The organism is Clostridium sp., assembly GCF_016650035.1.
In the GTDB taxonomy this organism is placed as follows: domain Bacteria; phylum Bacillota; class Clostridia; order Clostridiales; family Clostridiaceae; genus Clostridium_AD.
Genome location: NZ_JAENWM010000029.1, coordinates 1 through 42,108, shown reverse-complemented (window position 1 = coordinate 42,108; position 42,108 = coordinate 1). Strand labels below are relative to the sequence as shown.

The 42,108-nt window shown below is 30.7% G+C and carries 47 protein-coding genes; 2 read left to right on the top strand and 45 right to left on the bottom strand.

What is annotated here, in order from left to right:
* Positions 1-202: 202 nt before the first annotated feature.
* The 18 genes from JJD95_RS08965 to JJD95_RS08880 form a co-directional block, all read right to left on the bottom strand.
* Positions 203-706 (bottom strand): SpoIIIAH-like family protein, encoded by a 504-nt coding sequence (locus JJD95_RS08965; protein ID WP_291642507.1) that lies wholly within the window; start codon positions 704-706, stop codon positions 203-205.
* Between the two features lie 39 nt (positions 707-745).
* The gene (gene spoIIIAG / locus JJD95_RS08960) at positions 746-1,396 is read right to left on the bottom strand and encodes a stage III sporulation protein AG (RefSeq protein WP_367114795.1); all 651 of its coding nucleotides are present in this window, start codon (positions 1,394-1,396) and stop codon (positions 746-748) included.
* A 54-nt stretch (positions 1,397-1,450) separates the two neighbouring features.
* Positions 1,451-2,044: a stage III sporulation protein AF gene (gene spoIIIAF, locus JJD95_RS08955; RefSeq protein ID WP_291642505.1), complete on the bottom strand. Its 594-nt coding sequence runs from the start codon at positions 2,042-2,044 to the stop codon at positions 1,451-1,453.
* 39 nt (positions 2,045-2,083) lie between these two features.
* Positions 2,084-3,268 (bottom strand): stage III sporulation protein AE, encoded by a 1,185-nt coding sequence (gene spoIIIAE / locus JJD95_RS08950; RefSeq protein ID WP_291642503.1) that lies wholly within the window; start codon positions 3,266-3,268, stop codon positions 2,084-2,086.
* A gap of 9 nt (positions 3,269-3,277) precedes the next feature.
* A complete protein-coding gene (gene spoIIIAD / locus JJD95_RS08945) occupies positions 3,278-3,661 on the bottom strand; it encodes a stage III sporulation protein AD (protein WP_291642501.1) in 384 nt (127 codons plus the stop codon).
* A 37-nt stretch (positions 3,662-3,698) separates the two neighbouring features.
* The gene (spoIIIAC, locus tag JJD95_RS08940) at positions 3,699-3,896 is read right to left on the bottom strand and encodes a stage III sporulation protein AC (RefSeq protein ID WP_291642499.1); all 198 of its coding nucleotides are present in this window, start codon (positions 3,894-3,896) and stop codon (positions 3,699-3,701) included.
* 15 nt (positions 3,897-3,911) lie between these two features.
* Positions 3,912-4,430 carry a stage III sporulation protein SpoIIIAB gene (gene spoIIIAB / locus JJD95_RS08935; RefSeq protein ID WP_291642496.1) on the bottom strand — a complete coding sequence of 173 codons (519 nt, stop codon included), beginning with the start codon at positions 4,428-4,430 and terminating at the stop codon, positions 3,912-3,914.
* Complete coding sequence (gene spoIIIAA / locus JJD95_RS08930) at positions 4,423-5,352, bottom strand: stage III sporulation protein AA (protein ID WP_291642494.1); 930 nt, start codon at positions 5,350-5,352, stop codon at positions 4,423-4,425. Before spoIIIAA ends, spoIIIAB begins: the two co-directional genes overlap by 8 nt.
* Positions 5,353-5,514: 162 nt before the next feature.
* Positions 5,515-6,072, bottom strand: a complete 558-nt coding sequence (gene efp / locus JJD95_RS08925; protein ID WP_291642491.1) for an elongation factor P — start codon at positions 6,070-6,072, stop codon at positions 5,515-5,517.
* Between the two features lie 204 nt (positions 6,073-6,276).
* Positions 6,277-6,681 (bottom strand): hypothetical protein, encoded by a 405-nt coding sequence (locus tag JJD95_RS08920; RefSeq protein ID WP_291642489.1) that lies wholly within the window; start codon positions 6,679-6,681, stop codon positions 6,277-6,279.
* A 1-nt stretch (position 6,682) separates the two neighbouring features.
* Positions 6,683-7,135, bottom strand: a complete 453-nt coding sequence (locus tag JJD95_RS08915) for a hypothetical protein (RefSeq protein ID WP_291642487.1) — start codon at positions 7,133-7,135, stop codon at positions 6,683-6,685.
* Positions 7,136-7,141: 6 nt separating this feature from the next.
* Complete coding sequence (locus tag JJD95_RS08910) at positions 7,142-7,918, bottom strand: hypothetical protein (RefSeq protein WP_291642485.1); 777 nt, start codon at positions 7,916-7,918, stop codon at positions 7,142-7,144.
* Positions 7,919-7,930: 12 nt separating this feature from the next.
* The gene (locus JJD95_RS08905) at positions 7,931-8,359 is read right to left on the bottom strand and encodes a hypothetical protein (protein ID WP_291642483.1); all 429 of its coding nucleotides are present in this window, start codon (positions 8,357-8,359) and stop codon (positions 7,931-7,933) included.
* Positions 8,349-8,807, bottom strand: coding sequence for a type II secretion system protein (locus JJD95_RS08900; RefSeq protein ID WP_291642480.1), 459 nt, complete (start codon positions 8,805-8,807; stop codon positions 8,349-8,351). The genes JJD95_RS08905 and JJD95_RS08900 overlap by 11 nt, the downstream gene beginning before the upstream one ends.
* Positions 8,804-9,250, bottom strand: coding sequence for a type II secretion system protein (locus tag JJD95_RS08895; RefSeq protein ID WP_291642478.1), 447 nt, complete (start codon positions 9,248-9,250; stop codon positions 8,804-8,806). The genes JJD95_RS08900 and JJD95_RS08895 overlap by 4 nt, the downstream gene beginning before the upstream one ends.
* On the bottom strand, positions 9,231-9,674 hold the full coding sequence (locus JJD95_RS08890) for a type II secretion system protein (protein WP_291642476.1): 444 nt from the start codon (positions 9,672-9,674) through the stop codon (positions 9,231-9,233). The genes JJD95_RS08895 and JJD95_RS08890 overlap by 20 nt, the downstream gene beginning before the upstream one ends.
* 41 nt (positions 9,675-9,715) lie before the next feature.
* Positions 9,716-10,912, bottom strand: coding sequence for a type II secretion system F family protein (locus tag JJD95_RS08885; RefSeq protein ID WP_291642474.1), 1,197 nt, complete (start codon positions 10,910-10,912; stop codon positions 9,716-9,718).
* A 20-nt stretch (positions 10,913-10,932) separates the two neighbouring features.
* Positions 10,933-12,612 (bottom strand): GspE/PulE family protein, encoded by a 1,680-nt coding sequence (locus JJD95_RS08880; protein WP_291642472.1) that lies wholly within the window; start codon positions 12,610-12,612, stop codon positions 10,933-10,935.
* 220 nt (positions 12,613-12,832) lie between these two features.
* Between JJD95_RS08880 and JJD95_RS08875 the strand changes: the two genes are divergently transcribed.
* Positions 12,833-14,566: an NFACT RNA binding domain-containing protein gene (locus tag JJD95_RS08875; RefSeq protein ID WP_291642470.1), complete on the top strand. Its 1,734-nt coding sequence runs from the start codon at positions 12,833-12,835 to the stop codon at positions 14,564-14,566.
* A gap of 161 nt (positions 14,567-14,727) precedes the next feature.
* Here the strand turns inward: JJD95_RS08875 and JJD95_RS08870 are convergent, their stop codons facing one another.
* The 26 genes from JJD95_RS08870 to mraZ all read right to left on the bottom strand — a co-directional run bounded on the left by JJD95_RS08870 (position 14,728) and on the right by mraZ (position 38,150).
* Positions 14,728-15,309 (bottom strand): flavodoxin family protein, encoded by a 582-nt coding sequence (locus tag JJD95_RS08870; RefSeq protein WP_291642468.1) that lies wholly within the window; start codon positions 15,307-15,309, stop codon positions 14,728-14,730.
* 513 nt (positions 15,310-15,822) lie between these two features.
* Positions 15,823-16,962, bottom strand: coding sequence for a class I SAM-dependent RNA methyltransferase (locus JJD95_RS08865; protein WP_291642466.1), 1,140 nt, complete (start codon positions 16,960-16,962; stop codon positions 15,823-15,825).
* A 164-nt stretch (positions 16,963-17,126) separates the two neighbouring features.
* A complete protein-coding gene (gene uraA / locus JJD95_RS08860; protein ID WP_291642464.1) occupies positions 17,127-18,413 on the bottom strand; it encodes a uracil permease in 1,287 nt (428 codons plus the stop codon).
* Between the two features lie 78 nt (positions 18,414-18,491).
* Positions 18,492-19,028 (bottom strand): bifunctional pyr operon transcriptional regulator/uracil phosphoribosyltransferase PyrR, encoded by a 537-nt coding sequence (pyrR, locus tag JJD95_RS08855; RefSeq protein ID WP_291642462.1) that lies wholly within the window; start codon positions 19,026-19,028, stop codon positions 18,492-18,494.
* Positions 19,029-19,205: 177 nt separating this feature from the next.
* A complete protein-coding gene (locus JJD95_RS08850) occupies positions 19,206-20,123 on the bottom strand; it encodes an RluA family pseudouridine synthase (RefSeq protein ID WP_291642460.1) in 918 nt (305 codons plus the stop codon).
* Positions 20,124-20,570: a signal peptidase II gene (lspA, locus tag JJD95_RS08845; RefSeq protein ID WP_291642458.1), complete on the bottom strand. Its 447-nt coding sequence runs from the start codon at positions 20,568-20,570 to the stop codon at positions 20,124-20,126.
* Between the two features lie 121 nt (positions 20,571-20,691).
* Positions 20,692-21,291 (bottom strand): TraR/DksA C4-type zinc finger protein, encoded by a 600-nt coding sequence (locus JJD95_RS08840; protein WP_291642456.1) that lies wholly within the window; start codon positions 21,289-21,291, stop codon positions 20,692-20,694.
* 107 nt (positions 21,292-21,398) lie between these two features.
* Positions 21,399-22,196: a 3-deoxy-7-phosphoheptulonate synthase gene (gene aroF / locus JJD95_RS08835; RefSeq protein ID WP_291642454.1), complete on the bottom strand. Its 798-nt coding sequence runs from the start codon at positions 22,194-22,196 to the stop codon at positions 21,399-21,401.
* Between the two features lie 11 nt (positions 22,197-22,207).
* On the bottom strand, positions 22,208-22,900 hold the full coding sequence (locus JJD95_RS08830; RefSeq protein ID WP_291642452.1) for a 5'-methylthioadenosine/adenosylhomocysteine nucleosidase: 693 nt from the start codon (positions 22,898-22,900) through the stop codon (positions 22,208-22,210).
* Positions 22,901-22,994: 94 nt separating this feature from the next.
* On the bottom strand, positions 22,995-23,606 hold the full coding sequence (locus JJD95_RS08825) for a DivIVA domain-containing protein (protein ID WP_291642450.1): 612 nt from the start codon (positions 23,604-23,606) through the stop codon (positions 22,995-22,997).
* 16 nt (positions 23,607-23,622) lie between these two features.
* Positions 23,623-24,396 (bottom strand): YlmH/Sll1252 family protein, encoded by a 774-nt coding sequence (locus JJD95_RS08820; RefSeq protein ID WP_291642448.1) that lies wholly within the window; start codon positions 24,394-24,396, stop codon positions 23,623-23,625.
* A gap of 25 nt (positions 24,397-24,421) precedes the next feature.
* Positions 24,422-24,679, bottom strand: a complete 258-nt coding sequence (locus tag JJD95_RS08815; RefSeq protein ID WP_291642446.1) for a YggT family protein — start codon at positions 24,677-24,679, stop codon at positions 24,422-24,424.
* Positions 24,680-24,717: 38 nt separating this feature from the next.
* Positions 24,718-25,161: a cell division protein SepF gene (locus tag JJD95_RS08810; RefSeq protein ID WP_291642444.1), complete on the bottom strand. Its 444-nt coding sequence runs from the start codon at positions 25,159-25,161 to the stop codon at positions 24,718-24,720.
* 2 nt (positions 25,162-25,163) lie between these two features.
* A complete protein-coding gene (locus JJD95_RS08805; protein WP_291642442.1) occupies positions 25,164-25,835 on the bottom strand; it encodes a YggS family pyridoxal phosphate-dependent enzyme in 672 nt (223 codons plus the stop codon).
* 124 nt (positions 25,836-25,959) lie between these two features.
* On the bottom strand, positions 25,960-26,679 hold the full coding sequence (locus tag JJD95_RS08800) for a DUF881 domain-containing protein (protein WP_291642440.1): 720 nt from the start codon (positions 26,677-26,679) through the stop codon (positions 25,960-25,962).
* A gap of 9 nt (positions 26,680-26,688) precedes the next feature.
* The gene (locus tag JJD95_RS08795) at positions 26,689-27,030 is read right to left on the bottom strand and encodes a small basic family protein (RefSeq protein ID WP_291642438.1); all 342 of its coding nucleotides are present in this window, start codon (positions 27,028-27,030) and stop codon (positions 26,689-26,691) included.
* Between the two features lie 21 nt (positions 27,031-27,051).
* Entirely contained in the window at positions 27,052-27,774 is a 723-nt protein-coding gene (locus JJD95_RS08790; RefSeq protein WP_291642436.1) for a DUF881 domain-containing protein, read from the bottom strand.
* 54 nt (positions 27,775-27,828) lie between these two features.
* On the bottom strand, positions 27,829-28,632 hold the full coding sequence (locus JJD95_RS08785; RefSeq protein ID WP_291642434.1) for an FtsQ-type POTRA domain-containing protein: 804 nt from the start codon (positions 28,630-28,632) through the stop codon (positions 27,829-27,831).
* Positions 28,633-28,858: 226 nt separating this feature from the next.
* The gene (gene spoVE / locus JJD95_RS08780; protein ID WP_291642432.1) at positions 28,859-29,965 is read right to left on the bottom strand and encodes a stage V sporulation protein E; all 1,107 of its coding nucleotides are present in this window, start codon (positions 29,963-29,965) and stop codon (positions 28,859-28,861) included.
* A gap of 23 nt (positions 29,966-29,988) precedes the next feature.
* Entirely contained in the window at positions 29,989-30,939 is a 951-nt protein-coding gene (mraY, locus tag JJD95_RS08775) for a phospho-N-acetylmuramoyl-pentapeptide-transferase (protein WP_291642430.1), read from the bottom strand.
* Positions 30,939-32,333 (bottom strand): UDP-N-acetylmuramoyl-tripeptide--D-alanyl-D-alanine ligase, encoded by a 1,395-nt coding sequence (gene murF / locus JJD95_RS08770; protein ID WP_291642428.1) that lies wholly within the window; start codon positions 32,331-32,333, stop codon positions 30,939-30,941. The genes mraY and murF overlap by 1 nt, the downstream gene beginning before the upstream one ends.
* A complete protein-coding gene (locus JJD95_RS08765; RefSeq protein WP_291642426.1) occupies positions 32,334-33,779 on the bottom strand; it encodes a UDP-N-acetylmuramoyl-L-alanyl-D-glutamate--2,6-diaminopimelate ligase in 1,446 nt (481 codons plus the stop codon).
* A 232-nt stretch (positions 33,780-34,011) separates the two neighbouring features.
* A complete protein-coding gene (locus tag JJD95_RS08760) occupies positions 34,012-36,213 on the bottom strand; it encodes a stage V sporulation protein D (protein ID WP_291642424.1) in 2,202 nt (733 codons plus the stop codon).
* A 48-nt stretch (positions 36,214-36,261) separates the two neighbouring features.
* On the bottom strand, positions 36,262-36,747 hold the full coding sequence (locus JJD95_RS08755) for a hypothetical protein (RefSeq protein ID WP_291642422.1): 486 nt from the start codon (positions 36,745-36,747) through the stop codon (positions 36,262-36,264).
* Between the two features lie 27 nt (positions 36,748-36,774).
* Positions 36,775-37,707: a 16S rRNA (cytosine(1402)-N(4))-methyltransferase RsmH gene (gene rsmH, locus JJD95_RS08750; RefSeq protein WP_291642421.1), complete on the bottom strand. Its 933-nt coding sequence runs from the start codon at positions 37,705-37,707 to the stop codon at positions 36,775-36,777.
* A 14-nt stretch (positions 37,708-37,721) separates the two neighbouring features.
* Entirely contained in the window at positions 37,722-38,150 is a 429-nt protein-coding gene (gene mraZ, locus JJD95_RS08745) for a division/cell wall cluster transcriptional repressor MraZ (protein ID WP_291642419.1), read from the bottom strand.
* 304 nt (positions 38,151-38,454) lie between these two features.
* Here mraZ and ychF point away from each other — a divergent pair, with 304 nt between their 5' ends.
* On the top strand, positions 38,455-39,552 hold the full coding sequence (ychF, locus tag JJD95_RS08740) for a redox-regulated ATPase YchF (RefSeq protein WP_291642509.1): 1,098 nt from the start codon (positions 38,455-38,457) through the stop codon (positions 39,550-39,552).
* 60 nt (positions 39,553-39,612) lie between these two features.
* Here the strand turns inward: ychF and JJD95_RS08735 are convergent, their stop codons facing one another.
* Positions 39,613-41,910 carry an AAA family ATPase gene (locus tag JJD95_RS08735; RefSeq protein WP_291642418.1) on the bottom strand — a complete coding sequence of 766 codons (2,298 nt, stop codon included), beginning with the start codon at positions 41,908-41,910 and terminating at the stop codon, positions 39,613-39,615.
* Positions 41,911-42,108: the final 198 nt, after the last annotated feature.

Genomic DNA, 42,108 nt, shown 5'->3' with positions numbered 1-42,108 from the left:
TTTTTAAAAATTCTTGCACCGTGCAGGCTTGTTTGCTATACCTGTTTTTATTACAAACCGCTCTAATATCATTAAATTTTATAATTCTATACAACTCAAAACAAATTCAAGTTTTATTTATTAGTTTCCGTGAGTACTCAGCTTAGGTAAAACATGATAACACTTCTTCTATTATAGCAGATAAATATTCGATTTACAAATACTATTCTTGGATCTTAATTTCTATTTTTTCTAATTTAACTTTGCTCATAACAGCATCTTGGATCTTACGAAGTTCTTCTTGTGAAAGTGCTGTTTTGTCAGTTTTAACTAGTATTTCCACTAAATCATCATTTATACTGCACAATGATTGTTCATACCCTTGAGCTTTAAGTGCAAGTTCTATGTCTGCTTCATTCTGAGAAGCTGTGGATAGACTTAAGTACTGATCTGCCGCCTTTGACTTTTGTGCTTCTGGAGTATTTGCATCATCTATTAAATCTTGAAATGTTTGAAGAGTCCTGTTAGCCATTGCAACTTTTGATAATTTGGCTTCCTCAAAGAAAGTTGAAGAAGTTTTTGTTTCTTTTAAGGATATTGCAGTCTTCTCATTGTTAAAATCATTATCATTTACATATAACGGTCCATTCACCTTTGTTGCAAGATATCCTGCACACACTATTAGTACTACCAACGTTAATATTATACCTGATTGTTTTTTGTTCATAATATTTTCCCCCCATCTACCTTTCTAAGAAATTATATGCTAATTATTCATAGGATATACATTAACTTTACTTTCAGGCAAATTAAATAAGTTAATTACCGCCTGTCTAATCCTAAGTTCCGTAACTTTTTCGTTTGAACCTTCCGCCACGACGCAGACACCTGTAATAGTCGGCTTGAATGTTTTTACAATTAGCGGCTGATTTTCGTTTCCATTATTAGACATAACCACTGTTCTTCCACTATTTTCTTGAGTGATGTTTCGTTTTCCTCCTCCAGTATCATTTTCAACTGTGTCACTTTTAGAATCATTAATATTTATCGCAGGAACACTTTCTTCTCCACTCTCAAAATAGATCATCAGTTGTACCTTTCCAACCCCCTGAATACCTTCAAGTGTTGATTTAAGCTTAAGTTCTAGTTGTGATTCATAATCTGTTAATTGAATCGGGTTATTTTCACTAGAAGTTTTATCCTGCTGCGATTCATCGATGGCTGTTGTAGTTGAACTTCCCGATTTAAAAAAGCTACTGGCTAAAACTATTACAACTGCCACTAAAATTAATAGGACTAAGTTTGCTAACATCTTATCGGATTTTTTGCTACTACTGTTTTTGTTATTGTCATTTCCACTATTCAATTTTGTTTTAATGAACTCAGTAAATTTACTAAGCAAATTATCATTATTCATAGAAATCCTCCTCTTTCATCATTTTTGGTATATATAAATTACTGTGCATAGGTTTTATGAATCTAATTTATAGACAATAATAACATCTTTTGATATTTGAAATTTACTACTTAATCGGCTCTTTATTTTGTCACCTTCCTCTCCATTCAAAATGGTCCTTTTAGATGCATTAACACTGGTTGTATCTATTTTTATTTTACTTATATTTTTAACACCGCCTTCTGCAATTCCAATTTCCATCTTATTAATATTGAACTGCGAATCACTATCATCATACACAATTTCTATATCAGCATTGTACTTGTTTTCTGGAAAAGCCTCTTGCAAATCTGTAATACATTCTTTTTCCAAATTATTTTTAAAATTATCAGACGTCTTTATTATGTTAATATCTTTGTATTTTTTAATATCTGTAGCTGGAGTACTACTCTCCATATAACTTGTAGCTTTATTGGAATACGAATATAAATCAAAGTTTTTGTCAAGAATTTTCATTAAAGGATTTATTATTACCACAATTAATATGAGTCCTAATACAAATTTAGCATATTTTTTTATATTATTATCTGGCAAGATCATCTCCACTGCAGTAATAAAAAATACAGCAATAGTTATATTTGTTACCCAGACTTTTAATAACTCTATCAAATTATCACCACCTCCTTTATAAATAAGTTACATTAAATTTTAACCCATTATGCTTCTTCCGGTTGAGGCTACTATTGCAATCATTATAAAAAACATTATACTTACTGAGATAACGCAAGACATTAAAAGCAGAATAGAATCTCCTACTGAATTTATACACTCTACTGTGCGTTTGTCACTTATTGGTTCGATTAGTGCAGCTGCAATTTTATATAAAAAAGCCATAATTAATAATTTAATAATGGGGAATAAAACTATTATTATAATAATAACTAGTCCCAGTCCACTTATGGCGTTCTTTAGAAGAAGCGAGTATCCAGCTACTGTAGAAATTGCATCAGACAGTGCTTTTCCAACTACCGGTATAAAATTATCTACTGCGAATTTCGCTGTTTTTATAGTAACTTGATCTATGGTTGAAGCTGCTATGCTTCTTAAAGTAATTACGCCAATAAAAAGTGTAAGCACTATTAACTGTATCCAAATAGCAATTTGTTTTAAAATCTTTGTCAAATTATTTATTTTATAATCACCAGATATATTATTTACAAACTGTAGTACAAAGCTCATAAATATTATAGGGATAATAATATCCACATAAATTCTAGAACTTATAGTTGCAAACCCCATTATCACAGGATCAAGTAAAGTTGCCTCTGCAAATCCTCCCACACTAGCTAGTAGCATCATGAGTACTGGCATAAGAGCTACCATAAAATCTGTCATATTAAAAATTGTAACTCTAGCTAGCTCTACTACTACATAAAAGCTTTTAGTTATCAGCACTATCATTACACCGTAACATGCAAAATAAGCAATGTTAGATAGACTTTCATTATCGAAGGCACTTTGAAGATTATGGAGAAGTGAGCATACAATAGCAATAATTATAAGGCTTCCAATTAATTGCATCGATGCAATAACTTCTTTAAATGAGAATCGTATAACATAATTAGATATCTTTTTAAAACTAAGACCATTTTCACCAGTTCTCAAAAATCCTTTTACAAAAGTTCCAGGATCCATATCATTTAGTATTTCATTTTCCGTTTTTATCTTAGTAATATAATCATATAAATTATTTATTTCATTTTGTTCTATCTGTCCTATGTCTCCTATGTCTCCTATGTTACTTTTTCCACCTATTTCACCTGTTTCAGTAGCTTGTACACTAATAGGTAAACATAATAATAATAATAATATAACCACTAATATTTTTTTCATATTATACCTCTACATTATTTTTAGAATAGATTGCATTACTGCCATTAAAATAGGTATTGCAAGGACCAATATAAATATTTTGCCAGCGAATTCTACCTTACCTGCAAGACTATTCTCTCCAGCATCCCTACATATTTCACTACAAAAAGAAGCTAAATAGGCAATCCCAAGTATTTTGAAAACTGTGTTTAAATACACAACATCTATATTGGCTTTATTTGCCAATGTTTGTAAAAAGCTCATTATTATTGTAAGTTTATTTACCATAAACAAAAATATTAATATTCCTGCTGCAATGCTAACCTGAATCGCTAGATCATCTCTTCTGCCCTTAAATATAAGCACAATAAAGAGTGCCGTGAAAGCAAATGCAACAATTTTAATCATGTCCATAATGACCTCCTTAAATGTATCATTACCACTCCATGTCCTAAAACTGAAACAGTGTTTTTACTGAGGTAAATAATTTATTTACTAGATTTATCACCATCATAAGAATTATTATCACTCCAGCTAAATTAGCAACTACAGCAAGATCATCTTTACCACCACTTTTTAAAACCTTATCAATAATAATAATTAGAATACCCGTTGCCCCTATTTTGAATAGCAAGCTAACATCTAACATTTAAAAACCTCCTCCCTATATTAAGGCTATAACCAGCATTGCTCCAAAAGAAAAACCTAAAGCTCTATACATTTTTATGTTCTTACTCATAAATTCTTCAGATATCACAATTTGTTTTTTTAAATTTGCTATAGTAAGTATAAATATACTATTTTGACTTTCAATATCAGATTCACCTAGCGTTTTAGATAGGTCTAAAATAACATTTATATCATCAAAGTTTAGATATAATTTGCTTTTAATAGCATTTAATGCACTATTCATGGCCTCATAAACATTTTCATATTCATTGTTTACGAGTAATTCACTAGTCCTATTAAAAAGCTCCTTTATTGGCTCCTTACTTTTTTGTGCTACACTTTTAAAAGCATCCGGCAAAAGAGCATGTACATAAGTAATTTCATTTTGTAGTTGATGAATTGCTCTATGAATTTCATTTAACTGATAAACTCTATATTTTAACTTCTCACTGTATATAAATCCAACCATACTTGAAGCACCAATAATTACCGCACATCCAATTACTTTAATCATAGCTTGGCCTCCATAAATCTTTCCCAAGAGTAAAATCATAAATGCTTTCAATTGTTCCAATTCCTTTTTTATTACTAAGTACTATGCCTCGCGCGAAGACAAAGTTTTCCACGATATCTTTAAAAACTAGCCGCTTATACAAATCATCAATACCAAATCCATGAATAGTTGTGACTAAACTAATACCAGAATTTAATGCCATTAAAATACTTTCTATATCCTTTTGGGTACCAATTTCATCACAAACTATAACATCAGGGGACATGCTTCTAATTGCCATCATAATTCCTTCGCTCTTAGGGCAATTATCTAGTATATCTGATCGTACACCCACATCCATCTGTGGTATTCCTTTAAACGAACCCGCTATTTCCGATCTTTCATCAATTATAGAAACATTTTTACCGCTAAAGTTTTTATCTTTATTCCCATCTGAAATAACTCTTGAAATATCCCTAAGCAGCGTAGTTTTGCCACATTTAGGGGGCGATATAATTATTGTATTGTAAACTGAATTATCGTGGATAATATAAGGGATTACTCTATCAGCACAACCAATAACTTCTTTGCATACTCTTATGTTAATAGATGAAATATCTTTAATAGTTTTTATGCTATTGTTTTCAATAACACAAATCCCACATAATCCAACTCTATGTCCACCTTTTATAGTTATATATCCCTGTCTAATTTCGTCTTCAAAAGCATATATTGAGTAATTGCTTATTCTCTGCATAATATATTTTATGTCTTCGCTCGTTGCAATATATTCCCAAATTTCTTCTTTGTTGCCAATATGAATAAACAAAGGCTTGTTTATTTTTATTCTAAGTTCTTGAAGCTTTTGCAAATTAGGAATCTGTTCCAATTTGCTTCTAATGGTTTTTGGCAGTATTTCAAATAACTCTTTTGTATCTAACATTTTTATCACCCTCTCATATATAATTTCTATTTTACTAACCTGTAAAATATGCCATATAAATTGAAAACTTTTTATCCAAGTACCATTCATTTTACATAATATATGTATTGACTTTCAAAAAAAGAATAAAAAAAAAGAACCATATAGGTTCTTTTGAAAAATTTATACTCTTAACATATAATCACCATTTCTGGTATCTATTCTAATAGTTTCACCCTCATTAACAAACATTGGAACTTGAACTATTGCTCCTGTTTCTACAGTAGCTGGTTTTGTTGCACTTGAAGAAGTATTACCTTTAACCCCTGGTTCGGTACTAGTTATAACAAGTTCTACAAAGTTTGGAGCTTCTACTGAGAAAGCATCATTCTTATAAAATTTTATAACAGCAAACATATTTTCTTTTAAGTATTTTATAGCACCTTCAACTTTTTCGTAGTTAAGCGGTATTTGTTCATATGTTTCTTGATCCATGAAGTAGTATAATCCTTCCGCTGAATATAAATACTGCATTTCTTTTCTTTCTATAACAGCTTCTTGCAATTTTGTAGTTGGGCTAAATGTTTTTTCTGTAACCCCTTGATTAATTACGTTTCTTAATTTAGTTCTTACAAATGCTGCTCCCTTACCAGGTTTAACATGTAAAAAGTCAATAACTGTATATACTTGTCCACCCTCATCAAATGTAGTTCCTTTTCGTATATCACCTGCTGATATCATTAAGTATCCCTCCAAAATTCGTTGTTAATTAAATTAATCCATTTATATTATAACCTTAACAAATATTTTATAACCATATTAAATGTAAATATCACAATGGAACAATGTTATTTTATCAAAACTTAGTAACATTTGCAAATATAATTATATATTTTTTCATTTTTTTATATTTTACTATGATTATACCACTATAATTAGTGCACATTACTTATTCTTTATAAAACTCATGCTAATATTTGTAATTTCAGCTTCTTTATTAATATTAATTGTTTCTACTTCTAAAAAATTTTTACTTTGGATTAAATTATGTAAGGAACTATACAATAATTTTATATCACCACTATAAATAACCTCAACACTGCATTCCTCTTTCTCTCTCATATTAATAGATTCCACTTTAAAATAACTGTTCTTACTTAAGCATTCCAAAATATCACTATACCCAAATTTTTCAACTTCATTAATATTTTTTTTTGCTTTATTGTACAATACGCTTTGATCTTTAATTTGGGCAGTCTTATTCTTTATAACAAGGAGTTTAAAAGATAAAATTCCCATTAACATGACGAGTATTACTAATATTCTTATATATTTTATACTTTTATACATTTTACACTCCTAATATAACTTTAAAATTAAAATCATCTTCATTTTCTTTATTTTTAATATTTGGGATTAATTTTTTTATTGAGTATTCATTTTCAATACACCTTATTACATATATATACTCCTCATAACTCCTAACTTCAATGTCTATTTCAAAGTTACTCCCAGTTATAATAATATTTTTGTAAGTTAAATTACTTTTCGTTAAAAAATCACTTATTTGCTTATATTTTTCAATAGTAAATATATCCTGTTTAACAGTTTTTAAAATGTTAATATTATTTTCCACAGGAGAAGACTGGTCTAAAATACTTGTTCTTTTAGAAATGTTTATTATAGTAGCTGTTAAAAAAATATTTGCTAGTAAGACCACTATAATACATATTTTTATTTTTTTATCCCTTATTATATTTTTTTTATCCAGATACCAGTTAGGAAAGAATGTTTTTTTTCCCATATCTACCTACCCTTTCACTAAAATATATTGTAGTAATTGTTCACGCTTTAAATCATCTAGTATTTGATTCGATAACGCTTGATTTTTAAATTCGTCAATGTTCAAGCCCTTAACATTTGCATAATACACTTTTTTACATAATTTTGCATAATCACTATACACTTCTAAAAATTCACTCATTGCATCTGAATATTTAAACAATAATAGTTCTTTTATAAATATGCTATTATTAGCTACAATCTCACCACTTACGCATATTAGAAAATACAAATTGTAATTGTAGTAAAAAACCAGTATATAGTTTTTATCGTTTATCTTACTACTATAATAATTTCTAAAACAAATTTGAATTAAGTTTACTTTTTTTAAATTGATATTATTATTTATGCTATTTTTTAAAACATCTAAATTATTTCCCTTTAAACAAAAAACTAATATGTCCATATTAAACTTATCTTGTTTAATTAGTTTATAAGTAAATGCAATATGATCTATATCCTTATAATAATATCTTAGTTCATTTTTAATCATATCAAATATCAAATGTTTTCTCACTAATGGCAAAGTTACCATTTTAATATATACTGTCTCGCCTTCAACAAGAATATACAAGTTTTTATTTTTTATACGTGCTTCAAAATCTTTTATACTCTGAAAATCTTTATAATAAGTATCTAAGGCAACAATACTTTTAACTCTATTTAATATAGTGCTTTTAGAAAATTCTATACCTAAAATTTTTTCATTGGATACTTCAAGAAACATATTTCTTCTAAATTTCATTTTTAAACTCCCTCATTTAGCAGTGTAATCAGTTTTTACAAATATTAATTGAAACTTTTCACCCAAAGCCTTTAATTTAAAATAGTTATTTCTATTTGTTACAGCATCGCGGGGCATTGTGAAAATAAATTCCTGTGTTATATTAGAATACCTCACCTTAGCTAATTCATAAGTTACAATACTCCCAATAGAATCATAAAAAAACTTTTCTATTCCTGATGTTTTTATATCATAATCATTTTCAAGAATATAAGTGTAAAATAGCGTCATTAAATATTCACTATATCTTTGATAATTATCTTCTTTTAAAATATATGTTTTATTGCTCCTAGAATACTCCACTTCCGACATTTGAATATCAAATATGTACATCATTATCATTATGCAAATAAGTCCTACTAGAACCGTATAAACCATTATAAATCCCTTTTTAGTTTGCATTTTCTATAACCAAACCTCTCTCAATACTTTGACCACTCTTCCAAATAATTTTAATATAGAGAATCTTACCGGATTTTGTAGCAACAAAATCTTTCACATCGTCTATAATTAGGTTCTTATTGGAATTATCCTTTGGCTGCAAATAAACTGTACCATACAGTATATAAAGACAGCTATTGATACATTTTATATGATTAATAGTACTTCCATCTGAATATTTTATTTTTATAATATTCCCCTCAGTTATAACCTCAGTAGCATCTAGATTTACCTCTCTTTGTATCATAGCTATGGCTTCATTTAAATAATTAAACCCTCTATTTTGTAGCACGTCACTTTTATATTTTTTCAAATGTGATATCATCATACTATCTACTACCCCTAGCAATAAAAACACCAAAGCCATAGCAATTATCATTTCTATAAGTGTGAACGCTCTTTTCTTCATTTATAGTTGCCTTTGTAAAAATTACACTGAAGTCCTGGAGTATCATTTTGCATATTATCATAAAAGCACAGCCTTAAACTATACACATTTAATTCATATTTCAAAAAGCTCAATTGTATATAAGGCTTCTCTTCTAACACCTCATCTGAAAACACATTAATTAATGATTTTTGAATTTTCGCCAAAGTCATGTTTTCATTATTTATAAAAACTCTATTATCTGTTTTTAGCCCTTCTAATTCTTCGAAAGTCATAGAGTATATAATATTATTTTTTAATGTTTCCATTATAAACACGTTATTATTTGTGATTTTAATTGTCTTTTTCATCTTAGAAGAAGTTATATCAAATGACATAACCGAGATGAAAATTATGGAAAATATAGACAAACTACATATTACCTCCACTAAAGTAAATCCCTTTTTACTCGTTGATTTTAACATATGCGGTACCTACCCTCATTGTAATTTCATGTTTTATAGAATTATTATCCTTTAAAATTATTGTGAATGCATCATTACTGTATCCCTTATTATCAATTACAATTTGTGCATTACTATTCCTTCCTGTAAACTTATATAAGGTTATCTTGTTTTTAAGTGTTAATTTCTTTACAACCTTCATTCCATTAGCTGTCCTTATTTCATTTTTCACTTTATCAAAGGTTACAATTACACTACAAGTATTTTCTCTACAATACATTTTCGAATTATTAATAAAATCTACTGCTGCATTACAGTGATAATCTGCATCCACACTATTTTTAACTGTTTTATAGTACCCTACAGATGCAACGCATATTCCTCCGACTAAACTCATAATGGCGAGTACTAATATCATTTCAATTAATGTAAATCCTTTACGCATAAATCGCCCTTCCTATGTTTTTAAAATAGATCTAAATGCACTTAAAATTTGCCTGCAGAGTCCATAACATTTAACATTGGTAACATAACCGCTAGTATAATCGCACCAATCATAACCCCTAAAAAAATTATTATAATTGGCTCCAGTAGTGCGGTAGCTTTCTCTACACTCTCCTGCGCATCTTCATAAAAGATATCAGCAGCAGTTAAAAACATTTCTTCTAAATTGCCAGTTTCTTCACCGATTTTTACCATAGAAATAAAAAACATCGGAAAAATATTAATTCCACTTAAACTGCTGGACAATTCTTCTCCTTTTTTTATATCAACAAAAACTGTTTTAAGCTTTAACTTGAAATATCTATTATTAATAACATCATTAATTATTTCAAAAGATTTTAATAGTCCCACTCCGCTACCTAGTAGTATATTAAGTCCTCTTGTGAATCTTGTATAAATAAGACGCTTATATACAGGTCCTAGTGCCGGACATATAAATTTAAATTTATCAAAGCCTATTTGTCCATTTTCAGTTTTAAAATATTCCATGAACATAAAAACTAAAATTAAAATAAGCATTAAAATCCATAAAAAATTATCACTTAAAAAGCTACTAGTTCCTAAAATAATTTTTGTTATTAATGGAATCTGCGCGTTAAGAGAATTTAAATTTGTTATAAACACTGGGATTACCTTTATAAATAGGAATAATGATACTACCATTAATGTTAAAAATACTGTGCATGGATAAATCATGGAGTTAGTAAATTTTTTTAGAAGTTTATACTCTTTTTCATAATAGTGTGCTAATTCCTCTAGAATTATATCTAATTTTCCGCTCTCCTCACCTAAATAAATCATATTTATCATAAACTCCGGATAAATATTTATAGTCTTTTTCATGCTTATATAAAGCGAGTTACCCTTTTGTACATTTTCTTTTATGCTAATAAGACTATTTTTTATAGATTTATTCTCCATTTGCAAGTAAAGCAAATGAAGAATATCGCATATTGGTATTCCTGATTTGATACATATTGAGAACTGTTTGCAAAATATAGATATAGTTTTTAAATTAGGTTTAGTGGACATGTCAGTTATTTTTTTTATTCTTCTACACTTTATTAAGAATATATCCTTCTCTCGTAAGCGTAATGCGAGTTCGTCTGTACTATCACTATAGGTCCTGCCCTTTACTATTTTCCCGTTTGTTGTTTTAGCCATATATTTATATCTCATGTTATATTTCACCTAATACCTTATTTAAAGTTATAGCTATAAGTAGCATTAATAAATTCCTCTATTGAAGTTACACCACTTCGTACTAATGCCTTGCAACTCTCCCTACATGAACCCGAACTATTTTCACTACAATATAGCCAAAGTTCATCACTTATACCACTTCTTGCTATAATTGATTTATGATTACTATCTAATTTTAATAATTCATATACCACCGTCCTACCTTTATATCCAGTACCACTGCATTTATTACATCCTAAAGCACTATATATCACTTCTCCCTCTTTAAGGTTAAAGTTCTGCAAATCTTCAATACTATTCTCACTTTCAGTTTTACAATAACTGCATAATTTTCTTACTAATCTCTGGGCTAATACCACAACAAGTGAATCTGCCACTAAATATGATGGAATACCCATATCTATTAATCTTGAAATTGAACTTGTTGAATCATTAGTGTGAAGAGTTGATAAGACTAAATGCCCAGTTATTGATGCCCTTACAGCAATTTGCGCTGTTTCTTCATCACGTATTTCTCCAAGCATTATTACATCTGGATCCTGCCTTAAAATACTTCTAAGACCCGTTGAAAAAGTAAGTCCAGCTTTATTATTTACATTTACCTGATTAATCCTAGGCATGTTATATTCTATAGGATCCTCTATAGTAATAATATTTTTACTTATGCTATTAATTTCATTTAGTAGTGCGTATAGTGTTGTAGATTTTCCACTTCCTGTAGGCCCCGTTACAAGTATCATTCCATGAGAAAGTTTTAATATATCCTTTAAAATAATAACCACATCTTTACTAAACCCTAATGAATCTAAATTAATGAATCTCTCTGATTTGTATAAGACTCTTATAACTAGTTTTTCACCATACATTGTTGGCAGTGAGGATACCCTAAAGTCATAATCTATTCCATCTATATTCTCCGTTATCTTACCGTCTTGTGGAATTAACTTAGTAGCTATATCCATATTCGCCATTATTTTAACTCTTGTACACAAGGATTTATATACATTACTTGGGATTTGATTGATTTCATTTAGGATTCCATCTACTCTCATTCTAAGTATGGCAAAATGCTTAAAAGGTTCTAGATGAATGTCACTAGCTTCTGCATTAACTGCCTGTTTTAATAGTGAATTTGTTATTCTTATAACTGGCGCATTTTCAGTTGAAATTTCTGAATGTGTTTCTTTGTTTTTTTCTTTACTTTGTAGCATATATTCTTTTTTCATTTCTTCAACTGCCACATCCACAATTTGTTTTCCATAACAGTTTTCTATAGCCTCTGAGATGTGACTTGCCAAAGAGAAGAAAATTTTAATTTTTTTATTTGTTATAAATTTAAGTTCATCAATAACTTTTATTTCGAATGGATTTGTAAAAGCCACGTGTACTTCATTATTTTTTTCATAGAATGGTATTAAACTATACCTTTTAGCCACTTCTTTGGATATGGAATTAAATGATTTGTTTTTTACGCTTTTAGATTCTAAATCGATAAATTGTATATTAAAATTATTCTCCATTATTGAAATAAGACCGTTTAAATCTACCTTTATATAGCTGAAAATTATTTGTTCTTCACTACAATTCTTATCTCTAGAAAGTGCAATTATTTCTTTACGTTCTTCTTCAGTGATTAAATTTTTATCCCATAGTAATTGGAGTAATTTTTTTCTCATAATATCTTACCTTTTCCCTTTGTATACCTTTTTAATAATTGCCCTCTTTTTAAATTTTATTCAGTTTTTGTGTGTTTAAATAAAAAAAAGCTTACTTTTCAATAATTTTCTTTAATGGTATACTGATACTATTGTTTACAACAATGGTAGTCTATTAAATAATGTATTATTTAATAAATATAGAATTATAATATTTAGACAAATTGAAAGGATGATATATATGGCATTAGATGGTATTTATTTATCTAGCCTCATAGAGGAAATAAAGGATGTAATCATAGATTGTAGAGTTGATAAAGTAACACAACCAGAAAAAGATGAAATTATATTAAGCTTCAAGAAGAATAGAAAAGTATATAAATTATTAATAAGTTCAAGTTCAAATTATCCTAGAATTCACTTTACAGAATTTAATAAGCAAAACCCAATAAAAGCACCAATATTTTGCATGGTTTTGAGAAAATATTTGAATACAGCTACTGTACTGGATGTAAGACAAACAAATTCGGATAGATTACTTACCATTGACTTTAAAAGTAGCGATGAATTAGGCTTTGATAGTGTGTACTCACTAATTATTGAAATAATGGGTAGACATAGTAATATTAGCTTAGTTCGCACTAGAGACAATTTGGTTATGGATAGCATTAAACATGTTACAGCCGATGTTAACAGTTTCCGTGTTTTATTTACTGGTGTAGAATATATGTATCCTCCCGTTTCTACAAAGTTGGATGCTTTTAACACCAGTTATGATGAATTTTATGAGTATATAACCACAAAAGATATAAATTTCACTGAAAAGTTTTTTACAGGTACATTCACAGGCGTAAGTTCTGGACTTTCTAAGGAACTTATGTACAGGTATTCTATTCAAAATATTGGCTTTGATTTGCAGCATGCTAAAAACATATATGATTTCACTACAAATCTATTTAACTGCATGCATGAAAACATTTTTTTAGCTTCCTATGCTATGAATGGTAAGTTAAAAGATTTCCACTCCCTTAAACTTACCGCATTAAGTGATTGCACCTATGAAAAATATGATTCACCTTCTAAACTTATAGAGGATTTTTATTTTCAAAAGGATAAACACGATAGGTTAAATGCTAAAAGTGCAAATCTTCAAAAAATAGTTAATACCAACATCAGCCGTTGCGACAAAAAAATTAAAATACTCCTTGAAACCTTAAAGGAATGTGAAACTAAAGGTTCTTATAAGTTACAAGGTGAACTTTTAACCGCTAATATATACTCACTTAAAAAAGGTGATAAATTTGCTGATCTTGTAAATTATTATAGTGAAAATGGAGAGTCTATTAAAATAAAACTTGATGAAAATAAAACTCCTTCGCAAAATGTTCAACACTACTATAAAAAGTACAATAAATTTAAGAAATCAGAAGAAATGGGTTTGATTCAAATGGACCTTACTGAGAACGAATTAAAATATCTTCACTCTGTACTCACTAACATAATAAATGTGGATAGCTATAATGAAATTGAAGATATAAAAAACGAACTAATAGAAACTGACTATATTACTTATAAAAAGCACGGTAAAGCTAAAAAAGCAAAGCCAACCAAACCTATGCACTTTATTTCCAGTGAAGGCATTGATATATATGTAGGTAGGAATAATATTCAAAATGATTTATTAACTTTAAAATTCGCCAATAAAAATGATATATGGCTACACACAAAGGATATCCCTGGTTCCCACGTTATTATTAAAAACTTTGGTAATGTACCTGAGACCACACTACTTGAGGCAGGAAACTTATCAGCCTTTTATAGTAAATCTAAAAATTCCTCTAGTGTACCAGTGGATTATACCGAAGTTAGAAATGTAAAGAAACCTTCAGGTGCAAAACCTGGGATGGTTATTTACTCTACAAATAAAACAATATATGTAACGCCAAGTGAAAGTTCCTTAGAAAGAGTTGAATAAAAAACAGGAACGTGTCCTATGAAATTTCTCCTTCGCGACTTAAAATAAGAGCAGAAACATTGAAATTCTATTAAGGAATTTCAATGTTTCTGCTCTTATTATTTTAAGTCACGACCGGTGAAATTCAGTACTAACAATGTATCTAAATTACCCATATCAGATTATTCTCTATTGCTTATTAATTGTCGAGCAAATGACTTTGAATGTTCAATCTTTTCATCTGATATAAATACAGATTTATAACCATAATCTCTTTCAACAAGCATTCCAGTATATTTTAATTGAGAATGCTTACAATAGCGTTTTATACCTTCCTCAAATAAATCAGCCCCATTTTCTGGTCTATAACCGCAAGTGGTTATGATACCTACTCTTTTGCCATTCCAAAGAGAAGGTCCTTTTTCATCACCATAATACTTATTCATTCCATATACCAAACGGTCAAGCAATGCTTTCATCGGTGGTGTACAATAAAATGAATAAATAGGTGTAGCCAAAATAATAACATCACTGTCATATACTTTATCAAAAATTTCCTGTACATCATCAGAATAATGACATCCAAAAATCGACCAATCTTTTTGACATTTCCTACAAGCAATACAAGATTCAATATGTTTATCATAAAGCCAAATCAACTCATACTGAATTTGGTTAAGTTCAAGTTCATCAATAAAAGGCTTTATTAAGCTAATTGTATTTCCATTTTTACGGGGACTTCCCATAAGAATACAGTATTTCATTTCATCCCTCCACGTGTTTTTATTTATTAGTACGTCTTTTTCGCCATTAATGAAACAACTCATAGATTGGTTGCACCATTTAATTCAATGAAATAACATATAACTAGTTTTCTAATTCATTGCTCAAAATATAAACCAAAGATAAGACAAGTTATATATGTATAATATATCCCTTGTCTTATCTTCATTTAGAAACTCTCATAACCCTTCCAACGTCGGACATCGAATCTCTTGGCCTTCTACTGTAACATACATAATAGTATGAGTTTTCTCCAAAGTGACTTACAATATGAAGCGAAAAAACATTGAAATTCCATTTAGAAATTCTTCTTTTGCCAATCTAAAATTCTCGTAGGCCTGCCAGGACGGCAGGCCAGCGAACCCGAGGCTGGACGCCGAGTGTGAGCGATAGAGAATTTTAGATTGGCAAAAGTTTAGAATTTCTTAATGAAATTTCACGTTTCGAGCTCATATTGCAAGCCACGCAGGAGAAAGCTCATAGGTATCGCACCCTTAGTCTTCTTTCTTTTTCCTAGGTACTTCTTTTATATATTGGTAATAATAACATAGAAGTCTTCCATTATATAATTTCCTGTTTTTATCTGCTTTGTTTCCAAAGTCTTTCTGAAAATCCTTATTCGCTGTTATTGCAAAACAGGACCATTCATTTAAACTCCTATACATTTCTCCAAAGTCTATATGAAGTTTTTTTACCTCTTGGAGCTCACCCATTCTTTCTCCATAAGGTGGATTTGTTATTATAACTCCATATTTCTGCCTTGAAGTGAAACTTTGCATAGGTATTTTCTGAAACTTTATACAGTCCTTAACTCCTGCTTTTTCAGCATTCTGTATGGCTGTTCGAAGTAAACTTCCATCAATATCTGAAGCTAGTATTTCAACTTCATTACTATTTACAGTTTGCCTTGCCCCATCTCGAACTTGCTCCCAAATGTCACTTTCCATATTTGGCCAAGTTTCACTTACAAATTCCCTATTTATACCAGGTGCAATATTTTTACCTATAAGGGCTGCTTCTATTGCAATGGTTCCTGAACCACATAGAGGATCAGCAAGGACTCTAGTAGTATCCCATTTACTTATTAACACAAGGGCTGCAGCTAGTGTTTCTTTCAGTGGTGCTTCACCTGCATATTCTCTATATCCCCTCTTATGTAATCCCACACCTGAAGTATCTATCGATAGTGTTACTGTATCTCTTAAGATTGCAACCTCTATTTTATACACCGGGCCTTCTTCTGAAAACCATTCTGAATCATATTTTTTCTTCATAGCCTCTACTACTGCTTTTTTTACTATTCCTTGACAATCTGGAACACTGTGAAGTTGTGATTTTACAGATTTACCTACTATGTGCATCTTACCGTCTTCAGGTATTAAATTACCCCAATCTACCGCAAGGGTTCCTTGAAACAGCTCTTCAAAAGATAAAGCGTTAAATTCTGCCATCTTTATAAAAACTCTTTCTGCAGTTCTTAGCCAAATATTGCATATAGCAATATCCATTTCATCTCCTTTAAATGTTACTCTTCCATTTTCTACAATTAAATCTTCGTAGCCCAACTGCTTTAACTCCTTAGCTGTAACAGCTTCTAAACCAAAAGACGTAGTAGCAATTAAATCATACATCATATATTATCTCTCCCATTTCTTCTTCTTAATTGATTGAATCTCTTATATTATGATATCTCTATTTGTTATTATTGTCTAGGAATTTCACATTAACCGTCTAATAAAAATAAAAGCGCCAGATAAATCTCTGACACTTCATTTATAATTTCAGCTACATTAAAACCCTATTCTTTATCTTCTGACACACTCTTTTCAGGTAAAACTAAGTTCAGTATTACACCCACTAAAGTTGCAAGAGCAACCCCTGCAATTTCAACTTCTGATCCTGCGAATGGGAATTTAATACCGCCTCCACCAATACCTAAAACTATTATAACTGAAGCAATTATAAGATTTCTTTTTTTACTAAAATCTATTTTATCTTCTACAAAAATTCTAAAACCAGAGGATGCAATTATACCAAATAACAGTACACTAACTCCACCAATAACAGGCAGTGGAATATTGCCAATTACCGCAGATACTGGTCCTATAAATGATAATATAATTGCAATTATAGCAGCTCCTCCAATTACCCAAACACTATATACTTTTGTAATTGCCATAACTCCTATATTTTCCCCATAAGTAGTATTAGGAGGACCGCCTACAAATCCAGCAAACATTGTAGCAACTCCATCTCCAAGTATTGATCTATGTAATCCCGGATCTTTTGTAAAGTCTCGTCCTACAACATTACTTGTTACATACACATGGCCAATATGCTCAGCAAGGGTTACGAAAGCTACTGGAGCCATAAGCATAATGGCATTTATATTAAATGTTGGAAACACGAAACTTGGTAATGTGAAAAATTTTGCGTTACTTATTTCCTGTAGAGCTTCCTTTGGAATTACTCCGAGGATTAAACAAAGTATATATCCAATTACCATGGCGATGAGTATTGGAACTACACCAAAAAATCCTTTGAAATACATAGTACCCAATATAGCAATTCCAAGGGTAGTCATTGATATAAATATCCATTTAAATCTAGATACACCCTCAAGTGACGCATCTGTAAATGTTGAGTTTAATCCTGCCCAGTTTATAGCAACGCCAGCTAAACTTAGTCCTATTACAATTACAACAGAACCTACCACCACTGGAGATAACATTCTATCTAACCATTTAGTTCCTGCAATTTTAATTATTAGTGCTACAATTATATATACAAGACCTGCAGCAATAATTCCTGATAGCATAGAACTTTGCCCATATAACTTTGTGGCTACACCCATAGGTCCAATGAACGCAAAGGATGAGCCTACATATGCAGGAAGTTTAGCTTTTGTACATAAAATATATAACAGTGTTCCCACGCCACTACAGAACAATGCTATTGATGGGCTAAGACCTGTAATCATTGGTACAAGGATAGTTGCACCCACCATTGCAAATAAGTGTTGAAGACTTAATGGAATAGTCTTTAGGATAGGTAATCTTTCATCTACATCTATATAATTTTTCATTTAGTTCCTCCTTTTAGTCTCGCTGGACTATTTTAAAAGATCATTTATCTTCTTCGAAGCTATTTATCTTCTACAAATCTATAGTTCGTATATACAAACTGAATCACTACCATCAATTTCTAAAAGTTCAACAGATATCATTTCTTTTCCTGAAGTAGGTATATTTTTGCCTACATAATCTGCTCTTATAGGAAGCTCTCTATGCCCTCTATCTACTAATACTGCAAGTTGTACCATCTGAGGCCTACCCTTAGCTATTATGGCATCAATTGCTGCTCTTGCTGTCCTCCCAGTATATAATACATCGTCTACTAAAATTATTTTTTTCCCTCTTACGTCTATACCTAAATCTGAGTTGTTTAAGACAGGTTGCTGATTTAAAGATGTAAGGTCATCTCTATATAATGTAATATCAACAGATCCTACTGGAAGTTTAACACCCTCAAACTGTTCTATTAAGATAGATATTCTTTGTGCGATTGGTACCCCTCGTCTTTTTATGCCTACAAGGATTATGTTTTCTACCCCTTTATTTTTCTCACTAATTTCATGTGCTACTCTTGTGAGTGTTCTTTCTATTGCTTTTTCATCTAAAAGAACTGATTTTAATTCCATAATTTCACCCCCTATTTAATATTGTTTTTTATTTATGCCCAATATTAAAAGCCCTCACCATAAGGTAAGGGCATACTATACTTGCATCCTAGTATTGCTATCTTTATCCTTATGATCTCTCTGGAACATTTAAAGGCATAAATATTATATTAAAAACATATTATCATAAATTGTGCGCTATTTCAACTCTTTTCTTAACTTTTCTATAAGTTTTTCAAAATAATCTGGAAGAGGTGAAACAAATTCTATGTACTTTTTAGTACTTGGATGTATAAATCCAAGCATTTTGGCATGAAGAGCTTGCCCTTTTAAATTAAACCTCTGCTTTTTATAACCATAAACCAAATCACCAACCAAAGGATGCCCTATCTTTGCCATATGGACTCTTATTTGATGAGTTCGCCCTGTTTCTAAATTACATTCAACTAATGTATGACTTTCAAATCTTTCTATTACTTTATAATGGGTAACAGCCCTTTTTCCACTTTCTACTACGCCCATTTTTATTCTATCATTAGGATTTCTTGCAATAGGTTTATCAATTGTACCTTCATCGCTTTTAATTATACCTTCTACAAGGCCTACATAACTTCTTTTCGCTGAATGTTCTTTAAACTGAGCAGCTAGGCAGTTATGAGCATTGTCATTTTTAGCCACCACTAGGGCTCCAGATGTGTCCTTATCAATTCTATGAACTATGCCTGGTCTTAGTATACCATTGATACCTGAGAGGTCCTTGCAATGGTTTAAAAGTGCATTAACTAGTGTTCCAGTATAATTACCGGGTGCTGGGTGAACTACCATATCTTGTGGCTTATTAATTACAATTACATCACTATCTTCATATATAACATCCAGTGGTATATCCTCCGCTTTTACATTTAACTCTACAGGCTCAGGAATAGTTATTGTTACTTCTTCCCCTGATTTTAATTTATAATTACTCTTCCTGCATTTACCATTTACGAAAGCCGTTCCTCCTTCAATTATCCCTTGAACATGGGACCTAGATTTATTTTCTAATTTGCCAGAAATAAAAACATCTAAACGCTCTCCAACTTCACCTTCATCAACTTTAAACTCAAAAATATCCATCTATATATCTCCCTTTATTATAAAAATCATTAGAAAAAATGTACCCATGACTACTAACATATCAGCTACGTTAAATGTTGGGAAATAATAAACATCTTTGTAATGAAGTAAAATAAAATCAACTACGTATTTATAAAATAATCTATCGTATAAATTCCCAAGAGCCCCACTTATAATCAGTGCAAAGCTTATTCTTACAAGTTTTCCTTTTGGCTTATACGCAATAATATAATATATCATTACTGATATAACAATCAAGGTAACGATAGCTAATAGTATTATTTTATTTTGTAAAATTCCAAAGGCCGCTCCTCTATTCTCTAAATACTCTAAACTAAATAAATTTTTAATTAATATTATTCCACTGCTTTCTTTTAAAGCACCAAGTGCCCAAAGCTTAGATACTCTATCCAATAGCAAGCCTAAAAAAACAATTAATATTTCCATACCCTTCCCCCTATATACCATAAAAAGAAAAGTATATATTGCTAAATTTTCTCAAACTAGTAATTCACCGCAATATATACTTTTTCTATTATTCCTATTTAAAAAACTACTGTTATTTTTTTTAATCTGGTAACTGATTTCTATACTGCTCATTACTTATTTTTTCTATAGGTTCCACATAACCGTCTTCATCCCCTTCGTAAGATTCGGCTGCATCTTCCATTTCATTAAAATGCTCTACTATCTGATAAGTATCCTCAGCATAAGTTGCTACTTCACCAGTATAACTGTATCTAAAAGGCACACCTAGAACATCTTCTTCCACTGGCCTATTGTTTTGTTCTGCCGGCTTATTATTATCCATGGTTTGTTGACATGGTGCGCATTTGTCTGCATAGGGTATAAATTCTAATCTTTCCTCAATTATTTCGTTACCACAGCTTTTGCACTTCCCATAAGTACCCTTTTCAATATTCTTTAGTGCATCCTCAATTTTATTTCGAATTGTGACTTCATTTTTAACAAGTGCCATCCCTTTTTCTGTGTCAAATAATTCTGTTGCGCTATCTGACGGATGATTATCGTAAAAAGATAGTTCAGAAGCCATTTCACTTTTAAAATTTTCAACGCCATTTTGTTTCAATGTATTAATAAGACTATTTACTCTTGATTTCTCATTCATTAACTTTTCCTTAAAATATTGTAGTTTTTCCTTTTCCATGATAACAACTCCTCTAGTTTTAATATTTCATTAATATTAAAATAAAAAATCTTTATAAGGTTATGTTTTCTCATGGAGTGAAATTTATTACACTTATTTAAAAATATTTAAAATTTCTCGAATTTTTTTACATTTTTCACTATTGACTCTATGCTATCTATTGATACTGTTTGTTTTGCATCGGATATAGCATTATCTGGGGTAACATGACTTTCAATCATGAGGCCATCCGCTCCTGCAGCAATTGCTGCTAGTGACATAGTCTCTACAAGCTCACGTCTACCCGTGCCATGGCTTGGATCAACAATTATTGGGATACGGTATTTTTGTTTAATTGCAGCCACAATGCTTAAATCTAATGTGTTTCTTGTATATGTTTCAAATGTCCTAATACCTCTTTCACAGAGCACAACATTTTCATTACCATTACAAAGAATATATTCCGCTGCTTTAAGCCACTCTGAAAGTGTTGCACTCATACCCCTTTTTAATAAAATAGGTATTTTTAATTTCCCAACCTCTTTTAGTAAACTGTAATTGTACATATTTCTAGAACCTATTTGTAGCATATCAGCATAATTTGATACTAAATCTATATCACTCGTATCCATAACCTCTGTTACTATTGGCATGTTGAATTCATTACCAACGCTTTTAAGTATTTTCAGCCCCTCTTCTTTTAATCCTTGAAAATCATAGGGTGAAGTTCTTGGTTTAAAGGCTCCCCCCCTTAATATATGTACCCCTGCTTTTTTTAAACCACTAGCTATGGCATACATATTTTCATATTTTTCAACTGCGCAGGGACCTGATATAATAACCTTTTCGCTTCCGCCAATAACTATATCTCTAACCTTTACAAGTAAATCTAATCCACTTTTTTTATCAACTAATAACTTTTCCATATATACGACTCCTAAATTAGCTTTAACATATTATTTAAAATATTTGTAGAATTTTCTACAGCAATATCCTTGAATTTTTCATAATCCATATGAGCACCATTATTTGCGTTATCAGATATTGATCTAATAACAATAAATGGAATTTCATTTAAATAACACACTTGAGCAATACTTGCACCTTCCATTTCACAAGCTAAACATTCAAACTCTGAACAAAGCCACCTTATTTTAGAAGCACTTGCAATAAATTGATCTCCCGACACAATTCTTCCCGTAAAATAATTATGGCCACTTATATCCATGCAAGCTTTTGTTGCATACTCTATTAGTTTTTTATCACATTTAAATTCAAAAGTATCCATTCTTGGAATCTGTCCTATTTTATCACCAAATGCAGTGGTATCCATATCATGCTGTACTAAATTATCACCTATCACAACATCTCCAGGGTATATATTATCCTTAGTGCCACCTGCAATACCAACATTTATAATATAATCAACTTTAAAATCATCAATTAATATTTGTGTACAAACTGCGGCATTAACTTTTCCTATACCACTAGTAACTACAACTACTTTTTTATTATGTATAACACCAACACTAAATTCCATTTTAGCCTTAATAACGCGGTCCTGAAAATCCATATCTCTAATTAAAAACTGAACTTCTTCACTCATTGCTCCAATAATACCTATATTCATTTTTTCCTCCTTATCATCCTATAAAACAGATACCATATATTATAACACATTTTCTACATAAAAAAGTCTCACCTAGTGGGTGAGACTTTTTATTTTAGCCTTTTGCAAAAAATGTTTTTATTTCTTCTAAATCCTTATCATTGAAATCTCTTTCATCAATATTTTTAAGTGTTAAATTAGAATATTCTGATGTAGCGTCAATCTCACTATGGTTTTTTTTATCATTTTGCTCCACAGAAGCATTATATTTTTTTAAATAATCATTCTCAAGGCCATCAAACATCTCAATCTGACAATTAATAAAACTTCTGAATTTTGTTCTAAAGATTGCAAACTCTTGTTTAATTTTTTCATATTCATCATTTATCTTAATCACACTATCGTTTGCCTTGTCTATCACCCTTTGAGCGGAGTCATTTGCATTTCTAATAATGGATTCTGATTCCTTTTGGGCAGAAACTTTTGCTTGTTCTGCTGCATTTTGAGCAAGTACTAGCGTATTTTGAATTGTTGATTCTATTTTAACGTGATGTTCTAATTTTTCTTCTAAAAACGCTGACTTTTCTCTTAAAATCGAATTATCTTTGTATATAATCTCATATTCTTCAGATACCTGATCTAAAAACTCATCAACTTCATCAACATTATAACCTCTTAAGCCTTTTTTAAATTCTTTATTATTAATATCCATAGCAGTTAATTTCATTTGTTTCCCCCTATAACTAAATATACTTTAATATTGCAATTTTCAAACGTTCCTTTTGAGTAGTTCCTACAATTTCTCTAATTTTAAACTTCCCATATCCTCTAATTGTTAAGGTATCATTATTTTTTAAAGTTTCATCTTTTTTAAAACACTGAAAATAATTCAATAATATTTTCCCTTGAGATATTAACCCCACTGAATTATTTCTTGAAACATTACATATAGCCGCAACTAGACCATCCAAACGACAAGAGGTAGATATAACTATTTTCTCTTCAAATTTTCTCTCTGGAAGATTATGGTGCATATAATCATATTCACGAACTTCACATGGACAATTTGCTATACTTTCTAAATTAGTAATTATATAATTACTAATTTCACTACAAACGGTAGCATAACATATTCCATCTTCAATTATTAAATCACCTAGTTTTTCTCGATTAATACCCAGTGACATTATTGCACCTAAATAATCCTTATGCGCAGGACTTCTAAACTTTGATTTATTCTTTATTTCAAGCAAATTTATTGGATATTCTCTGGGCTCATCTAGAGCCGCAAATGCTAAAATTCTCCTATCAGCATCTTTAAATATACCATTTGTAAAAGCTTTTACCTTATAATCTTCACATTTAGCTAAAATCTCATTCCAAATTGCTGGTGATATAAAATCACTAGTAAATACTATCTTATTTGTTTTTTCAGCTAGTTGCATTTTATTAAATATACTCGAAATTAAATTCTTGTCATCACAATTTATACTATTTAAAAATTTTCTCTTATCCATTTAACTCTTCCTTTAATCTACTAATTTATCTAAGTAGCCCTAGTACGAATCCTTTTGCAAACATTAAAATTAAAAGTGCAATAAGCGGTGACCAATCTACCATTGTATTTCCTAAATACTTTTCTTGAATTTTTCTGCCCGGTAATAAAAGAGGGCCTGTAATCTTATGCAATAATTCTATATATTGATTTGTGCGATTAGGATATACCCAAGATAAAATCACATCAATCCATATTGCACCTTGTAATACGTTAAAAAGCATACCAAAAAAATTATATAACAAATTTTATACCTCCTAGATTCCTTTTTAGGGGATACTTATTATTTATTCCAATTGAAAATTCCTTTTGAACTTAGTTCATTTTTTAATGCATTATCCACTTCTACATTGGATGGAGAAATTATATATACTCCTTTTTCTATCTGCTGTAGCTCACCGCCTAATGCATAACAAGCTCCTCCAATAAAATCTAATAGCCTTTGACCAGTTTTAGGTTCTAATCCAGTTGTATTAACTACTACTATTTTTCTAGATTTTAAATTATCACTTATAGTAGTTGCTTCATCGAAATCATCTGGTTTTATAATAACCACTTTTGCAGATGATGTGGTATGGATATTCACAATTTTACTTTGTTTTTTGTTTGTACTCATAAGGGATTCAATATCCATGTTGTCGTCTTCATTATCCATTTCTTCAACTTCGTCCACAGCTTCCTCTGCCATACCTAAAAAACCCATTACCTTATTCATTACTTTACTCATTTTTATACCTCCAGTTTTTTGTAATCTCTTTTTCCAAATATTTCCGTTCCAAGTCTTATCATATTAGCTCCCGAGTCTATTGCAATCTCATAATCTGAACTCATACCTAAAGACAGAAATTCCATTGTAACATTTTTATATTCAGAAGTTTTTAAATTATCGAATATAGTTTTCATCTCACTAAAGTACTTTCTACAATCCTTATCGCCACCAATTGGAATTGTAGCCATGAGACCTTTGATTTTTATATTGTTGCAGTTTTCACAAGCTTTTATTAGAGCTTCTAAATCTTTAACTGCTATACCAGTCTTGGTACTTTCACTGCCTATATTAACTTGAATTAATAAGTTAGCAATCTCATCTTTATCTCCATATCGTTTTTCTATTTCTCGAAGTAATCGTATGCTATCTAAAGAATGAATAAGATGAACTTTCCCAACAATATATTTAACCTTATTCCTTTGTAAATGTCCTATAAAATGCCATCTAACATCTTCACTTATGCTGTCATATTTATCCATTAATTCCTGTACTTTATTTTCACCAAAATCTCTAGCCCCAGATGCATATGCCTCTTGTATTTCACTTATTTGTCTGGTTTTAGAAACACAAACAAGTGTTACTCCTTCTGGAATTTCATTTTTTAATTTGTTATAAACTTCACCAATTGCCAATTATCATCCCTCCTTACTGTTTTATTATGTAAAAATCAATTGTTAATTGTAATATCCTTTTCTCTTTTAATTCTTCATTGAATAAAGAAACTCCTTCAATATTTGAATGTAATTTTTAATTTTATTAATCTTTTTTAGTTAAAGGCACCACATACTCATGTTTAAATTCTCCTGTATAAGATAATATTTTAATTTTTTCTTTCTTCTCAATACTAACTTCAATTTCTCTAAGCCTTAATGACATTATATGAGATTGCTCTTTATTTAAATAATTATACATCAAATCTTGGTTTCCTATGGCACTAATGTAAAAAGGTGCAGGAATCTTAATTCCGCTAAAAATAATAGGAACGCCAACACATATAACAGAATTATTATATGTAACCCTGATACCATTTACTTCAGTGGCTTCTGCGCCTGCATTTCTCAGGTCATTTATCACTCGCTCAATATCTATGTTATGAACTGTCACTAACATATTATCATCATAACTACTAGTAAGTGCTATTCCATCATCTAATGTAACTATAACTCCTGGCCCTTCAAGGTCACTTTTTCCTAAAATTTGATTGTTATAAATAACTTCCTTTTGTATTTCTTCTAAAATTTTAGAGTCAGCGTTATAACTAGTATCATATTTTTTAAACCTTGAATTTATACTGAAATATTCGTGTTGTAAATTGTTTAGTTCTAAATACAGTTTACTTCTCTCATTATAGGCTTCATTGTATTGTTTCACATCTAAAAAATTAATTTCCCCTTCAAACCCTAGGTTCATAGATATAAGAAGTCCTATAATTATGGAAGCGATAAAAACAAATATGGTAGCTTCATTATTTTTCATTTAATCACCTCATGAGTGGGATTTGGTTTTGTCTATTAAAATTCGCCTTATAATTGCAAAGTTATCAAATATCCTTCCGCCAAATACAATAACGGCAGCCAAATAAATTGGAATTCCGAGTTTATCCCCTAAATAAACCATTGCTACAGCTAGTGCTGCATTCCCAAAAAAACCTGATATGAAAATATCAGCTCTGAAATTATGGGAAATTGACCCTCGGAGCGCTCCGAATACTGAATCCAAACATGCAAAAATTGCTACAGAAATATATGGAGAAAATTTAACTGGAATTTCCACATTCCATACAATTCCTAATATAATACCTATTAATAATCCTACAAAAGCAACCATTTTATCACCTCTATTTTATTTCTATTCTTTTTCTACTGGTTTAGCAAACTCAAATTTATATGTTTTATTATATTTAGGAATTAATACTTTGTCTGTCGGTGTTGTCTTTATTGTAAAACTATTAAGTAATTGTTCTGAAAGTGTGCCTGGGAATTCCATTGCACTAACTAAAAGCTTCTTGTTTCCAATTACGTTAATCGTAATTCTCTCATTCGACGGAATTCTCTCATCATTTATAATAATTGCATTACCACCGGTCCGTATAGCACTACGGGAAGTTAACCTAATACCATTAATGGAAATCGCTTCAGCATCTACTGCGTTTAATTCATTTCTTATATGAACTAAATCCACATCTCGAATATTTGTCTCTCCAATGCTACTATCAAAAATATCAATCCTAGGATCTATGTAAATTATTACACCTTCTCCTTCTACTTCAGTGCCCCCAGTCAGTATTCTTGACTCATTTAACGCCTCGTATAACAATTTACTTTCCTGATCTCTTCCACTTGCAGCACTTTCATATTCACTTGTTTTAGCTTCTAATTCAGAGATTTTCTTCTTTGTTTCTTCTATTTGCTTTTTAAGTTGTACGTTTTCAGTTATAATTTCTGGTGTATTCTTATTAACATCTGTTGCTGCTGTGTTTTGCTTGTTTAATACTTTAAGTTGGTATGTTATCATAAATCCTAACAACGCACATATTAAACCAATTGATATTTGAGCTCTAAATTTCTTCATAGCCTTCCTCCTTACTGTGTCTGAGGGATATATTTATTGTTAATTCTTTAACTTCTAATCTTCTATAAAAGCTACTGGATTTGCTTTATACCTAACATCTACATAACCTGTAGCAGCTTTATATTTTGGTTGTGATAAGATAATTATTGCCCTATTAAACTTATTTTCTAAGTCTTCGCTCGTTCCAAGTTTAATACACATTTTTCCAGAGAAAGCTTTCACATCTAAAACATCACTTATATCTACACTACTAATAATTATATTATCTTTAGTCTTTCTATAATCATTAATAATGTTTGCTATGTCATTAGCAATTTCAATTTTCCTATCGTCTGATAAGATTGCATCTCCTACTTTGCACTTTTCCAGATTAAGTCCAACTAAATTAACTATGTTCATATCTTTAATATTAGATCTTTGTTCCAATAGTTTTCCTTGATTATCTATAATGTAATAAATATCATTTACTTTTCCATAAAAAACAGCTACTCTTTCCTCAATTTCAATTAAAATTTTATTGGGTAGCTTTTTTTTAATTTTTACGTCTAGAGTGTATGGGTTTTCTATAATTTGTTTCTTACTATCCTCAAAACTAGCGTAAAAAATATTATTATTTAAGTGAGCACTAACTTGCTCATTAATTTTAGCGTTAGAAACATTTATATTCCCTGTAATTTCAACATTTGTAATATTAAAATAAGGCAATTTAAGGCATAATGTAACCAAAGTAGATACCATAATTATCACAAGTAACATAAGTTTCCTTACTTTCTTTTTCTTTTTTCTTTTTTTTAATAAATTCTCACTGTGCGCTATTATATAATTTCCTTTATCGATGCTATTATTATTGTCCTTCATTCATTTCCCCTCGTTTAATAACATATATTATTACATTCTAAATTTGATTCAAACTTATCTATTATATATATAATAACACTTAATGTAATTATTTTCATCTCTATTCTGATGTATTTTTTAGTATTTTTAAAAAATTCATATTCTATCCTTAGAAATGGATAGATTACGCCCATAATGGGCGCAACATAGAAAAAGCCATGCATAATTGCACGCCTTCTTTCTAATTTTAATTTCTATTTACAGTTTGCCTTGATACATTTAAAAGTATTCCCATGGCAAACATATTAAAAACAAGAGCTGAGCCTCCATAACTTATAAATGGAAGAGGCACACCGGTTACTGGCATTGATCCAGTTACTACCGCTATATTTATAATTGCTTGAACAGCAATGACCGCTGTAATTCCTATAGCTAAAAGGGTACCGTACATATCTTTAGCTGTAACTGCTACTTTAATACCACGCCATACAAAGATAAGGAACAGTAAGATTATAAATATAACTCCGATTAACCCTGACTCTTCACCAATTATAGCAAAAATAAAATCCGTGTGAGGTTCCGGTATGTATAAGCATTTTTGTCTTGATTGACCAATCCCTGCTCCTGTAACTCCTCCCGACCCAAGGGCAAGAAGTGATTGAACTAGCTGGTATCCATCACCTTGGCTATCAGCAAACGGGTCCATAAAACTCGTAAGTCTTTTCAATCTATATGGTGCAATTAATATTAAAACAACAACTGCCGCCACTAGCGAGGATCCTATAACAAAGAGATGTTTAAGTCTTGCCCCTGCTGTAAATAGAATAATTACAGTAACAATCATTATAATAGATGCAATACTTAAATTTGGCTCCATCAGAATTATTCCTGCATAAAATCCTGAAACTAACAGGTATGGAAGCACTCCCCTAGAAAAGCTTTTAATTTTTTCTCCCTTTAAATCTAAACTTTTAGCCATAAATAATACAATAGTATATTTTGCAATTTCGGATGGTTGAATATTTGCAAAGCCAAGTGGTATCCATCGCTTAGCTCCGTTAATGCCATCGAATGCAAATACGGCAATTAATAATATCATTGTAATTATCATAATGAGGCCAGTATATTGTTTGTATTTATGATAATCAGTTTTAATCGCTATAGCCATAAAAATAAAACCTAGAACTGCCCACATCATCTGTTTTTTAAAATAGTAATCCGGATCATCTAACTTCACAAGTGAATACCATGAACTGGCACTAAAAACCATTAATACCCCTATGGTTACAAGAAGTACAACGGTTGCAAACAACATAAAATCTATTTGCCCCATCTTCACACTAGACTTTTTCATATTATACACCCCTTATATCGCTACTAGAGAAATGATAGAAATCCAACTAAACATAAAACAACTGTTATAATGGAAAACACTGCAACAACTTTAGTTTCATGCCACCCAACTAGTTCAAAATGATGATGAATTGGAGACATCTTAAATACTCTTTTACCTGTAGCCTTAAACACCGAAACTTGAATAATAACCGAAACAGCCTCTAGAACATATATGCCACCTACAATCATAACGAGTAGTGGCTGTTTTAATATCATTGCAACTGCAGCAACTGCTCCCCCTAGTGCTAAAGACCCCATATCTCCCATAAAAATTTGTGCTTTATATGAGTTGAATTTCAAAAATCCTAATAATGCGCCTGCAAGAGAAGCACAGAATATTGCTAGAGTAGCATTAGACAAGCTATTACTAACTAGAGCAAAGAATGTCATAACTACTATTGTAACGCTCGTAGCTAGCCCATCTAATCCATCCGTTAAATTAACTGAATTTGTGGTAGCTGCAAAATATACAATAATAAAAGGCACATACCAAACTCCTAAATTTACGGACTTATTTAAAAATGGTATCATTATATCAGTCCCTATTTTAATTGAAGTATAATAACCTATTAAACCTGATACTACAACTATAAGAAACATCTTTTGTTTAGAGCTAAGTCCTTCATTTTTCTTACGTATTGTTTTAATTAAATCATCAATAAGTCCGATTAACCCAAAAGCTACAAAACAATATAATACAATCATAGCTTCATCATTAACATGCCTAACAATAATTAACATGGTAATTATTGTTGAAGTCATGAATATAATACCACCCATAGTTGGGGTTCCTGCTTTTTTTAGATGACTTCTAGGCCCCTCTTCCCTTATATTTTGGCCGAATTTAAGTTTATGCAGTAAGGGAATTAGTAATGGACCTTGCATGATTGATAATAAAAATGCAATTAAAACTGAATAAATAATTATACCCATTATCCCATCACCTCTTTAGACTTTATATTTCCTAGGCAATTTACTATACTCTCAAATTTCATATATCTTGAGGCTTTAACTAAAACAACATCATTTTCAGAGAGGATACCCTCTAGGAAGGAAATTACTTCATCATAAGTATCAAAACTTCTATATTTATCTATATCCACAAATCCTTCACTATATGCCTGATTAAATTCACCTAAGGTAATTAATAAATCAATATTCTTATCTTTTGCATAAGCACCTACTTGTTTATGAGCCTGAAAGGAGCTAGTTCCAAGTTCCCTCATAGTACCTAGTATTGCAATTTTAGATTTTCCAGAGATATTACAAAGCACGTCAATTGCGGCTATCATTGAGTCTGGACTAGCATTATAACAGTCATTTACTATAGTGAATTTGTTTCCTTTTATTATATCTAAACGCATTGACGTAGCTTCGAGCTTTTTAAAACCCACTGCAATTTCATCATAATTCATACCCAGCTCTCTAGCAGTGGCTACTGCTAGTAACGAATTTAGAACATTGTGCCTTCCAGGTATATCTACCTCAATTGTTTTCTTTATTAAATTTCCAGCTTCTAATATATTAAATGTTATTTTTTCCTGGTAAATATTTAAATCAACGGCTTTATAGTCTGCTTCAGAATCAATTCCTGTTTTTATAAGCTTATCTTTTGATGTAATTATACCTTCTAACAAATCATTATCCGAGTTTACAATTAAAATACTGTCCTTATTAAAGAAATCTGTTATCTCCATTTTAGCTTTTAAAATATTTTCTCTAGTCTTAAGATTTTCAATATGGGACATTCCAATGTTAGTAATAATAGCAATATCAGGCCTAGCCACATCACATAACCTATGAATTTCCCCAAAATCACTCATACCCATTTCAAGCACAGCAACATCAAAAGTGTTATTAAGCTTAAATATCATCATAGGTAGTCCTATTTCATTATTAAAATTTCCTAAGGTCTTAAATACTTTGAATTTTGAGCTTAGAACTGCTGCCACCAAATCCTTTGTAGAAGTTTTACCGGTAGAACCGGTAATGCCCACTACTTTTATATTCAATTTATTTATATAAAACTTTGCAAGCTGCATTATGACCTTATTAGTATCCCCTACCATAATTACAGAGGTTTTCATATCTAGCTCTGCAACTTTAAATTTCACCTCATCAATTATACAAATTGAAGCTCCACTTTTACTAGCTTCTAAAACAAAATCATTAGCATTAAAATTTTCACCTTTTAGGGCTATAAAGATATCATTATCCCTTATGGCTCTTGTATCTATGCTAACATTGTTATACAGTGCGTTTGTGCCCTTAACTATTAGTTCTCCCCCTGTTGCCTCTATTATCTCGTCACGACTAATGTACTCCATCTATATTCGCTCCTTTATTATCTCTGAAACAACTTCTCGCTCATCAAAGTGAATAGTTTTACCTTTTAAAACCTGATAATCCTCATGACCTTTTCCTGCAATAACAATTACATCATCACTCCCTGCCATTTCTATTGCTCTCTTTATAGCTTCGCGTCTATTTTCTATAATTTCAAAATTTTGTTTTTTAATTTCACGTACTACATCTTTAATTATATCTAGTGGTTCTTCATTTCTTGGATTATCGGAAGTTATTACGCAGTAATCACTTAAATTAGTTCCAATTACACCCATTATAGGTCTTTTGGTTTTATCTCTATCTCCACCACAACCAAATACACTTATAAGTTTAGATTTTGTAAATCCCCTAGCAGTTTTAAGTATATTCTCGAGTCCATCTGGCGAATGAGCATAATCTAAAATTATTTCAAAACCTAGGTTATAATTACCTCCTACAATTTCACAGCGACCTGGCACTTGTACCTCTTGTAGCCCTAGTTTAATGACTGGTAGCTCTATCCCTTGATTAAGGCAAACAGCTATTGAACCAAGGGCATTGTATACATTATAATTTCCTGGTATTTTGAGTTCTATTTCAATAGATTTATCACTATACTCTAAAGTGAATTTGCTCCCCCTTGAATTCATTTTTATATCACTGGCCCTAATATCTGCTTTATCGTTAAGTCCATAGGTTAATTTACTACTTTTAATTAAACTATAAGCTTTTTCGCCATAAGTATCATCAATGTTAATTATAGAGTTCACACTATTTTCAAACAACTTTAATTTTGCACTAAAATAATTTTCAAAAGTTTTATGAAAATCTAAATGATCCTGAGTTAAATTTGTGAAAATACTGTCGCAAAACTCTATGCCATATACCCTATTTAAATACAACGAGTGTGAAGATACTTCCATAACACAATAATCAACATTAGCATCCACCATTTGATTAAAAAGTTTTTGAAGCTCCAGTGATTCTGGAGTGGTTCTCTCTGTGTGAATTTTCTTCTGATCAATATAATTTGCTATAGTTCCTATAAGACCAACTTTATATCCACCCTGTTCTAAAATAGCTTTAATCATAAATGCTGAAGTTGTTTTTCCATTAGTGCCAGTAATACCTATCATTTTCATCTTGCTACTAGGATTCCCATAGTAATTAGCTGCACTTATTGAAAGTGCCACTCTTGTATCATCAGTTCTAATAACTGTGCAGTTTTTTAGTTCTCCTATATTCTTCTGGCATACAATGGCAACAGCACCATTTATTATGGCATTTTGTATATATTCATGACCATCAACACTATATCCTTCTATACAAAAAAACACGTCACCATTTTTAACTTTTCTTGAATCATATTGAATTTCCACTATTTCCATATCCATATTACCCTGAATTAAATCAAATTTAATATTCTCCATAATTTTTTCTAATTTCATAATTATCACTCCCTTAAATCATCACATGCATTATGTTTCTACTTTTATTCTAATTAATAACCTCTTTTAAGAATAGTATACACTATAGAATTAATTTTTCAATGATACCACTATTACCCTTTACATGGCAAATCCGACAGTTCAGCAAAGCTGAGTCCTGTCGGTTTTTGTTTTAATGTCTCTATTATATAGTTATACACTATATCTAACAGCATCGCAGATGATGCTTTAACTAATCAGCCACTATATCTAGATGCACAGTCACCGTAGTTCCCTTTTTCACTTCTGTCCCTTCTAGGTCTTGTTCTGAGGCTATACCACTACCGATAAACTTTACTTTTAGACCAAGACTAGTTAATAGTTCACTAACTTTTTCTGGGCTATTTCCCTTGATACTTGGAACCATTACTGTACTATCATCTTCTACTTTTGAATCCGTGTGTAAAATAATTTCGGTCCCTTCTTTAACTGTGTATCCAGGTTTTGGAGTCATATCAGTAATAACTTCTCCCTCTGTACTCAATTTCATCTTTAAATTATTTTCTTTTAACATTTTTTTAGCGTCTGCAGTTTTAAGACCCCTTACCTCAGGTACAATGACGTCCTTAAGTAAACTTTTTGCAATTTCTTCACTAGTAGCATCAGATTTAAGTGCTAAGTAATTGAAAATATCATTAAACACTTGTTTTGCAACAACTGTTGCAATCTGACCACCATAATAATTAGATGGGTCTGGTTCGTCAATATTAATTAATAGTGTTATTTGTGGATCATCTGCTGGTGCCATACCTGCAAAAGATGAAACATATTTTTGAGGTAGATAGCCACTGGTTCCTGGTGCTGGATTGATTTTTTGAGCAGTTCCTGTCTTCCCAGCAATATGGTACCCTGCAATATAAGCCTTTTTACCTCCACCAGTTTCTATAACCTGTTCAAGGTATGATCTAAGCTGCTTTGTAGTTTCCTCATCTACTATTCTTCTCTCATTATAGTTCGAATATGCCTCAAAAACTTGTTTTTCATTCGAATCATCATATTCTACTATTTCTTTCATAACATGTGGAGTTATAAGCTTACCTCCATTTGCAATAGCATTAAAAGCTGTTAAATACTGTATGCAAGATAGTGTTCCACCTTGACCAAATGAGGTTACAGCTACATCAAGGGGAGTCATGTTTTCAGCTTTTCTGATTATCCCCGCTGCTTCTCCATTTAAATCAATACCAGTTTTCTTGCCGAGTCCAAATAAATTAATATACTTAGTTAATTTTTCATTACCAAGTCTTTTTCCCAGTTCCATAAATCCAACATTACAAGAGTTTTTTAAAATATCCACAAAATGTTGAGATCCATGTCCTGTAGGTTTCCAGCACCTTATTGTTTTACCTGAAACTACAGTGCTACCGTTACAAACAAATACATCATTTTCATCTACTACTTTCTCTACCATGGCTCCTATAGATGTAATTACTTTAAAAATAGACCCCGGTTCAAATGTATCACTTACTGCTCTATTTCTCCAAGCCTTTTGATTTTCATCAAAACTTATAGTGTCATCCCATGGATCATTTGGATCATAGTCCGGCTTATTAACCATGCCTAGTATTTCTCCATTTTTAGGGTTCATTACAATTATACTAACTGCAGCTGCTTTATTATCAATCATAGCCTGTTCAGCTGCTTTTTCTACAAATTGCTGAATTTTTTCATCAACAGTAAGTATCAAATCTTTTCCATTAACTGGCATTGTATAATCTGATATTTTATAAGCCAAATCTTCACTTTTAGCATCAGTTTCCGTGATTTTTATTCCAGGTACCCCTGCTAGATATTTATCATAATATAGTTCAGCTCCTACTAGTCCCTTTCCATCGGAATTAGTGTGTCCTAGAACATTTGCCAAAAAATTATTATTGATATAAAATCTTTTTGTATCTCCAGTAATAACTATTCCCCGAAGTTTATTCACCTTAGAAAATTCGATTATTTTATCAGATACGTCTTTTTCTATTCTTCTCTTAAGCCCAACTCCTCCAATAGCTTCTCCCTTTGAATTAGTCGCAGTTAATTTAGATAAAACATCTGCAGATTCCATATCAAGTATTTCAGCAAGGCCAGGTGCAATATCCTTCATAGTTAAGTCATTATTAGAAGTAGTGTCTCTTAATGCATTAAGCTCTAAATCCACTCTAAAAACATTTGCGCTTATGACTAATTCATTTTCATTTCTGTCTAAAATTCTTCCTCTACTTGCTGCAATACGAACATCACTTGTCCACTGCAAAATTGCTCTTACTTTTAAGTCCTTTCCTTTAACTATCATTACGTAGCTTAACCTACCAACCAATAGAAAAAACAAAACAAAAAGTATGAAAAAGACAATAAGCATTCTTCGTTTAACAATTACTTTGTCTCTATACTCCCCTTTTGCCAATTTAGCTCCTCCTTATTATTTCTGTAACACTATGTGGATAGTCCACCTTTAAAAAATAATATCTTTGATTTTTTCTAATATCATGGTACTCTTTTTCACTTGTAACTCACTTTTAACTTCTAAGTTATTCTTACTTAAATTCATGTACTCTATATCACTAATTTGTGGTTTAACCATATTAAGTCTACCAAGAGCTATTTCCTCAACATAATTTATATTTTTAAACTTAAGCAGTTGTACTTTATAAGCACTATTTTCTTTATTTACTATTTCTAGCTTGGCTTTAGTCTTAGATGCTACATCTTGGTAACTATAAATCATACAATACCTACTAATAATAGTCACTCCAATGACAAAAACTAAAAGAATATTTTTAAGAACACTTTTTTTGTTTTCTATATCCTTTTGTATTTTAGCTTGTTCAGCCTGTTTTCTTGATTTTTCTAAATCATCATATCGTCGTTTTCTAAAAGATTCATCTGGTGATAACACGGTATTCCCATCCATTTGAAGCGTATTTTTTGCTACTATCACTTTATTCACCCCATCCACAATTTAGAACTAAATTTTTTCACAAACTCTTAACTTTGCACTTCTGCTTCTTTTGTTTATTTCTAATTCTTCTTCTGTCGCCACTATAGGTTTTCTACTTATAAGATTTACAATTGGTGTTTTACCACACACACACATAGGTAACTCTTTGGGACATTTACAAGGATCATGCAAGTCTTTAAATTTAACTTTTACAATTCTATCTTCAAGTGAATGAAATGTAATAATTGCCATTCTTCCTCCACTTTTTAGTCTTTGTATTCCATCTTCTATTGCTTTGTTAAGAATTCTGAGTTCACCGTTAACTTCAATTCTTATACCCTGAAAAGTTCTTTTAGCTGGATGGCCTCCATCCCTCTTGTACTTTGCTGGGATAGCTGCATCTATAACATTTACAAGTTCTAAAGTAGTATTTATTGGTTTGTCTACTCTTCTATCAACTATAAAATTAGCTATTCTTTTTGAAAATTTTTCTTCTCCATAATTTCTTAAAACTTCACCTATCTGCTGTTCACTGTAACTATTCACAACATCATAGGCAGATATTCCTTTACTCCTATCCATTCTCATATCAAGAGTCGCATCCCTCATATAGCTGAACCCTCGTTCTGCTTCATCTAATTGAAAAGACGATACCCCAAGATCCATCAAAATACCATCTACACTACCTATCTGAAGTTTTTCTAGTATTGCTTCAATATTATAAAAATTATCGTGTACATAAGTAACATTGTTATACTCCTTAAGGTTTTCCTTTGCAGCTTTTAATGCCTCCGTATCTTGATCAATTCCAATTAGCCTACCCTTTGTGGATAGTCTTTTTAAAATTTCTAAAGAGTGCCCTGCACCTCCTAGTGTACAGTCAACATAAATTCCATCTTCTTTAATATTTAGTGCATCAAGGCACTCATTTAACAAAACTGATACATGCTTAAATTCCATTACTATATCTCCTTTTAAATACCGAGTTCATTCATTTTTTCTGCTATCTCATCAAAATTCATATCCGAGTCATTATAATTATCCCATTTATCTTTTGCCCATATTTCTATTCTAGTTGATACTCCTATACTTACTATCTCCTTTTGAAGACCTGCGTATTCGCATAAGTTTTGTGGTATTAAAGCCCTTCCTTGTTTATCAATGGTAATTTCATTGGCACCAGAGAAGAAAAATCGTACAAAGGCTCTTGCATCTTTACTAGTTAATGGTAGTTTTTTTAGTTTTTCTTCCATTATTAACCATTCTTCCTTGGTGTATATGTACAAGCACCCATCTAAGCCCTTAGTCAATATAAATTCACTAGAAAGTTCATCTCTAAACTTTGTGGGGATAATCATTCTGTTTTTACTATCAATGGCATGTTGATATTCACCTATAAACATTTTACTACCCCCAGCTTATTAAATACTCCACTTTAATCCACTTTCAACCATTCTAAACCACTTTTTAGTATTATTCTATATAAAAATCAAAATTCCTTCTTATTTTAAAGTAAATTTACTGTTTTCTTAAATAAATAAATTCCCAATTTCCATTTTTGAGATAAATTCACTATATATGTAATGTCTACCAATGTATGTTTGATAAAACCATTGTTAAAATTTACTTTCTTGAAATGACTTAAGATGTAGAGTATAATTTAAAAGGTGTCAATAATCTAAGAGTAAGAAAGGAATGTACATATATATGAAGCTAGGAATTGTAGGTTTACCAAATGTAGGAAAAAGCACATTATTTAATGCAATCACAAAAGCAGGGGCAGAATCTGCTAACTACCCATTTTGTACTATAGAACCAAATGTAGGAGTTGTTAGTGTTCCTGATAAAAGGTTGGATGTGCTACAAACCATTTATAATAGTAAAAAGATAATTCATACTGCAATTGAATTTTATGACATAGCAGGCCTTGTAAAGGGAGCAAGTAAAGGAGAAGGGTTAGGGAATAAATTTTTATCTCACATAAGAGAAGTAGAATCAATAGTTCATGTTGTAAGATGCTTTGAAGATGAAAATATAATTCATGTAGATGGCAATATCGATCCCCTACGCGACATAGATACTATTAATTTAGAACTTATTTTTTCTGATCTTGATGTATTAGATCGAAGAATGGAAAAGTCAGTAAAACTTGTTCGTTCTGGAGACAAAACAGCCATAATGGAATATGCACTTATGGAAAGAATAAAAGAACAGCTTGAATCAAATTTACCAGTGAGAACACTTGATGTTAACGCTGAAGAAGCTATTTTTATAAACACTCTTTTTCTGATCACTTCAAAACCAGTATTATTTGCTGCAAACATTAGTGAAGATGATTTAATGTCTGGCAATACAGAAAATGATATGGTTAAAAAAGTTAAAGAATATGCAGAAAGTACTGATTCTGAAGTAATGATAGTTTGTGCAAGGCTCGAGGAAGAACTATCCTCTCTAGAGGATGATGAAAAAATGGAGCTTTTACAGGAATATGGTCTTTCAGAATCTGGACTTGATAAACTTATTCATGCAAGTTATAAACTACTAGGTCTCATGAGTTTTCTTACTGCAGGTCCTCAAGAAATAAGAGCCTGGACTATTCACATTGGGACTAAAGCACCTGTAGCTGCTGGAAAAATCCATTCAGATATCGAAAGAGGCTTTATAAGAGCAGAAATAGTTTCCTTTGATAATTTAGTAGAGTGCGGCTCAGAAGCTGTGGCTAAAGAAAAAGGACAATATAGACTTGAAGGTAAAGAATATATCATGCAAGATGGAGATATAGTTAATTTTAGATTTAACGTATAATATTAAAACTCAGAACAAGCAGGACAACTTAAATGTCCTGCTTGTTTTTTACCTACCACTCTATTGTTTTTTCGTAATATATTTTTTTAGTTCTTTATTAATGGCTGTCATTACTACCTGAAAGTCAGTATCATCGTCCCCCATTAATATATCTACTGCATCTTCTATAGATGTCATAGTATATATATGAAAATTCCCACTTTCAATCTCTTTTTCAACTTCATTATTTAAAACCAAATCCCCCGCATTAGACAGTGGAATTACTACCCCTTTGCCTACTATTGTATCTATTATTTTGCACACCCCGTAAAAACCCTCTATCTTGTCATTTGCCCCTCCTATAGGTTGAACATCACCAAATTGATTTACAGAACCTGTAATGGCAATGTTTTGCTTTATAGGTATTTTACTTAAAGCTGAAAGCATACATACTATTTCTGCAACAGATGCACTATCCCCATCTATTTTGCCATATATTTGTTCAAAGCATAAATGAAAATCTACTGGAAGTTTATTAAATCCACCATTAATACCACTTATATATCCCTTTAATATATTAATAGACTTACTATGAATATTTCCACTTAGATTGCTCTCTTGCTGAACATCCACAATATTTCCTTCTCCCTTATAACAGCAGCAAGTAATCTTTATTGGCTTTCCAAATCTAAAATATCCTGCATCAATTACTGATAACCCATTAACTTGACCTATTCTACTATTTTTAACTTCAATAAGCATTTTATTATCAGCATAGTTATTCAGAGTTTCTTTTTCCATATTATCAATTTTATATCCTACGTGGATTATATCCTCTGCACTAATCCCCCCTCTATTTTTATCTTTAATACTATTGTTTGATAGGGTTAATAGCTTAGTTATTTCATATTTATCATAATATATTTTTTCTTTGCTCTGAGCCTTTCGTGATAGTATCTTTGCAACCTCTCTTATAGCTTCCTTAGTAAGAGACCTCAAATTATTTTCAGTACAGATTTTATCTATCTCAAATACCAAAGAGCTCTTTAAATTTTTGTCAATACTTTGAAGCGGATTACATTCTGATTTTATAGTGAATATTTTCCTAAAGTCTTCATCATAGTTATAAAGCAGGTCATAAGTCTCATAATCCCCAATAAGAATTATCTTTACATTAATAGGGATAGGTTCAGGTTTTAAAGTGTTTAATGAGACCGCTTCATAATAATTTTTACTATAAGCCACATCAACCTTTTCTGTTAACAGTGATTTTTTCAAATGATAATATGCTAATGGATTACTTAGTAAAGTATTTGCTTTAATTATTAAACATCCCTCATTTGCTTTTAACATACTCCCACCTTTTATAAGTTCGGTATCAGTGGAATAAACCCCATTATGATTTTCATATTCTATATTTCCAAGTAAATTCGTTAAATTAGGATCTTGCTCAAATATTACTGGAGGTACTAAATTTTTACTATTATCTACAATTACGTTTACAACATATTTATATATAATTTCATTTATTTTTTCCTCATCATCATCATAACTTAGCGAATAGTTATCTATAAGTTTTTTTTCGATATCATCACATACTATATCAAGATAATTTTGCACATCCACGTCTTCATTAAACATATTTTTGTATTCTTCTTTTAATTCCGCCATTTCATTTTCATAATACACTTCCATAATTTTCTTTAATTTTTCTAGATCTCTATCTTCAATATCTTTTAATTCCTCTAATAGTTGCTTAGATTTATCTTTTAAAGTACTTACTGTCTCTAAAATAGTCTCTTTTTTACCCTTCTCTAAGATGTCATATTCACTTTCAGTCATTTCTTTACCACTACTTAAAGGAATGAATGTAAATCCATTATTGCTGGATTTTATATCAAATCCCTTTTCTTTTGCTGTATCTATTAATTTAGCAATTAGGTCAGTTCTTTGCTTTTGAATATTTTCTGCAATATCATCTTTTTCTTTATTTATAGAACTGTTATAAAACTCAAATGTGCATTCTAAATATTCATTCTGAATTTCCTTTAGTACCTTTTTTAGTTTATTACCTCCGCCATTACTTATAAAAATAGGTTTTGGAGATTTATCATCTTCAAATAACACATAGCAAATGTCCGTTGGTTTGCTTCTTTTTTCAAATATATCATTAACATATTTAACAATATCTTTAAGCCCCTCTTTTGAAAAATCGTCTATTAAATAAATATTAAAACCCTCTTTATCTATACTTAATCCAGTTCTAATATTTTCTATTACATCCATATACTGTGGCATAACATCTAAGGGGCCTTGTACCTTAATGTCTTCAATATCAAATTCATAAATAATTTCACTTGGAGTTAATTCCCTCTTCATATTCCGCCTCCTCCCAATCCTTTACTATATTAATATTCTTAAATTATAAATTTAGGAACAAATATTATCATTAAAAGATAAATATTTTAATAGACTATTTTAATACTGTCAAGCATTTTTGAAAATGTCCCAAATCATGTGAAACATTAGCACCAACTAATTGTTGGTGCTTTGCTTTTGTAAAAGTATGATTTTGGG

Bases quoted from the DNA above. Each gene is read 5' to 3' on its own strand.
- spoIIIAA (WP_291642494.1), bottom strand. From the start codon at position 5,352: ATGTTAGATACAAAAGAGTTATTTGAAATACTGCCAAAAACCATTAGA.
- rsmH (WP_291642421.1), bottom strand. From the start codon at position 37,707: ATGGAATTTAAGCATGTATCAGTTTTGTTAAATGAGTGCCTTGATGCA.
- spoVE (WP_291642432.1), bottom strand. From the start codon at position 29,965: ATGAAAAAGTCTAGTGTGAAGATGGGGCAAATAGATTTTATGTTGTTT.
- spoIIIAB (WP_291642496.1), bottom strand. From the start codon at position 4,430: ATGATTAAAGTAATTGGATGTGCGGTAATTATTGGTGCTTCAAGTATG.
- JJD95_RS08905 (WP_291642483.1), bottom strand. From the start codon at position 8,359: ATGCAAACTAAAAAGGGATTTATAATGGTTTATACGGTTCTAGTAGGA.
- JJD95_RS08865 (WP_291642466.1), bottom strand. From the start codon at position 16,962: ATGATGTATGATTTAATTGCTACTACGTCTTTTGGTTTAGAAGCTGTT.
- JJD95_RS08890 (WP_291642476.1), bottom strand. From the start codon at position 9,674: ATGCGTAAAGGATTTACATTAATTGAAATGATATTAGTACTCGCCATT.
- JJD95_RS08825 (WP_291642450.1), bottom strand. From the start codon at position 23,606: ATGAAATTAACTGCTATGGATATTAATAATAAAGAATTTAAAAAAGGC.
- JJD95_RS08965 (WP_291642507.1), bottom strand. From the start codon at position 706: ATGAACAAAAAACAATCAGGTATAATATTAACGTTGGTAGTACTAATA.
- spoIIIAE (WP_291642503.1), bottom strand. From the start codon at position 3,268: ATGAAAAAAATATTAGTGGTTATATTATTATTATTATTATGTTTACCT.
- spoIIIAG (WP_367114795.1), bottom strand. From the start codon at position 1,396: ATGAATAATGATAATTTGCTTAGTAAATTTACTGAGTTCATTAAAACA.
- JJD95_RS08920 (WP_291642489.1), bottom strand. From the start codon at position 6,681: ATGTATAAAAGTATAAAATATATAAGAATATTAGTAATACTCGTCATG.
- JJD95_RS08870 (WP_291642468.1), bottom strand. From the start codon at position 15,309: ATGAAATACTGTATTCTTATGGGAAGTCCCCGTAAAAATGGAAATACA.
- JJD95_RS08900 (WP_291642480.1), bottom strand. From the start codon at position 8,807: ATGAAGAAAAGAGCGTTCACACTTATAGAAATGATAATTGCTATGGCT.
- JJD95_RS08850 (WP_291642460.1), bottom strand. From the start codon at position 20,123: ATGGATATTTTTGAGTTTAAAGTTGATGAAGGTGAAGTTGGAGAGCGT.
- ychF (WP_291642509.1), top strand. From the start codon at position 38,455: ATGAAGCTAGGAATTGTAGGTTTACCAAATGTAGGAAAAAGCACATTA.
- JJD95_RS08915 (WP_291642487.1), bottom strand. From the start codon at position 7,135: ATGGGAAAAAAAACATTCTTTCCTAACTGGTATCTGGATAAAAAAAAT.
- uraA (WP_291642464.1), bottom strand. From the start codon at position 18,413: ATGAAAAATTATATAGATGTAGATGAAAGATTACCTATCCTAAAGACT.
- pyrR (WP_291642462.1), bottom strand. From the start codon at position 19,028: ATGGAATTAAAATCAGTTCTTTTAGATGAAAAAGCAATAGAAAGAACA.
- aroF (WP_291642454.1), bottom strand. From the start codon at position 22,196: ATGGAAAAGTTATTAGTTGATAAAAAAAGTGGATTAGATTTACTTGTA.
- mraZ (WP_291642419.1), bottom strand. From the start codon at position 38,150: ATGTTTATAGGTGAATATCAACATGCCATTGATAGTAAAAACAGAATG.
- JJD95_RS08875 (WP_291642470.1), top strand. From the start codon at position 12,833: ATGGCATTAGATGGTATTTATTTATCTAGCCTCATAGAGGAAATAAAG.
- mraY (WP_291642430.1), bottom strand. From the start codon at position 30,939: ATGGGTATAATTATTTATTCAGTTTTAATTGCATTTTTATTATCAATC.
- JJD95_RS08880 (WP_291642472.1), bottom strand. From the start codon at position 12,612: ATGAGAAAAAAATTACTCCAATTACTATGGGATAAAAATTTAATCACT.
- JJD95_RS08785 (WP_291642434.1), bottom strand. From the start codon at position 28,632: ATGAAGGACAATAATAATAGCATCGATAAAGGAAATTATATAATAGCG.
- JJD95_RS08765 (WP_291642426.1), bottom strand. From the start codon at position 33,779: ATGAAATTAGAAAAAATTATGGAGAATATTAAATTTGATTTAATTCAG.
- JJD95_RS08910 (WP_291642485.1), bottom strand. From the start codon at position 7,918: ATGAAATTTAGAAGAAATATGTTTCTTGAAGTATCCAATGAAAAAATT.
- JJD95_RS08830 (WP_291642452.1), bottom strand. From the start codon at position 22,900: ATGAATATAGGTATTATTGGAGCAATGAGTGAAGAAGTTCAGTTTTTA.
- efp (WP_291642491.1), bottom strand. From the start codon at position 6,072: ATGATATCAGCAGGTGATATACGAAAAGGAACTACATTTGATGAGGGT.
- JJD95_RS08895 (WP_291642478.1), bottom strand. From the start codon at position 9,250: ATGTTAAAATCAACGAGTAAAAAGGGATTTACTTTAGTGGAGGTAATA.
- JJD95_RS08885 (WP_291642474.1), bottom strand. From the start codon at position 10,912: ATGAGATATAAATATATGGCTAAAACAACAAACGGGAAAATAGTAAAG.
- JJD95_RS08790 (WP_291642436.1), bottom strand. From the start codon at position 27,774: ATGAAGAAATTTAGAGCTCAAATATCAATTGGTTTAATATGTGCGTTG.
- JJD95_RS08795 (WP_291642438.1), bottom strand. From the start codon at position 27,030: ATGGTTGCTTTTGTAGGATTATTAATAGGTATTATATTAGGAATTGTA.
- JJD95_RS08735 (WP_291642418.1), bottom strand. From the start codon at position 41,910: ATGAAGAGGGAATTAACTCCAAGTGAAATTATTTATGAATTTGATATT.
- spoIIIAD (WP_291642501.1), bottom strand. From the start codon at position 3,661: ATGGACATGATTAAAATTGTTGCATTTGCTTTCACGGCACTCTTTATT.
- lspA (WP_291642458.1), bottom strand. From the start codon at position 20,570: ATGGAAATATTAATTGTTTTTTTAGGCTTGCTATTGGATAGAGTATCT.
- JJD95_RS08820 (WP_291642448.1), bottom strand. From the start codon at position 24,396: ATGGATAAGAGAAAATTTTTAAATAGTATAAATTGTGATGACAAGAAT.
- JJD95_RS08840 (WP_291642456.1), bottom strand. From the start codon at position 21,291: ATGGAAAAGGAAAAACTACAATATTTTAAGGAAAAGTTAATGAATGAG.
- JJD95_RS08800 (WP_291642440.1), bottom strand. From the start codon at position 26,679: ATGAAAAATAATGAAGCTACCATATTTGTTTTTATCGCTTCCATAATT.
- murF (WP_291642428.1), bottom strand. From the start codon at position 32,333: ATGGAGTACATTAGTCGTGACGAGATAATAGAGGCAACAGGGGGAGAA.
- spoIIIAC (WP_291642499.1), bottom strand. From the start codon at position 3,896: ATGTTAGATGTTAGCTTGCTATTCAAAATAGGGGCAACGGGTATTCTA.
- JJD95_RS08810 (WP_291642444.1), bottom strand. From the start codon at position 25,161: ATGAGTAAAGTAATGAATAAGGTAATGGGTTTTTTAGGTATGGCAGAG.